Genomic DNA, 57,671 nt, shown 5'->3' on the forward strand with positions numbered 1-57,671 from the left:
TGATGACAGAAATGGGCGGTGCCGCAAATCCCGGCCGTGGGCCTGATGTCAGACCGCCGTTGCGGCGGCGCGGTCCTGGGCCGGGCGGCTCCCGGTCACCCCTGGCATATAGGGTGAAAGGGCGGCCTCGGATTTCTGCAGCGGCAACGTCGTCTGCCCGGTGGCAATCCCGACCCGGCGCTCGTGATGGCCTGCGGCAATCTGCGCACCGAGCCGGATCAACTCGCAGCCGGAGTCGGCCAGGATCCTCTCGCCGATCGTGGCATGGGTGCGGATGACAGCCATCTCCTGGTCGGTCAGCTTGCCGGGCTTGAGCAGGATCTTGTCGGGAATGGCGACCTTGCCGACGTCGTGCAGGGGAGCCGCGAGATAGATGTCCCGGCAGAGGCGGGCCGGGAGGCCGAGCTGCTCGGCGCTGATGCGGCTGTAGCGAGCGACCCTCAGCGTGTGCTCGCCGGTGTCGTTGCCGCGACCGCGCTGCAGGAGATCGCGGCGCGGCTGAGCGAGCTGGCGCGGGCGCTGCCGGCCGAGAGCGCGCTGCTCGCGATGATCGGCAAGAGCACGACCGAGGCGTCCGCTCTGCTGAAGCCGTTCTTCAAGCATATCCAGATGATCACCATCATCGCACGCAGCGCGCGGATCGAGGCGGCGTCGCTCGATGGCGATCGCGAGGGTTTTCTGGCTTTCACGCAGGAGGCCTACGATCTGGGCAAAGCCGTGCAGGGCTCGATCGAGGGCTGCGCGCGGGACCAGCAGCGCCTGTCGGAGGCCGTCGTCACCGCATCTATCAGGCAGAAGGAGTTCGACAAAAGCTATGGTGACCAGCTGGTGGCGGAGAGCGCCGGGCTCGGCGCTGCCTATTCCGGCCTGCGTGATCAGCGCAGCAAGAGCAGCCATCTCGCCGATCTGGCCAGCGGCAGCACGCGGAAGATCGCCGAAGCCGTCGGCAGCGCGATCATATCCTTGCAAGCCGGCGACAGCAGGCGCCAGCGCCTAGCCGCAGATTCTCCAGGCGCTGCGCGAGGTCGAGGCCGGCAACGAACGGCTCGGCAAGCTGATGACCCGCCTCGTCGACGAAGGTGCCGAGTTCGAGGGCCTGATGAATTCGGCGCAAGGCCTGATGAGCTCGCTCGGCGAGTCCTCCGCAACGTTGCCCGCGGTCGCTGCGCGCCTCGAGACGGCAAGCGCGGGCACGCATCGGCCGCAGCTCCCGGACGAGGCGCTGCTCGACGATCTGTTCGCGCGCTACACGATGGAGCGCGAGCGCGACGTTCACAGGAACTTCTTGCAAGCCTTTGGGCTGTCGTCGAGCGCCGCCACGCGCCGCGTCGACGCAGTCGAGCCTGCGGATGACGGCATAGAATTGTTTTGAGCTTGCCGCCGTCGCGGCGCAGCCCTGCGCCGCAATTTTAGGAACCGGCTTTGCAGGGCGTTAACCGTGGCGGAACACGCGCCATATCGGTCATTGTCGCGCCCCACGGATCATTGCAAGTACGTCTGAATTTCACGACGGATGTCTTCATGCTGAGAGACGGCAAATACGCTGCCTGGTTCAGAACTCCGCGTGGCCAGGGCACTGGCCTTGTCGATTTGACCGAGGGACGAATCTCCGGCAGCGACAGCTTCTTCACCTATGGTGGTTCCTATCAGGTCGATCAGCAGCGCTTCACGGCTGTCCTGACCGTGAAGCGTCATACCGAGGGCAATCCGAGCGTGTTTGGCCCAGACGAAGTCGAGGCCAATCTTTCTGGTGATTGCAGCGGCGCGGTTGCGACGTGCTGGGGCACGGCAAAGGAGGCGCCTGACGTCAGGTTCGAGTGCACCTTGATCTACAGCCAGGAAGACGTCGTGGCGGCCGACGCCAAATGCGCGGTCGTGAAGCTCAATTCCGACAAATTGCCCAAGGGGCTCGACAGCTGGTCCCGGCCGCGCCGTCCGCTTGCGCCCGGGCCATTCGGATCGCCGCGCGATTAGCGCTCAGGCGGCTGCAGCCTCTTGAGCGCAAGCTCCATCAAGAATCCGTCGCGCTTATTTGGGCGGATGCGCCTTCTGGTGCCAGGCCCAGGCGGTGCGGATCACGGTCGGCAGGTCGGAATGGCGCGGCACGAAGTCCAGCACTTTTCGCGCAGCAGAAGGATCCGCGACGAGATAGGTCGGATCGCCAGCGCGGCGCGGCTTGACGGTGTGAGGCACCTCGCGTCCGGTCTCTTGCTTGATGGCGTTCAGGATCTCGCGCACCGAGAAGCCTGAACCGGTGCCGAGATTGAAGCTGCCGCCGCCATGTCCTGTCTCCAGCAGCTTCAGCGCTGCGACGTGGGCTGCAGCGAGGTCGGTGACGTGGATGTAGTCGCGGATCGCAGTGCCGTCGGGCGTGTCGTAATCGTCGCCGAATACGGCAAACTCGACATGGCCCTGCAAGGCCATCATGGCGCGCGGAATGAGATGGGTCTCGTTGTCGCGCAACTCGCCGATGCCGCCGGCGGGATCGGCGCCGCTGGCATTGAAATAGCGCAGGCAGAACGCACCGAAACCGTAAGCCGCGCGATAGTCCGCCAGCATGCGCTCGATCATCCATTTCGAGGCGCCGTAAGGATTGATCGGTACGCAGGGGAAATCCTCGGACAGCGCCTTGGAATCGGCATTGCCATAGACCGCGCCGGTCGAGGAGAAGACGATGCGGTGGCAGCCCGCATTGCGCATCGCCTGCAGCAGCGACAGCGTACCCTGGACGTTGTTGACGTAGTATTTCTGCGGGTCGGTCATGGACTCGCCGACGAGGCTTGCCGCCGCAAAATGCATCACCGCCGTCACCTTGTGGTCGGCAAAGGCGCGCGCCAGCGTCGCGCCGTCGAGCAGATCGCCCGTCACCAGTTCCCCGGCGACGAAGCTGCGATGTCCCGTCGTGAGATTGTCATAGACGACGGGCCGATAGCCGGCAGCGGCGAGGGCGCGGCAAGCATGCGCGCCAATATAACCAGCGCCTCCCGTGACGAGGATAGTCGGTCGGTCTGTCATGTCCTTTTACCCCAACGCAAATGCAACGACCCATCCGGACCTGAGGCCGCCAGCAGCAAGTCCACGCAAAGCCCAAGTGGCGCAATCGTCGACCGGTTTCGTTATATCGTGTTTGATCATCCTGGATAGCTGCAAGCCTTGGTCCGTCAAGGCCACGAAAGAACCTGGCTAGTCTCGCTTCGGCGCAGGCCCGGAGGCTGATATCCCGGATCGTTCGAGGTTCCGCCATCGCACCCTTTGGCTTCGCATGCAAACCGCTCCTGATTCAGCTTCAATTGACCATCGTGCGACGAAAATGTCGACGGATTGCGCTCGCAGCAACAATACTTTTAGAGCCGAAAAATTAGGCTGAGGTCCATAACAAGGGACGGACGGACATGGCTCAGATCTGGATGACATATGACGAACTCGCCACGCTTTGTGAATGCAGCAGCAGCGAGGCGAGATTGCGGGCCATCCACCTGTCGCTTGACCGTCGCAAAAGCCGCGACGGGGCAACCCGCGTGAAACTGGATCTGGCGTTGACGGCCAAGTTTTTTGCCTCTGTCCGCGAGTCGGATTTTGACCTCGACAGCGCCATCGAAGCGCTCCAGGCCACACACCGGCAAATGGCGGAACTGCTGGCGCCGAACGAGGTCCATAGGCGCGGGGTGGCTTAATCGCCGGGCACTCCCGGGGATGGGACCAGCCGGCTTGGCCGTACGCCGTGATTCCCGCGGTGGTTGTCGTCCCGAATCAGGCATAAATCCGCATCCGGAATTTCCGGCTGCGGTCGGTGTTTCAACCGAGTTGGGCCGAAGAGCCTGCAGGAGGATGCCATGAGGCAAGCCAATCATTGGGTCTGCGTGAGAGTTTTGGGAGTGGCGACCCTGGGAGGGCTGCTCATCACCACAGTTGCTCCCGCAAGAGCAGAGGTCGTGAAGCTGCAGGCCGATCTGAAAGGCAGCAACGAGGTGCCTCCGAACAATTCGGCCGGCTCGGGTAAGGCAGAGGCCACCTACGACACCGAGACCAAGACGCTGACCTATACGATCACCTTTACCGGCCTGTCGGGCCCCGCGATGGGCGCCCATTTCCACGGGCCCAGTGAAGCCGGCAAGAACGCCGGCATCGCACTGCCGTTCAAAACGGCGCAAAGTCCCATTCAGGGCACCGCGACACTCACTGGCACCCAGGCGACGGATTTGCTGGCCGGAAAGTGGTACGCGAACATTCACACGGCTGCGAATCCCGGTGGTGAGTTGCGCGGTCAGATGGTGAAGTAGAGGGCCGATGTCCTGGCGCGTTGACGCTTCGCCCGTGCCAGGTTTTCCCCACGTCAGGACGGCGGACGGGGAAGGAAAGCCAGGATCGTCTGGGCAAGGATGACCCCTACGGTGCCTCCCGCTGCCTTTTGCAGAACGTCCAGCAGACCCGGATCGCGATCAGGTGTCAGAGCCTGCAGCACTTCCAGCCCCATTGCGACGGCCACGACGAGCGAGCACGCCAAAACGAAGCGGCCCGGCAGCAAGAAGGAGAGAAGAAATCCCAGCAGGCCATAAGCACTGAAGCGCTCGATGACGACGACCCAATATGCCTCGTGGTGACCCATGAGCGCGGGCCGCCCCGCCAGCCGCGCCAAAGTGGCGTAGGCGATGAGGGCAAGGCAGATTGCTGAGGCTGCGATGAGGTGATTTCGGCGCATGGCGGCATCATAGCCGGCCAATCGGCGTACCGCTCTCAAAAGCGGAAAGTATCGTTAAAGCTCGAAGATTTCCGATGCAAGGTTCATGACTGGTGGTTCGCACCGGGACGCCATCCATGCAGGGTGCTAGAGCATGATCCGGAAAAGTGTGAAGCGGTTCCGAAAAGATCATGCTCAAACAAGGAGCTAAAGCGCGATGACGATTCAACCCAATCTCATCGCGCTTTAGGGCGCCTGTCCGAATTCGAACCAGCCGCCTCGGTCAAGCCACCAGCGCTGCGTCGTTTGCCTGCGCTGCCGCGGCATGACGCGGCGCCATCAATTCGCTGAACTTCGCAAAGGGCAGCGGCGCGGCGACAAGATATCCCTGCCCGGTCTCGACACCGGAGGCGACCAGGGCGCGGAGCTGTTCTTCCGTCTCGATTCCTTCCGCAACGACCGTCATTCGGAAGTCCTTGGCGAGTGCGACCAGCATCTCGACGATCGTCGTGGTCGATGCATCCACGGTGATCGTGTCGACGAAGAATTTGTCGATCTTGATCGTGTTGGCGCCCAGACCCTTCAGTCGCGACAGTCCGCTGTGGCCGACCCCGACGTCGTCGATGGCCACGTGGAAGCCATATTCGCGCAGCTCGGCCACGACGGCGGCCGCGCGCGCGAGATCGTCGAGCTCGTCGCGTTCGGTCACCTCGATCACGATTTGCCGGGTCGCAACTTTTGCCGTCACGACGGTACGCCGAAGCGTTTCGACGAAGCCGGCGCTCAGGAGATGCTTGGGGACGACGTTGAAGGAGAGCTTGAAATCCTTGTCTGCTTTCAACAACGGCCGGAGGTCGGACAATGCTGATTTCAGGATCTGCCAGGTCATGGCCTGGATGCGGCCGCTGGACTCGGCAAGCGGAATGAAATTCATCGGCGGGACGACCGAGCCGTCTTCGCGTACCCAGCGCGCCAGGATCTCGCAGCCCTTGATCTCTCTCGTCCTGAGATCGAAGACGGGCTGATAGTACGGCTTGAACTCGCCTGCGGTCAGGGCGCGATCGAGATCTGCGACCGGTCCCTCCGTGCGGCGGCTTCGTCCCAGCAGGATCCCGAACAGCGCGCCAAGCCCGGCGGCGACGGCTAGTGCCGGCCAATAGGCTTCGCTCTTCCAGGCCGAGAGGACGGCACCGTCGACCTCGATGGTCGTGTGAAGGGGATAACGGTCCGAAGACCTGTCGAAGCGCTTCGAATTTCGCCGTGGCTGGTCGGCATCGAGCTGGAACTCACCAAGCTTCTCTCCATTGCTCAAGGAGAGGGTCACCTCACTGTGCCCGCGCAGCTCGGACGGCATGATGTCAAACAGGCTCGCATTGATGCCGACAATGGCGACCAGTGCAGCGCTGCTGTTGATATCCCTGAGAACACCAAGCGCGTCGCCACCGAACTGCTGAACGCGGAACAGTGAGAGTTTCCCGTCGCGCGAGGCGAGCATGTCCCGGCGGTCGACCCATCCCTCGTCGAATTCCAGCGTTTCGGAATAGGCCGAGCAGATCACCGAGCCGTTCGGATTGACAAGGCGGACGTCCTTGATTGCCGAGCGCTGGTAGACATGGAGGCGGATGGCCTGGAGCGTCGCAGGCTCGCAGTTCACAGCGTCACGCTTGCCGAGTTCGGTCAGACTTGCGGCCGCGAACTCGACCGCAAATTCGGAGCGACGCAGGACGACCTCGGTCAACTCGTCGAGCTGACGGGCCTGCTGGTGGCGGATGAAGCTCTTCGCCGCAAGGTGTCCAGCCAGGCCGAACACGACCGTGCTCGCAAGCACGAGCGCTGCAAACGCGAAGGTCGGTCGCTGTAGTCCCATCCTGCCCGAGCGGAAGTTGAGGAGGCTTCCGGGAGATCCTAGCCCGGACGCGCTAAGATAGGGTTTAATGAAGCCAGCGGAGCGGACGGATGGGAACGGGTTTTGCCTATTTGGCAGGCTGTGTGGGGCGTTACTCATAGTTGTGGGCGCCGGAGATGCCGGGGCTCTGGCACAGGGAACCAAGGATCGGGCCCCCGGCACCCAGACCGGCTCTCTAATCCGAAGCGGTCAGCGCGAACTCGCGCTCCGACAGCATGGGGGCGCCTTCAAAGGCAGGGGATGCCCAGCAATGGAAGCAGTCCGGGAATGGGATCGCCCAACAAGCCGCGGCCCTAGGCCCCTGAGATCGCTGGCAAATCCATGAACTTAGAGGCCGTGACCCTTCGCAGCTTCAAAGCTTTATCGCCGCATGTGGCGGTGCAGGGAAACGATCTCGGGGCGATAAGCGGCGATCGAACTGTTCAGGTTCTTTCCGCTGTGCGGGGATCGCGTCGCTCTCATTCTCAGCGCGACGTAGGCGATGTTGATCGCCAACCAGACCAGCATGACGGAAATGGCAAGATGCAGCACGGTCTGACCTCGCTAAAAGCCTAGGGCAAACGCCGAGTCTCTGCCTATGTTCCCCGCCGAATGCGCCGGATGCCGCGCATCTCTATAACCCTGTCTGACACGTCAAAGGAGACATGCCCGGATGGTCCCCGATCTGCCAAAGATTCTGAAGGTCGAGCGCACGAGGATCTCACCATGGCTTGAGGTTGTCGCTCGTGACGTGAGTTTCTCGCGCGACGGTCCGGAGGAAACCTACTACGCAATTGCGCAGCCTGACTACGTGGCCGTCCTGGCCGTCACGCCCGACTCGCGTGTCCTCCTGGTGCGTCAATATCGCCCCGCGATCGAGCGCTTCTCACTGGAGTTGCCGGCTGGAATTGTCGACCCGGATGAAGATCCGCTGGAGAACGCCAGGCGCGAGCTTCTGGAAGAGACCGGCTATCACACTGTTAGCATCGAGCGTATCGGTCAATGCGCAACATGCTCGAGCCGGATCAGCAATACGACCCACTCGTTCTTCGTCAGGACCGGGGACCGCGTCGTCGATTTTGTCGAGGAGCAGGGCGTTCGGGTCAGCCTTGTTTCGCCAGGCGAGCTTCGCCGGCTGGTTCTCGCGGGCGAGTTCGGCGAGCTGACGCACCTGGGCGTGCTGGCGCAGGCATTCGCAAGAGGGCTTCTGGCCCTTTAGTACGAACAGACTGCTTCGTAAGGCTAGCTCTTCTTGCCTGCCTTCGACTTCAACGTCAGACCAAGCCGCATCGCCATGCGCCTGATCGCGTCAGGCGATCGCCCGAGTTGCTTCGCTGCTTCTTCCACCGACGTGGAAGACTTGGCCAGCTCCATGAGCCGGCGATCCTCTTTGAACGACCAGGGCTTCCGCGCCATAACCGAAACGTTCCTCTTCGCATAGACACAACGACAAAGCCGCCAAGCGGACCCATGTTCGCTCGACGGCTTTGCTTGGGTGGGGCCGGGCTTGGGGAGCCCGGTGCGAGAAGTGGATAGGGTACTGACAAAACTTCGCAACAAACACCGCGGATTAAGCTAACTGCTCAACCTTACCAGGAGGAAGTTGACGCATCTCGCCCCGTACAATCACGGAGGTTTCGTCAGCCGAGACCTATTCATGCAGGTCGTAGCCAAGGCGGTCGGACACGAAAGCTGATGAGATCGCCGTGCGGAGTGCCTCGGGCGGCTGAGCAGACCGCAGTTGCGCTCCACAACCCCGCCCGCAGGGCGCGCCGATGCTGTCGGTATCGCAGACCCTGCTGCGCTCAAAGTATCAAGGTCAGCGCGTTGCGTGCTCGGCGACATAGAGGCAGTCGCAGATATTGCCGCCATCGCCGTAGGCCAGCAGCGATTCGCCCGACAATCCGCGAACGATCATGTGAGGAATGAGCTTTCCGGAAAGTGACAGGGCCCGTAATCGTTGAAGCAGTTCGTCACCATGATGGGAAGACCGGGAGGTCCTATGCGGGCGCCGGTTGTTCGCCAAAGATGCCGGATCACGGCCGGGCCGATGAAGCCTGCACGCTCGTGCAGAATCTCTCGCTCGTGATTTTCGATCGATCTACACGCGAGCGTTGACTTTGGTCCCATCCCGTAGATCCGCGCCGAGGTGCGTGGGCTCGCTACCGGGGGGCAGACCTGTGGGGTGATCTCGTCTTATTTGCCGGAGGTGCAGGCGGTGTCCGATCGCATCCTGTTAGCGCCCCAGGGCGCGTCGTGGGCGAACCCGAGGCCGCGGAACCAACGGAGAAGATTTTTCTCGCCGGATTAAGGAAATTCGAGAATCTTCAAAGCGCTGCCGACGGTGAATAAAACAGAAACAATTTGTGACCGAAATTTATTCGTGGAGTTCCGCGAGTTAATTGAGGTAAGATTTTAATATTAATTCGATCCGGCGGAGGAAGAAAATGTCCGAAAATTGGGAGCTGGCGCCCTCTTCGATTCACAATGATATGGCTGAAATGCAGCGGAAGCTGAGGAGCATCGGCGAGATGGAGCGCGTTTTGACCGAACGGAGTGCCGGCCGCGAAGCCTATCGATATCTGCTGGATGCCCACCGAATTTTATCACAAGAGGCATTTGAGGCCACTCGGTTGGTGGATCTCCACCAGCTCACGGCGCTCCGAGTCAGTCAAAATGGCAGCCTAGTAGCGGCGGCGTGAGTGCTGTGCTTTAGGAGTGGCCCAAGGATCTTTATCAGGATCTTTATCGCTCGACGCAAACTCGATTTTGGATTGAGCGCCGCGCGCGGCTGCGCCGTTAACCAACGCGAGTGACGCCCGGGGCAACTAAGCGCGCCCTTCACGAATGCTCCTGCTCGTTCGTGCTTGTATCAGTAGCCTCTGTTTTTTCCGGAATTTTGAATTCCTCGAGCGCATGTCCCGATTGCAGCGCCGCAACCAGCCATCGCGGTTGTTTTCCGCGCCCGGACCAAGTCTCGGAAGGTCTAAGCGGGTTGTAGTATTTAGGTATGACCTTTGGATATTTGCGTCGAACTGGTGTACTCGGGTCGAGAGTTCGCTCGTCCGGAGTTGCTTGGTCTAGACGATAGAGCTGCGAAAGGCGCTTTTCGAGTTCCTGTTTCTCCGCTGTAATCTTTTCGGCAAGGACCTTCGTTAGCTCCTCGTGAAGGAGCCAGAGTTCCTCGAAGTCCATTGCCTCAAGATCTTCCTTGCGCATCCTGCCCTTATCGATGTTCTGCTGCCTCCAACTTCATCGTGCTGATGTCGACATGAAGTCGTGCTCCGATGGAAAGTAGGCAAGCTAGGAAATCCCATTTCAAATTGACGTCTTGAATAGATTTAAATATAATTGATTTAAGAGAATATGCGATAATTATTTTTTAGATAATGGCCGTGCGAGGGTTTGCCGTGTTGCACAGCGCAAAAATCAGAGTGGTCGATCTGCCCCTTTCGCAATTGAAGGCCTGCATGGCGGAGTTGATCATGCCTCCGGCGCATTGCAGGGACATCGAGTTACTGGAGGCGCAAATCCAATTGCGGCTCCGGGCCCTGAGGGATATGGCGGTCATTCGATCACGGCTGCGGTCCTGTAGAGGCTGCGCGCCCCAACACGCGCCACGGACAATGGCCCGGCGCCGCAGTCGAGTAGGGCGAAGGCATTCGGCTGGCCGGCCTCCGCAACTCGCCGGCCCGCGGATCTAGGCGTTCCGTTCGATGCACGTGACATGTGTGCCTTGCGCTGTTAATGTGCGGGCCTCGGCATTTTTTTGCCCTTGATTAATGGTCGGGCCGCCGGTATTTCACTTGGGCATTTCTTTTGGTTCCATATTTCGCTTTGGATAATGCCGGTCTGTCGCTTGATTAATGTCCTCTCTGGGGATATAAACGAGGTACAACTATAGGGTGGTGACATGTCCCCGAAGAAGCTTGAATTAGAGATCATGTCCCTTGATGATCTTTGGGTGCTCCACGAAGAGATCAGTGGCATTTTGTCAGCCCGGATCAAGGCCGAAAAGCAGGAGCTGGAAAAGCGTTTGGCCGTGCTTAATGGAGAAGCCCGAGGGCCGCGCGACCCGAGTTCTTTTGAAAGAGTTCCGGACGACAAGCCGCGACGCAGGTATCCTCGGGTACTTCCAAAATATCGGAATCCTCAAACGTCGGAAACTTGGTCCGGTCGTGGCAAGCGGCCGCGCTGGTTGGTGGCTGCAATGAAATCCGGACGCAAGATCGAAGAGTTCCAGATCAGCGACGCCGGTGGGAAGGCTCGCCAGCGCGCTTAGGGTAAAAGGCCGTAGTTGCTTCAGGCCCGCTCCAAGCGCCGGAGAGGGCAGTATTGATTGTTAGACCGCATTGCGCCCTCTCAGTACCTCAAACGGGGTCCGTAGCAAGATCGCAAGATCAAGGTGTAGGCTCCAGTTGTTGATATACCAAAGGTCATATTCAACGCGTCGTTCGATTGCAGCCGGATCAGGTGTGGGACCACGGCATCCATGGATTTGTGCCCAGCCTGTCAAACCTGGCTTGACGCGGCGACGGAAGGCGTAGTTCCGCAAGAGGCTGTTGAATTGCCCGTCGTGAGCTAAGGCATGAGGCCGGGGGCCCACGAGCGACATGCTTCCGTCGAGCACGTTGAGCAACTGCGGTAGTTCGTCGAGGCTGGTGCGGCGCAGCCATTTCCCAACCCGAGTGACACGGTGGTCTGCGGGCCGGGCTTGGACCACAATAGGTCCGTCCTCCATTACATGCATGGTGCGAAACTTGCGAATCGTAAAATTGCGACCGTTGAAGCCGCAGCGCTGCTGCTTAAAGAGGACGGGGCCGCGAGAATCCAATTTAATTGCGATTGCGAGCAGTCCAATAAATGGAGCCAGCACGATCAAGGCTAGCCCCGCTCCGATGAGGTCTATTGTGCGTTTTTTCGCGTTTGCGATCGCCGACAAGGGGCCGTGCTGCAGCTCTATGCAGACCACACCTCCTATCCGCCGCGTAGGATGACGGAGCAGGTCCGAAGCCGCACCCACTGGCACCAGAATGATCGGGAACGGCAAAACCCCCAAATCCGCGACAAACGCACGCAAGTCAGGCCATCGGTCAGGGTTTGCCTCCACCACAACTTGATCGATATTCGAGTTGCGAATGTGCTCGATCACTCGCGCACTAAGTCGCTTTCGCCAAGCAAGCCCAGAGCCGGTCGACGGCAGGCTGAATCGGCCTGTAACGCTAAAGCCGAGGATTGCGAGGCTCTGCGACAGTCCGGCATATTCCGATAAGGGCTGATCAGTGATGAGGACAATATTTGTCCCGGCAAACTTTCTGCCACTCAAGCATCTGACGAGGAGGGCCCTCACTCCCCATCGCTCGGCGATCAGGAGCCCTAACCCGAACACGGCAAAGAGCAGACCCACTTCTTGAGACGGCCCTGGACGAACTGCAAAACCGTGTAAGGCCCAGATCAAAAGTAACGATGATGTCCACGCTATGCAGACGCCGCGAATCTGATTTCGCAGGACGAGGAGCTCAAAGGGTTGGTAGAGGCCATGGGCCTTTAGCAGCCAAACGAGGCCAATAGCGCTGCCCAGCGCCAAGCCAAATGCGCTGGCCCAATCACCTTCGGCTCTGCCATTGTGAAGTTCGGACGCCAAAGTGGAAATGGCGCTCGCAAAGACAAGGGTCGCAACATCCGCACAGACCGCCACGTACTCGATGGAGTCGTAACGGAGGGGCCATTTCTGGGAGGCGGCCGGGTCGGGACCGACAGAAGCCGTGTCGTTCAGATCGGCGAAATGACGGCTCACGAAATTCATCGTGCGGTGCCCGAAAAAATGTTTAATTAATTTATTATTAATTCACCGCATATATCAAGTAGAAAATCATTTTAATTTTAAATTCCGCCTGGGTTTGCCCGGGCGGCCTGGCCGGTCGTCGAGCGTCTGCTCACGAAATGAATGGCCTGGGAGCCGCGCGCTCCTACCTGACTCCGCTCGACGGCAATTCCGCTCCGGACGACGGAAATCGAACGGCGGCGTGCATGCTTTCAAGATAGCCCGGATCGAGCTCCGAAATCAGGCTGTCCGCAAACGCCCTCCCATCGGCGGTCGCCGACCGATAGGCAATACCAAAGCCCGATCTGAGAGCAGGCTGATTTTCAACGGCGATCTTGACATCCCGCCTTATCAAGTCACGCAGTTCGGGCTCATTTACAGCCGAGTTGGTGCCAAGACCGACGGCCAAGCGCAGTGGAACGAGCGCCAGATCGTTTGGCGCGGTGTAGTATGACAGCTTCAGCAGAGCTGTAAGATCGTATCTGTTCGACCCGTGCTCCCTCGAGGTCGCGGCAAGCATGAGCCAAAGGTCGCCTCGCAACGGCGAGACACGCAACGTGGCTGCGAGCGCATCTCCAGCACCCAGGTCGCCGTCAGGCTCCAGTGAGTTCGACGGCAGCCTTGACACCGTTTGGATCGACGGATCGCCGGCGGCAAGCTGTCCGACCAGCGAGCCGCCCAGATGCGAGCGTTCGCTGAGCAGCCAGGCTGATTGCGCCATCAGCACGACCGCAATGGAGCCTAAAGCAAGACGGACCGGTGCACTGCCGGACGTGCTCAAGCGTGCTGGCTGGCTCATTGCTGCTTGATCGTTGGCGCCATTTGCGGGCTGGCCCGATCGTGCGTACGGGATCTCGCTGGAGGATTGGCTTTGAGCAAAAGCCACCCCGAACAGTACTGCGGCCAATAGCGATTCGCCGAGATCGAGAATTCCACCATCGATCAGGGCGAGCATAGCCAATGAAACCGCAGCGCCCGAACCGATGGCCGCGTAGGCGTAGTCTTGACTGCGCAGCAAAGAGCGCCTGAATAGAATGCACGCGCCAAGCACAGTAACGATCAAGAGGCCGCAAAGAAAAGTCCGGCCCATCTCGACCGCGATGACAGCAGCAGTCGTGGGGCGCTCTGGCGATGCCGTCGTGCCGATGTCTCGATAAACCGGTAACAATACTGCATAAGCCCCTGCCCCGGATCCTGCCAGGCCGACGTCCTGCAGCATCCGTTCAGCCGCAATGTGGCTGCTCCTGGAAAGAGCGACTGTCAGATCAGCATTCTGCCTTATCGGCACGAGAGTGAAGCTCGCCAGAAACAGAATTGCAGCCGCGGCAAGCACGCCTGCTGTGCCCCAAATCCCATAGAACCATTTGCGTGTAGCGAAGACGGCGAAGACGGTTCCGGTTCCAAGTAATGAAGAAACGGCAATGCTTGTTTCGCTCTGAACGAGAATCGCCGTCAGACAGATGACCATCGCGAGGAGGCCAAGCAATAATGTCGTCGTCGGACCGAGCGCGGAAATGGAACGTTTCCTAGCACGCCGGATTTGCTCGTACGCGTGGAGTATCATCACGGCGGACAGCAGGAGGCCCAGCGCAGCTGGGACCGCAGCATTGGTGATAGCGAGCGGGGGGGCGCCACCAGAAGAACCTTCCAAGCCGTTGACATGCCGCCATATCGAGCACGCGCTGACGATTGTCGCAACCGCAGCGAGCATGTAGAGGAGTTGCGCGGCGCGCTGTCGGTCCAAGGCGACGACGGCTGTGACGAGCGCGAGGGCTACAACCGCGTTGTACTGCATAATCGCCTGCAGGCTCGCGCGAATGTCAACCGTGAGCCGTTCGGCCAGGGGCTCATTCAAGGCAGTCGAAGCGGTTTCCCATATCGGATTGCCGAGTCCGTGGATAGGGATCGGAACGAGCTGGAGAGCCATGCAGACTGCCGGCGCAGCGAGAGCAAGGATCAGAATGGGGTGCAGCAGTCGCACAACGCGGGCGAGGGTAGAAGCCGAAGCAAAAATTGCCACTGCCGCCAACGCCATTGCAAGAACAGTGACAAATCCTGCGCGAAATTGCGGAATCTCAGGCATCGCGAATGCCCAAACGACAGCCAAAATGGGTCCCAACATCAGCGCTCTGACAACCATCGACTTCGCCTCTCTATCTGCTGGTCGGCAGTTACTCAGATCGGCAGGGGGCTCGGATCTGCTCCACAAATCCAGACGAGGCGCATCACAAGGGCCACTTTAGGAGCCTGAGAGGCCATATCGGATATAGTGGCTGTCATCATAGTAGTCGCTGCGATGAGAATCGTATCGAGCCATCGCCTTCATATCAGTCTTGTTCAGTATTGCGCCGATCAGTGAGTCGGAAATCGTCGGGGCGGTGTGCAGAGCATGCTGGACGACATCGATCTTCGTGCGTCCCCATTCGACAACGAGGACGTAGCAGTCGATCAAAGGACCCGTGACGCGCACGTCGACAAGAGGGCTCAGCGGCGGAAGATCTACGATAATGTAGTCGTAGGTTTGTCGGAGGCTCTCGAAGAGCTTGCATATCGAACCGTCGGACAGAAGTTCGCTCGTGTGAAGCAGCGGACCGCGCCGCACGGCCGGAAGAAACGAGAGGCTGGTCCTCGGATCACGCCAGATCGCCTCCTCAAGCGAGCGACCACCGTTGGCGACTTCAATAATGCCGTCCGTCGCATGGGGGGCCATGGCGGCCGTTAGCGAGGGATTTCGGAGATCGCAATCGACAATGATCGCTTTCTTCCCGCTGTGACTGATGAGTTGGGCGAGAGAGGCAGCAATCGTGGTCTTACCCTCATTTGGAAGAGCTGACGTGATGCCGATCACCTGGCTGCGGGTCTTTGCCGGGCTATGATCGATTGCCAACTTGATCGAACGGATCGCTTCGGTGTATCGCGAGAGAGGCATGCCGACCACGGCGCGATGAATGTCTGGAACGGTAGAAAGTAGTCGTTGAGTCGATTCGTCTTGAGTCGGTTGAGGTCGAGGCAGAGGTCTCTTCTGTTTTGGAAGAGTCAGGGCTGGAACGAGAGACAGGCACGGCAGGTCCAGTGCCGCTTCGAGTTGAGAGGAGGTGCGAAATACGCGGTCCATTGCGTCCCTGATGAAACCTAGGAGCACGCCCAGCGCGAGCCCGCCCAAAAGACCGAGCGCAAGGACCACCTGGAGTTTCGGCTTGCTTTTAGTTTGGGCTGCGGAGGCCGGAAAGATGACTCGCGCCTCGGAGATGGGGAAGGTCTCTTGTTGTGTCGCACCCATGTACTGCTGAAGAAACGTTTCGTGGAGCGCGCGCAGGCTCTTCGCCCGGCTCTCCAAATCTCTTATCGTCAGTTCCGCCGAGTTCGTCAGACGCGATTGCGCAATAGCCACCGACAGCTGCTTTTCAATTTCCTGCTGCCGCTGTTTTGCGAGCTCGAACTCGCTCCGGCTGATTTCGGCGAGTCGTCTGACTTCTTCGAAGATTGAAGTGCGAAACTCACGCATCCTATTCCGGATGTTAACGACAGCCAGGTGATCGCGTCCGACGCGGGCTGACAGCTCGGCTTCTCGTCTGGAAAGTTCGAGATACTGCTGGCGCAGAGAAGTGAGAATGGAACTCGTCATCGCGTCGGAGCCAATAGCGTCCAGACTGCCAAGCGAAGATGGGTTTGCCGGATCGGAGCTCAGGAGGGCCTCATAGCGGGATAGTTTGGCCGCGGCCTCGGAGCGCTGCGCGCGGGCGGCGGCCAATCGGGCGTTGAGGTCTGTGATCTGCTGCTCGCCAATCGGCTTTCCGTCCGAAGAAACGATGTTGTTCTGGGATTTGTAGGCGTTGACAGCGCGTTCGGCGGCCAGCGCCTCGTCGCCAAGCTTTTGCAAACGTTCCTGCAGCCAGCTCGTTGCAGTCCGCGTGGCGTCAAATTTCGCGCTGAGCTGATCGTCGATATAGGCCTTGGCAATTGCATTCGCGATCTCCGCCGCCAGCGCGGCATTGCTTGAACTGAAGGTAACCTCGATGACGTGGCTATAGCCAACCCCGGCTACGGAGAGACGAGCCAGAAAGTTGGCAATGATGACCTCTGATGGCTGATCTGGCGTAGCAGATTGGGCACTTTCGGACGGATGGGATGCCCAGATCGGAAACCGGTGCAGCAACGAAGACAACAGCGGTCGGGATGCTTTAAAATCCGGATTATCCGCCAGCTTCAGTTGGTTGATTACAGCCACGGCGATCGCGCGTGACTTGATGATCTGCAACTGGGTCTCGATTTGAGCCGCATCGAGGAGGGGGTCAGACAGAAGGGACTGCTTTTGGAGAAATTGTGCCCTTGGAGGTTCGAACAGAATCTGAACCTGGGCCGTATAGGTTGGAGGGACCAGCCGGAGGTAGATGAGGCTTGCTGCGCTTACGAGGGCGGCGGCCACAAGGATCACGAGATATTGGCGGCGTAATAAAACGAGAGCCCATTTGATGAGCTCGCCGATGCCAGCACCGTCCGGCTGCTGCGTTGGCATGGCGAATGGCAGGCGCGTTCTGTCGGTCTGGAGCGGATTTGCTTGCAACATCAGATAATTCTCTTGGCTATCGAATATGATCGCGAGGGGAGGAGGGGCGCCCCGGGTCAAGGCCAGACGAACGGCCAGATTTAAAATAAAACATAACAGCGAAATTTTGGATTGCCAATTAAATTAATGTGCGCCATTAATATTGAGCGTTCAATTAAACAAGTTTACGGCGAAAGGCCCGCGCTGCGGTGCAATTTTATTCGATGATTTTGCGCCTCGAGAACGGGCGGGAGCGATCTGATGGACGTTGAGCAGATTAGGCCGACCCGCCTTGGGAGATCGAGGCGGGCGTACCAGAGAGTGCTGTGATGGTGGAAGCGCGCAGTTTGGCGATCCCGGATGTTAAGCTCATCCGAACCAATCAATTTACTGACGCCCGCGGATATTTTTGCGAGACGTTTCAGCGCTCTGCTTTTGCCGAAAAGGGGCTTCCCCACGATTTTGTGCAGGATAACCAGTCCTGCTCGGAGCGGGTCGGGACAGTTCGAGGCTTGCACTTCCAGCGGCCTCCGTTCGCCCAGGCCAAACTGGTCCGGGTGGTGAGGGGCGCCATTCTTGACGTCGTGGTCGATCTTCGTCCCTTATCATCTACGTTTGGCAAGCATCTCTGGGTCAAGCTGGACAGCGAGAGCGATGAGCAGTTGCTCGTTCCGAAAGGCTTCGCTCATGGCTTCTGCACGCTGCAGCCGCAAACCATGGTCTGTTACAAGGTCGATGAGGTCTATTCTCCCGACCATGATGGCGGGCTCTATTGGGCCGATCCTGATTTGGCGATCGAGTGGCCGGTGACGACCTCGGAGGCTCAGCTTTCACCAAAGGACCGAGAGCTTCCCGCCTTCGACCAGCTTGCCTCGGTCTTTGAATAGAGGGCGGGTCATGCGCGTATTGGTGACGGGCGGAGCGGGATTTATCGGTTCTGCGGTCTGTCGACAATTGGTGTTGGAAGCCGGGGTACCAGTTCTCAACGTCGACAAGCTCACATATGCGGCCAATTTGGCGTCGCTGACATCCGTCGAGCGCAGAAGTTGTTATCGCTTTGAGCAGCACGACATCTGTGATCCGGAGGCGTTTGAGTTCAAGCCATTGCCTCTCTATGGCGACGGCAGCAACGTGCGTGACTGGCTTTACGTCGCGGATCACGCAGCAGGTTTGATAAGGCTGTTGTCCGACGGCCGGCCTGGAGAGAAGTACAATTTCGGCGGCGACAGCGAACGATCCAACCTGGAGGTTGTCACCCAGATTTGTGATGTGCTGGATCGAGTTTGCCCGGGGGCGGCAGCGAGGCGGTCGCTGATTACTTTCGTGCCGGATCGTCCGGGACACGACGGGCGTTACGCAATCGATGCCTCGAAAGCTCACCGGGAGCTGGGATGGCAGCCGACGCGGAGCTTCGAGCAAGGTCTCGCCGAGACGGTGGAATGGTATCTCGCTAGCAGCGCCTGGTGGCAGGCGGCTCGCAACAGCGTCTATGACGGTTCGCGTCTCGGACTTCCAGTCACCCAACACTGAGGTCGCACATGATGGAACGATCGATTCTGATCGCCGGTCGAAATGGCCAATTGGCCAGGTGCCTTCGCGATCTCGCTGTCGTTCGCGACCTGCCTATGGTGACGCTGGGACGTCAGGAACTCGACCTCGAGGTCCGGGAAGGGGTCGACAGGATGGTCAGCTCGATCGATCCATGCATGATCATCAACGTCGCGGCCTACACCGCGGTGGACCAGGCCGAATCCGAAGTCGGGAAGGCCTTCAGAATCAACCGCGATGGCGCGGCGGCGTTGGCGAATATCGCATGGCAAAGAAACATCCCGTTTGTGCAGGTGTCGACGGACTACGTCTTTGACGGCAGGAAGCAGGACGCTTACGACGAAGCGGATGTCCCCGCACCGTTAAACGCTTACGGCGCCTCGAAGCTGGCGGGCGAGGCGGCGGTCTTGGCGGCGCATCCGCTTGCAACCATCGTCAGATCCTCCTGGATCTACAGCCCGTTTGGCAGCAATTTCGTCAAGACGATGTTGCGGCTCGCCGAAACGCGCCCGCTGGTAAGGGTTGTTTGCGACCAACAGGGAAGCCCGACGTCGGCAGCGGATCTGGCGACGGCGCTCCTGCAGATTGCGGAGCGGTCGCTCACCGACGACCGCCGCACTGCGGCCGGCATCTTCCATCTCACCGGCCAAGGAACGACGACGTGGCACGGCTTTGCGGAGGCAATCTTCGAGGGGCTGTCCCGTCGCGGGGGGCAGACCCCGAGGCTCGAAGCGATTACGAGCGATCAATACCCATGTGCTGCACGCAGGCCGCCGAACTCCCGATTGGACTCATCCAAGGCGGAGCGCGTGCTGGGAATTCGCTTGCCGGCCTGGCGCCTGTCTCTCGAAACCTGTCTCGACCACCTCGTCGGAGAAGGAGATACCGATGCTGAAGGGAATCGTGCTGGCTGGCGGCAGCGGAACACGACTTTATCCGATCACGCACGTGGTCAGCAAGCAGTTGCTTCCCGTTTATGACAAACCGATGATCTATTATTCGTTGTCGACGCTGATGCTGGCGGGCATCCGCGAGATCCTCGTCATCACCACGCCTGGGGATCGGTATCAGTTCGAGCAGTTGCTAGGAGACGGCCGCCAATGGGGCCTACGCCTTAGCTACGCGGAACAGCCCCGTCCTGCCGGTCTTGCGGACGCGTTCATCGTTGGCGCCGATTTCATCGGGAACGATCGCGTGGCGATGGTGCTTGGGGACAACATCTTCTATGGCGACGGACTGAGAGAACTGCTTGCCAGAGCGGCAGGACGCGAGGAAGGCGCCACCGTCTTCGCCTACCATGTGCGTGATCCGGAGAGGTATGGCGTCGTTACCTTTGACGACGCCGACCGCCCCGTCCAGATCGAGGAGAAGCCGAAGCAGCCGAATTCGAACTGGGCGATCACGGGTCTCTATTTCTTCGACAATCACGTGGTGCGATATGCGCGCCGCGTCGAACCATCGGCGCGCGGCGAGCTGGAGATTACCGATCTGCAGATGCGATATCTTTCGGCCAAGGCACTCCACGTTGAGCGAATGGGCCGTGGGTTCGCCTGGCTGGACACCGGCACAGTGGAATCGCTGCTTGATGCGACGATGTTCGTGCAGACCATCGAGAAAAGGCAAGGGATGAAGGTTGCCTGTCTCGAGGAGGTCGCCCTGAGACAGGGTTTCATCGATCGTGATCAGGTCGCTGCGCTGGCGAGATCATTGGAGAAAAGCGGATATGGGAAGTATTTGAATGAGGTCCTGCATATCTACCGCGGATAGTTCAGGAGGCGAGGTCGGCGACGCGACGGACAATCCTGCGATGGGCCAGCATGGCCTGGGACAGTTCAAGCCAGCGGGGTACGCCACGTTGGACGGCGCGGTTCGGCCGCTGCAAGGAACGAAAAACTTCCTGACCGTGCAGTAAATCTGACTTTACTATTATGGTTGGCGAATTAATATTTGCATTATTTAAATCAGATAATGTATTAAATAAGCTGACACTTAGAGCATCGAGGCGCGGTGACGGAATTGATCCCCTTCCTGGACCTGAAAGCACAAGCTCGCTCGATCGGGCCGGAAATCGAGGCTGCGATAGCACGCGCCATCGCGGGTTGGGGTTCATTGCGCTATCCCGGTCCATCTGCAGGAGAGATATGTCGAACTTGGATATCGAATTGGCGATCTCCCGGTCACCGAGAGGCTTGGGCGCGAATTTCTCTCGCTTCCGATCTATCCGGAATTGTTGCCCGATCGTGTCGCTTCCATCGCGGCCGAACTAAAGAAGATCGCGAGTCCCCAAGCTCGGGTGTCTCGCGGTGACGGCGTATTCCACAAGAAGCAGTTGCGGCACAGGCTGATGGCCTAGCACAGGAGACCGGTCTTGACCGACCTGAAGGGCAAACGCATTCTCGTTACCGGAGGTGCCGGGTTTATCGGTTCGCATGTCATCGATCTATTGTGTGACGAGGGTTGCATCGAAATTGTCGCGTTCGACAATATGTTGACCGGACGACGGGAGAATCTTCGGAAGGCCCTCACACGAGGACCGGTGCGACTGGTCCATGGCGACATATGTGACACAAAGTTGCTGGAAGCGCTGGTCAAAGCGGCCGACATCGTCTTTCATCACGCCGCACTCCATGACACGCATTGTGCGACCGAACCGCGTCGCGCCATGGACGTCATGGTGAATGGGACCTTTGAGTTGCTCGAACTTTGCGTGAAGCACGACATTGAGAAGATCATCGCAGCGTCGTCGGCTTCGGTGTACGGCATGGCGGAGGAGTTTCCGACAACCGAACGTCAAAACCCGTATGGCAATCGAACCGTGGATGGCGCCGCGAAGGCGTGCAATGAGGGGTTGCTGCGTGCGTACAATGATATGTATGGCCTCGACTACGTCGCTTTCAGATATTTCAACGTGTATGGCAGCCGGATGGACGTGCACGATCGATACAGCGAGATGTTGATCGGCTGGATGGAGCAGCTCGAAGTTGGAATGCCTCCCGTGATAGTTGAATCTGGCCAGCACACGCTTGACCTGGTGCATGTCCGTGACGTCGCTCGGGCGAACATCCTTGCGGCGAGCGCAAAGGTCAGCGACGAGGTGTTCAACATCGGGAGCGGCATAGAAACGAACCTCGTGCAGCTTGCTTCAGCCCTGGCGACCGCGATGGGCAATAGCGGCGTGCTCCCGCAATTCGCACCCGAGCGATCGATCAATCCTGTCCCGCGTCGGCTGGCTTCGATGGGGAAAGCGGAGCGTCTGCTGGGGTTCCGCGCCACGGTGTCGCTCGAGCAGGGGCTCGCGGAGTTTGTGAAGTGGTGGCGCGCCGAACGCGGCCTCTCGGCCGTGCGGGAACGACAAGCGGTGGCGTCGTGAGGTTGGCGGTGCTCATCAGCCCGCGTGGAAGCCAATCCCATCCGCGTGCCGGTCCTCCTCCGCCTCGCGCGAGGGTGTGGCAGGCGACGTTTCGTTCATGAGCAGAGTGATGTGGAGAAAGCAATGCGAGTTCTTGTAACCGGTCATCTTGGATACATCGGTACTGTCTTGACGCCAATGCTGGTCAGCGCCGGTCATGATGTGACGGGATTGGACAGCGATATCTATTCCCGGTGCACTTTCTCGGCGGGCGGCACCATTCTCGAAGTCCCGACAATTCGCAAGGACGTCAGGGACGTCGAGGCGGCTGACCTCGCTGGCTTTGATGCCGTGCTGCATCTTGCTGCGCTCTCCAACGATCCGCTCGGAAATCTGAGACCTGAGCTGACGGACGAGATCAACCATCGCGCAAGCGTTCGGATCGCCAAAATAGCGAAATCCTGCGGCGTGCAACGTTTCGTGTATGCCTCGTCCTGCAGCAACTACGGGAAAGCCGGCGAGGATATGATTGACGAGACTGCGGATCTCAATCCGGTGACGGCCTACGGGGAGTCCAAAGTTGCGTCCGAACGAGACATCTCCGCGTTGGCCGACGCGAAGTTCTGCCCGGTCTATCTGCGCCCGGCAACGGCTTACGGCGTCTCACCCCGGCTACGCTTCGACATTGTTCTGAACAATCTCGTTGCGTGGGCGTTCACGACGGGAAAGATTCATCTCAAATCGGACGGTACGCCCTGGCGTCCGATCGTCCACATTGAAGACATTTCGAGGGCGTTCATCGCCGCGCTGGAGGCGCCCGCCGAGTCTGTGTTTAACGAGGCATTCAATGTCGGCCAGACGGCCCACAACTATCGAATTCGAGATCTCGCTGAAATCGTCGCCAATGTGGTGCCAAATTCCAGAGTGGAGTTTGCGGAGGATGCGGGTCCGGATACGCGCTCCTATCGCGTGAGCTTCGAAAAAATCCGCCGCAAGTTGCCGGGATTCCAACCGGTTTGGGACGCCCAAATGGGGGCTCAACAGCTCTACAAGGTCTATCGCTCCTCGGGCTTGACCTTGGAGGAATTCGAAGGGCCCCGATATCAGCGGATCGGCCATATTCGGAAGCTTCTTGCCGAGCGAGTTGTTGATGGCGACTTACGCCACATCAAACTGCAGCTTCAAGCGGCATCATGAATGGTGAGCTGACGGTTGGCGAAAGGCTGGTCCGGGGCAGTCTCGGCGCGGAGATATTTGCTTTTGCCGCCAAGATATATCCGATCTGCCGCAGTATCACCGGCGATGGGGTGCGGAAAACCTTACGGGCTATTCGCTCTCACATCGATCTTGACATCCGGGAGGTGCCGACCGGAACGGAGGTGTTCGACTGGGTTGTCCCGCCGGAATGGAACGTCCGTGCGGCCTATATCCGCGACCAGCGAGGCCGCAAGATCGTGGATTTTGCCGAGTCAAACCTCCACGTCATGAGCTACAGCGTTCCGATTCATCGATGGATTTCATTGGCGGAGCTCAAGCAGCACGTCTACACGCTGCCGGACCAGCCGGATCTCACTCCCTACCGAACCTCCTACTATGCGGAGAATTGGGCATTTTGCATGCCCCATCGCCTGCTTGAGAGCCTCAAGGACGAGCGGTACGAGGTGGTCATCGACTCCGATCTTTCCAAAGGCTCGTTGAGCTATGGCGAATATCTGCATAAGGGCAAAACTGACGAGGAGTTCCTGCTCTCCGCCCACATCTGCCACCCATCACTCGCAAACGACAATTGTTCGGGAGTAGCGCTGCTGACTCATCTTGCAAACCGCATGGTGGGCGTGCGGACCCGATACAGTTATCGATTTCTGTTCGCGCCAGGGACCATCGGCGCAATTACGTGGCTTGCACGCAACGAGGACCACGTGAAGCGCATCACGCATGGGCTCGTGGTCTCTATGGTCGGTGACGGTGGCGGTCCGACTTACAAGAAGAGTAGGCGGGGCGACGCCAAGATCGACAGGATCCTTGCTCATGCTCTTAAGCATTGCGGTCTGAAACCGACCATCCTTGATTTCTCGCCGTATGGCTATGACGAGCGTCAATATTGCTCGCCAGGCTTCAATTTGCCCGTCGGCCTGTTTCAGCGCAGTCAGTTCGGCCAGATCCCACAGTATCACACCTCGGCGGACAATCTTGACTTTATCGCGCCAGATCACCTGGCCGAGTCCTATCGGATCATCGCTGAGACTATCGATATCGTTGAAAACGACATGGTCTATCGCAACACAAACCCAAAATGCGAACCCCAGCTGGGGCGGCGCGGACTTTATGGGTCCATCGGAGGTGACAAAGACTCCGCAGGTGCCAACATGGCGATGCTCTGGATCCTCAGTCTTTCTGATGGAAGGAATTCTCTCCTTGATATTGCCGAACGCGCCAATTTGCCGTTTTCGCTGGTACGAAAAACAGCGGAGTTACTACACCGAAACGGCCTCTTGACGCCGGGCAAAGTTCTCCCCGTCTAGCCTGAATCCGTGTGCCATGAATGCATCATTGCCCCCCGCCGGGGCTCGCCCTCGGGAGTTCAAAGTTTGAGGCACTCGTCCCACGGATTTTAAACTCGAGAGTAATGGGCCTTCATGCGCGTAAAGATCTCCAATGCTGCGATGCGGCGGCTCACAACGATGGAAGTAGTTGTCAACTCTGCGATATTTCCGTAAGTTCCAGTGCGACAACTTAGCGCAGGTGCCTAGCGATGGGGATTCACGAAAAGCCACACTCGCGACAAGCTGACGGGTGTTCGCCTGGATTTGGATATTCCATTGTCGTTGTAGGCGATACGCCCTCCATTGCTTCCGCGGTTATCGACTCGCTGCCCGACGAGTTGCCGTACGTGCTTGTAGGCCCCAAGAGCATCGCGTTCCTCCGGCGCTCGAAAAACTGCCAAGAGTACGTTCCCAATGACCTGGTGCTCGATGAATGCAGCAAGACGGAATTCGTTCTGACGATCGAGCGGCTTCGCAGCACAAATGCGAAAGTATTCGTGATTCCTGTTGATGATTCAGCGAACCGAATTGTGTACTCAATTTCCCACTGTCTGGGAGCGAGCACGTACCCGATTCCGGACAGCGCGTCCTTCGAGATGTTGAACGACAAGCGGCAATTCCATCGGCTTTGCTCGACGCTCGGTGTTCGCGTCCCGAAATCCGTTTACCTGAGAGACAAAGCTGAGATCGACTTCGGTTCATTTCGCGCGATGCTCGGGCTGCCCTTTGTCGTGAAGCCCACGAACAAGAGCAACAGTTTGGGCTTTCAAGTCATCCGTTCGAGGGAGGATCTTCACAAGCACGTTCTGTCGCCCCGCAAGTACGATTTTTCGCCTCTCTTGGCCCAATCGTTCATTCCGGGTGTTGATGTGGACCTCAGTGCCTTGATTGATCGCGGGCGGATCAGAAAATTTGCCATACAGACCAGAAAAAGAGATGCGCTCTGCTTTGTGCGGAACGAAGAGTTGGTCATGTTTACAGAGATCATCGCTCGCAAGCTTTGCTATACGGGCGTGATTCACCTCGATGCCAGGCTACACAGCGCATCTGGAGAAATCTTCATGATCGAGGCCAATCCGAGGTTCTGGGGCTCGCTCGCGGAAGCGACTTCTGCCGGCCTCAATTTTGTCCGGGCTGGAATTTACGCATCCATGGGGTTGGAGGGCCCCGACCCGACTACGATCTCCGACATAAGGGTGCCCTCGATACCACGGATGCTGACGGAAATGCTGACATTCAAGCGGAGCTATTCGCGCCTCAACACGCTTGAGCGCCTCCGACTTCAACGTTGGATGGGGAGTCGCTTCCGGGCCGCGTTGCGTTTCGACTTGTAAATTGAGGGCCACAGAGCCCGCGCATGCAACAGCTTGCCGGCAGGTTAAGTCGACCGTTGCGCTGACGTGAACATCTTCGAATCTGGCGAGGCTTCCGTGAAGAATACTCAAGCCACTGACTTGGACTCTGGAAACGTCATTTTTGCAGAAACGGAGTTTGCCAGCCTTCCTAAGGAGATTGAACGAAACCGCGGCGCGGCATTGAAGTCGCTGCAAGAGTGGGGAGCCTATTCGCTGTCGCTAGATGGTTGCGTTCTGTCGCCCGACAACAGCGAACAAGCTATCATGCGGTATCGAGACGCGAGTCCAGGGCATTCGCGAGTTGCGTAAGCGATGCGCCGTGACTCACGATACCGACATGTGTGCCGGGTATGGTCCGGCACTCAATTTCTGTCGCCATCGTCCGCCAGAGTTGCGTGGGATCGCAGCCATACTCGTCGTGTTCTTCAGCCTCGAACGATGTGATCCTGCCCGCATAGTATCTCGGCCTATAGTTGGCCATCAGGGTCTTGCAGTGCTGCTCGAGAGTACTTTCCGGCGTCATTATCGACATCGAGTGGACGGGAGATGAAGGCATTCGACGTCGAATCAGTCGAAGGAAGAGACGTCGAGAACGATAGAGCAACATCGGAGCCATTTGTTTCAGTGGCAAGGACAGAAGAGCCGCCAGATGTCGTCGGATCAGCCGAGCTTGTGATCGCAGCAGGATGGGTGTCGGCCAGAAACGTTGGTCGAACCGGGTGTCGATCAATCCTAACAGTGCGACCTCCTCTCCCTTTGCGCGAAGCAATCGCGCGACCTCCATGGCGACCAGGCCTCCAAACGAATAGCCAACAAGATAATAGGGGCCGCGAGATTGAAGCGCGCAGATCATGGAATGGCTTCGGTCTGCCATGATCTCGACTGTGGAAGGTAGCCGACCGTGATCGTCCGGTCGGCAGAAATCGACGGCGATCAAGGCTCTGGAGCTATGCATGCGTGACGCCAGCGGGGCGAGAGCGTTGGGATTGCCGTCCCCACCCGAGAAGAGGAAAAGCGGAACGTCAGTTGCACCTTTCTTCAGTTCGACGAAAGGGCCATTGGCCGTCTCACGTTGCCAAATCGCTATCATGAAATACCCGGCAAGCGACCTACGACAATTCCAAAACAGACCATCAACTCCTCTGGCGGAAAGGCCGCAAGTGCGCCCGCGAATAGAAGTGAGCCAGCCCCGGTGCTATTGAGAAAAATCAGGCCATCTCAGATCCTTTTCCGAGATCTCCGTCACGGGTAACGGCCACCTAATTCCGAACGCGGAATCATCATATCGAATACCTTCGGCCAGATCCGGCTGATATGGTGTGGAGATGAGGTAGCTCACCTCCACATCATCGCAAAGCGTCTGGAATCCGTGTGCGAAGCCTTTCGGAATGTACAGCTGGCTATGGCCTGCTCTGGAGAGCTCAAACTCCTGCCAATGTCGATAGGTTGGCGAGTTCGGCCTGATGTCGATGATCACGTCGAGAATGGCGCCTCGGAGGCAACGGACAAGCTTTGCTTCGCTGCCTGGAGCCCTCTGATAGTGCATACCTCGCAAGGTTCCCCTGCGAGCCGAAAACGAAACGCTGTGCTGGGGGTAGTTGGCCTCCAGCCCGTGGGCAGCGAACTCCTTCGCACAGAAGGTTCTGGAAAAATAGCCGCGGCTGTCGCGTGCCGGCTCGAGTTGAATGAGGAAGACGCCGTGAAGCTTTGCGGGTCGAAATTCCATGTCTTGGCCTGCCGCCGGTTTCGGGCCTGTCACAGCCGTCGGTTCGATTGAATTAAGAGTCGGTTCGTTGTTATTAAAGGAGAAATTGATCGATTTATGTTCCATTAGGTTACCATATTAATCTATTTATTGCGTTCTGCAAAAATCATATTTAAAGATATTTAAAGTTGGGTTATTGTTGCGGGTGTCGGCGCGCCCTTGCTGCAGGCCGGCACATATTTCCCAGTAGGGGCACGTCAATACATGGACGCGAAGACCAGCGAAATCTCGGTCGCAGAGGTTGATGTCTCTCGGCGCGGGTATTGCCGCCTATGTGGCGCTCGGCTTGAAAAGAACTTTGTGGACTTGGGTATGTCGCCACTGTGTGAGAGCTTCTTGCGAGGCGACCAGGTCGACCAAATGGAAGCGTACTTTCCGCTACGCGTGCTGGTTTGCGACCGTTGCTTTCTCGTGCAGCTGCAGGAATACGTCAAACCGGCCGAAATCTTTACCGAGTATGCCTATTTTTCTTCTTATTCGAGTTCGTGGATCGAACATGCACGCCAGTATTGCGGAAGTGTAGTTGATCGATTTGGTCTCGGACCGCAAAGCAGAGTGGTCGAGGTCGCGAGCAACGACGGATATCTGCTCCAGCACTTCCTGCCTTTTGGGGTGCCTGTGCTCGGAATCGAGCCAGCTGCCAACGTGGCCGAGGCTGCCCGACGAAAGAACATTCCCACGTTAGTCGAGTTTTTCGGGCTGGCCCTCGCCCGGCAATTGGTCAAGGAAGGTCAGCCTGCCGATCTCATCATCGGCAACAATGTGTTGGCCCAGGTGCCTGAACTTAACGACTTCGTTGCCGGAATGGCCTGCCTCCTGGCGACGAATGGGGTGATCACGCTGGAGTTTCCGCATCTCGAGCGCTTGATCGAGGAAAACCAGTTCGACACCATTTATCACGAGCATTTCTCGTATTTCTCGCTCGTCACCATTGATCGTCTGGTGCGCAGGCATGGGCTCAAAGTATTCGATGTCGAAAAACTCGTGACTCATGGCGGATCGTTGCGCGTGTATCTTTGCCAGCAGAGCGCCGATCACGCGACGTCTCCGCGGGTCAATGCCCTATTGGAGCACGAGCGGGAAATTGGACTTGAAGAGATCGGCACCTACACGAGCTTCGCTGCGAAGGTACACCGCACGAAGCGTCAGCTTCTTTCCTTCTTGATTGAATGCAAGGAACAGGGCGCAACGATTTGCGGCTATGGCGCCCCGGGCAAGGGAAACACGCTGCTGAACTATTGCGGGATCGGCACCGACTTTCTCGATTTTACTGTCGATCGAAATCCCTACAAGCATGGGCGATATACGCCCGGAATGCACATTCCGATCTATCCGGTGGCCGCTATCGATGAGGTGCGGCCGGATTATCTCTTGATCCTGCCTTGGAACTTAAAGAGCGAGATTGCTCAACAGATGCGTCACGTCGGCTCTTGGGGCTGCAAGATGATAGTTCCCATTCCGAACGTAGAGGTGATCGATCCGCGGGACATTGCGCCATGAAAGTTGTTCTGTTCTGTGGGGGACTTGGTACTCGCATCCGTGAGTACTCGGAAAGTATCCCGAAACCGATGATACCCATAGGCCATCAGCCGATCCTATGGCACGTGATGCAGTACTACAGTCAATATGGTCACCGAGATTTCGTTCTGTGCCTCGGCTATAAAGCCAATGTGGTGAAGGACTATTTTCTGAACTATAAGCAGGCGACAAACAGCGACTGCGTCGTCTCGCATTTCGGCAAGAAGGTGGAATTGCTCGGGGACCGTCCGGCGGATTGGCGTGTCTCGCTTGTCGACACGGGAATATGGCGCAACATTGGTCAGCGCCTACTTGCGGTTCGCCATCTTGTGCAGGACGAGGACATATTTCTTGCCAATTATAGCGACGGGCTGACCGACGCTCCGCTACCTGAAATGATCGATCGTTTCAAGAGGAGCGACAACGTCGGCTGTTTCGTGGCCATCCATCCGCCGATCACGTTTCATCTTGCGGATTTCGATCAGGATGGCGTCGTGTGTCAAATGCGCGCGAGCCAGGAATCGGAGATTTGGATCAACGGCGGTTACTTCATCTTCCGCAAAGAGATATTCGACTATATCCAGGAAGGCGACGAACTGGTGGTTCAACCTTTCAAACGTCTCATCGAACGCCGAAAGCTTATGGCGTACAGATATGAAGGGTTTTGGAGAGCGATGGATACCCTCAGGGACAGGCAGGTGCTCGAGGAGATGATCGAGCGCGGTGATATGCCATGGCAAATGAGTAGGCAGTTCGCAGCCGCGGTGGGCTCGTGAAGTCGCTTCGAATCGTCGGACCGGGAGATCGGCTGTCGGTGCTGTGCCTAGGGGCGCACTCAGATGACATCGAGATCGGAGCTGGAGCTACGCTGCTGAGCTGGCTGGAGCAAGGTGTTCGGCTTGATGTGAATTGGTGCGTGCTCAGTGGTGGAGACGAGCGGGAACGGGAGGCAAGGGCTTCCGCCGTCGACTTTCTGGCTTCGGCCGCGAGCGGTGAAATCGAAGTCCTTAATTTTCGCGACGGTTTCTTTCCAGAGCAAGGCGAGCAGATCAAGTTGTGGTTCGAGGCACTGAAACGCCGCGTCGATCCCGACGTGATCCTCACCCACCGAAGAGATGACGCGCATCAGGACCATCGCCAGGTGGCCCGCCTCGCCTGGAATACGTTTCGAAATCATCTCATTCTCGAGTACGAAATACCAAAATGGGATGGCGATATGCCGCAACCAAATCTCTACATGCCTGTTTCGGCGGCCGCAATTCGGCGGAAGGTTGAATTGCTGATGTCGCACTTTGGCAGCCAGCGCTCCAAGCAATGGTTCGATGCCGAAACCTTTCTTGGGCTGGCGCGGCTGAGAGGGATGGAATGCCGGGCGCAAGAGCGCTATGCGGAAGCGTTTCTCGCGCGCAAGCTTTCGCTGGCGCCGGTTGACAAGAGGGACTGATTGCGGCGCGCACTTGTCATCTAGATTGTCAGGCGCACCGGAAGGACTGCCGTTCAACTTTGACGAGTCGCAGACAGGCTGTCCAAGGCTGCAGACGGCATCAGGAGAAGAGAGGAGAATCCCGACGTGATCGACCATAGCGAATTCTGCCAATAGGATGCGGCTATGGAACAGGTATTGGTGACGGGTGCACGAGGTTTTATCGGATCGCAGCTCTGCAAGAAGCTGGTAGGATCCGGGGTCCGGTTGCATGCTGTATCCCGTCGGCCGCCGGTTGATGTCGTGGCCTGGTGGCAATCGATCGGGGGAGATCTGAGCCAAACCTCGCGCGCTGCCGCAGCGATCCGCTGGTGGAGCGTCGATCTGGTCGACTTGCAGGCCACACGAGAGCTAATCCGGACAGTGCGGCCCGACGCGACGTATCATCTCGCAAGTCTGGTGAAGGGCTCGCGCAGCCTCGAAATGGTGCTGCCGATCCTACAAAACAACTTCATGACCGCGTTCAATCTCATGCTGGCGACGGCTGAATGCGGCACTGGCCGGATGGTACATGCGGGCTCACTTGAGGAATCCAACGAATCCGAGGCCGTGCCGTGTTCCCCCTATGCCGCTGCAAAAGGCGCCGCATCGGATTATGCGCGGATGTTTCGCGCGCTTTATCAAACGGAAGCGGTGATAGCCAAGATCGCCATGGCTTATGGTCCGGGGCAGACCGATCTTACGAAGCTCGTCCCCTATGTCGTGTCCGCTCTCCTGCGCGGGGAGCGACCGAAGCTGAGCAGTGGCGTCAGGCTGGTTGACTGGGTTTATGTCGATGACGTGGTCGACAGCCTTATCGCATGCGCCCACGCTCGCGGCGCAGACGGCCAATCGGTGGACGTCGGATCAGGGGAGGCATGTTCGGTCCAGGAGGTCGTACAACAGCTGAGAAGATTGATTCCGGGTGCACCGGAACCGCTTTTCGGAGCCGTTCCTGACCGACCGCTTGAGCGGGTCGTGAAGGCCAATGTTGCCGCATCCGCGAAGCTGATCGACTGGAAGCCGTCGACGAGTCTGCAGACTGGCCTGCTGCGCACGGTCGATTGGTATAGATCTCGCTTCGCTGCCTTGCCCGAGAATGCGGCCGGGCGCGCATAAGCACCCGTCAATCAAACCCTTGCAATTCTCGGGCGGCAGAGCCGGCCGGGCCGATACGCCGGGCGGCCGGGTGGGTGGCAGATGCCGACTCGGTCAATCATTGAGCCCGGTTTTCGGCGCCGACCGCTTTCGGCACGTAGATCAGCTCCCCACAGGTCTCCGTACCGTCATCATAGAGCGCAATGATTTCTTCCGGCATTCGTGACAGGTCCGCGCAACGAAGGTAGTCTCTCATGACGGTTCCGGTGCAGGCGGCATCGATGTTCGGCGCACCTCGCTTTGCGGCGGCATCGTCCAGATCAACCGTTCGGAAATCGATGCTAAAGCGGGTTACGCCCGATGTGTTCGGCACGCTCGAGTGCATTTGCGCCCCAGAGAACAACAGAACGCCACCCACGGGGCAAATCAGCCGAACCTGCGGATCCAGGTCCATTGGTTCGCTCGCGCGCGGCAACGGGCGCGGGTCTTCCTTGATCAGTTTTGCAACGTTGTCGCCACGATACAGCTTGTTCCATACATAATAGTTGTACTCCGAGGAGCTGTTCTTCACAGGTCGGCTCCAGTAGGACGGGTGGAACGCCATGGCATTGTCCGACTCGATCTCATAGATCGGCAGCCACCAGTTGATTTGGCTTGGGGGCGCCGAATACCACGTGTCGCGGTGAGGATGCCAGGCGAACGCAATGCCGGTGGTGAGATAGTTATCACTGGTTGAGCTGCGCATTCTGGGGACATCGAAATAGGTCTTGTCGGAATCGCAACCGAAGTCCTCCAAAATAGCCTTCAGGTGCCGCTTCGATTCGGGGTGATGAATGAATGCCGGCTTCAACTTGCCGAGAATGCTCGCGTAGCGTTCGACCTCCATGTTGTTCTGTGCCGTTCTGGGGTCGAGCCCGCCAAAGGCGTCTTCGATCATCGACTTCGCGAAATTGGCGAGCGCAAGGACGCTCGGCCGCGCTCCGTAGACGAACAGTTGTCCATCGTAGAGTTGCTGTCGGCGGGTTTCATCGGAGACCTTTGAGTCGTAAAATACGGTATTGTTCATAGCTATGCCTCGGCGACGTTATGAATTGCGATCCTATTTATATTTAAATGAAAAAATAGCGTGACGCTAGATTTAAATAGTTTATATAATGAAATTGATCCATGTGTTTTTGGAGGGCTTATGATTCTGACTTATTTTCGGATATTGCCATTGGCGTGGGGTAACCACGGCAACATTATCGACAACAATTGGGTCTGCTCACTATTGGTGGTGCCACAATGACGTCCTTGAACAATCGGCCGCTGCGTCCCGGCGATGTCGTTGAAGTGCGGTCGGCGGCCGAGATCCTCGCGACATTGGATAGCTCTTCGGCTATCGAGCGGATGCCGTTCATGCCGGAGATGGCCCGTTACGCGGGCCGGCGATACACGGTGAGCCGCCGGGTCGACAAGATCTGCGACACGATCTCGGCCACTGGAAGCCGTCGCTTGAACGCGACCGTCTTTCTTGAAGATCTCCGCTGTGATGGGGCAGGTCACGACGGCTGCCAGGCCGGCTGCATGCTCTATTGGAAGGAAGCGTGGCTTCGCCGCGTCGACGATCATTTTATTGAAGGTCGATCGGGTGCGAGCGCGGAGAGCGCCGGTGCAGCCGCGAAGCTCGATCGGCTCGCACAGGCCGGAACGCGCACTATGCGCGAGCTCGAAGGCAAGCAGTGCGAAGTCTGGCGCTGCCAGGCGACGGAAGCGTTCAAAGCCTCCTCACCGCTGAAGACCTCCGATCTTTCACAGTATTACCGAGAACTGAGGAACGGTAATTTCGGCATGCTCCGATTCTTCGGTCTGCTGACGCGCGGATTTGTCATGGAAATCGCGCGTCGTATCGGGCTTCTCAGAGCGCTACCCTTGCGGGGCCAAGGGAACCGGGCCAAGCCGGCAAAACCACTCGATCTGCAGCCTGGCGATCTCGTGCAAGTGCGCTTCCCGGCCGAGATTGCAGCCACCCTCGACGAGCGCGGCCTGAACTTAGGGCTTTCCTTTGACCGTGAGATGCTTCCCTATTGCGGCCGCAAGTTCCGTATCAGAGATAGGGTGCGGCGAATTGTTGATGACAAGACCGGCCGAATGCTGAAGATCCCTAAGGATAGCCTCATCCTCGAGGGAGCGATCTGTTCGGGAGAGCGCACGCCGGGCAACTGGTTCTGTCCGCGTCAGATCTATCCGTTCTGGCGCGAAGCGTGGCTGCGCCGCGTCGAAGAGGCCGCCACCCATGTGAGGACGGACACCAAGCTCAGCCCGGAGACGACTGAGCTTGCACGTTCAGCGCCGGAACATTCGATGTCGCGCGTCCGAGGCACGTGAGCGAGCAGAACTGATCTCCTCTTTGATCCAGAAGCGCCGGAGCGCCGATCGGCATCGGCTCAATTGCTGGTCGGAGAGATCCGCCGAAATCGCGAGAGCATACAACTCGCGATGCAAGCGCCGCGCGGATGTCTTTAGTCGCTCTCCGTGGGCGGGATCGAGACGGCGCCGGAATGCCACCCGGTCAACCCCAGGGATGTATTCGCGTGTTCGGTTCGCAAGTCGTTCGTCCAAATGGATGATCGGGCCACGAAGCGCCAGCTCTGCGCTGATGAGCCAGTCGGTCCGCTCCGACGGACGGGGGAACGGTGTGCGGATCAGGCTGTCTCGCCGATAGGTGCCGTAAATCGGATCATATTTTGCATCGCCGGCATGGAAGAACCACAACATGCGCTCGAATCGCCTGGCCGGGTCCGCCGAATCCGGAAACTCCCCTTCATATTGCTCGTACCGGGTCGATCCCTCGGGAGTATGGATGGTAAACCACGTGGTCACGCCGATCGCGTCAGGGCGGTTTTCAAGTGCGCGCACGCAAGCGGAAAGATATTTTGGCTCCAGCCAATCGTCGGCACTGATCCAGCGAAAGAATGTGCCCCTGGAGAGGTCGAGCACGCGCCGCATGTTTTCATGAGAACCGATGTTGACCGCATTGACGCTTATTCTCACTCGCGGGTCGGCACGCGCATATTCCTCCAACGTATCGATTGTTCCATCGTCGGAGACGTTGTCGCAGATGACGAGCTCGAAATCGGCAAAGTCCTGAGACAGGATCGATTCGATGCACCGCCCCACGATATGCCGGCCGTTTCGCACGGCGAGGCCGACGGAAATTGTTGGACAATCCTTGGTCACCGAAGCCCCCTAGGCGATACGTATGGACGTGCTCGACGGCAGCACAATCGAGTTCACCTTCGATCTCCTCGTAGAATCAGCCGAGTGAATTCGAGTTGCTGGCGAAAGTCGTCGGGCCAGGTGACCTTCAAGGTGACTAGATAGGCTGCAGCGCCGACGGCCGATGCTGCCGCCGCGATCATCAGTTCGCTGGCCATAGACTTGAGCACGGCGTCCGCGAGCTCCCAGACAGTGATAAGCACGACCGAGCAGGCCGAGGCCAGCGCCAATGCCCGGAGATAGGCGCGGGCCGTGATGGGGATGAGCCGCTGGACGACGGCGAGGCCGACGGAAACTGTTGGACGGGGCTTGGTCACCGGAGCCTCCTTAGGTGGTACGTTGATGGATGTGCTCAACGGCAGCATGATTGAGTTCACCTTCGATCTCCTCGTAGAATAAGCCGAGCAAATTCGAGTTGCCGGCGATAGTCGTCGGGCCAGGCGACCCTCAAGGTGATTAGATAGGCTGCAGCGCCGGCGGCCGACGCAGCCGCAGCGATCGTCAGTTCGCCCGCCATAGACTTGAGCAGGGCGTCCGTGAGCTCCCAGACAATAGCAAGCACGACCGAGCAGGCGGAGGCCGGCGCCAAAGCCCGGAGATAGCCGCGGGCTGTGATGGGGATGAGCCGCTGGACGACGGCGAGGCGAATTGCGGTCAACGCGCATAGCATGATCAGGAATGACCCGGCCACACCTATGATTCCCCACAGCAGTCCGATCGGAATGGCCACGAGCATCGCGATCAAGGTGACCACCGACCAGTAAAACTCGCAATCGGCGCGGCCCAAGGCGACCGTGAGTGGGCCCATATAAGAAACCAGCACGCAGGGGATCGTGAGGGCGGCCACAAGCTGAACCGGAACGATCGCCTCTGCCCAGGCGTGGCCCAGGACCGCGGGCACTCCGGCCGGAGCAATGAGAATCGTAAGCGTCATGGTTGGAAATACAGCGAGTGAGACGCTTTCCGTCACCGTGAGGAAGGTGCGGGTCAGCCGCTCCCGATCATTCTGGAGGCGCGAGAACGTAGGCAGGATGACTCGACCAACCTGGCCCATTACGCCGAGAGTTAGCTGAAGAACGCGGAAAGCGAGCGAGTAGAGGCCAAGGGCGGTCGCTCCGAGGAACTTGGCGATGAGGATCTTGTCGAAATTGCCAGACGCGTAGTTGACGAGGTCGGCTCCCACGATTCTCGAGCTGAACGACCACAGCCGGCGCGCCGTGCGGGTCGACCACGTCAGCTCGGGCAAGCCATTCAGGTGCACGATCATCAGCAGGTAGAGGGCCTCGAGGGACACCGCCTGAATCACCAATGCCCAATAGCCGGCACCGATGGCGGCAGCTCCCACGCCGATGAGGCCGCTCGTGAACGTGCTGGTTATTTCAGCGGTAGCGATGCCAGCGAAGCGCATATTCCGGGTCAGGAGGGCGGTCGGCACAATGGCCATCGCCTTGAGCACCAGGGACAACGCGAGCACGCGGAACACCGCTGCTAGCTCGTGGGTCTCGAAGAAACTGGCAAGCAGTGGCGCGGCGAGCACCATCGCAGCGGCGAGAATCAGTCCCATTGCTACATTGAGCCAGAATGCGGTACCTACTTCCTGGTGATCGAGCGTGGGACGCTGGACGATGCTGGCCGCCAGCCCGAAGTGAACGAAAATCTGGGCGATCGCGATGAAGACTGCCGCCTGCCCGACGATCCCGAAGTTGCGCGGTCCGAGCAGACGCATTAGGGCCAACATGAACGCGACGCGTCCCACTTGCGTGAGAATAGATACGACGAGTCCCCAGCGGACGCCGCTGGCGACCTTGGTGCGAAGTGCTGGGCTCGGACCCGCATCTTCATGCACGTTCGCTTGAGTTTGATAGACGCCGTCACTCACCGGGCTCATCCTCAGGTTTGGCTCTGGTCCGGACCCAAAACGCCCGAATTAGGCCGGTCAAGCTAGCGCTGGCGAGCTTCCGGACGTGCCGCTTTATCCGGCCCCACGCGGTCTGAACCGCGTCGTAGAGCCGGGCGGGCCGCGTCCGGGCGAAACAGGTCCGGCTTCGAAACGCATCGTAGAGCGACGCATTGACACTCAAGCTGCTCGCCTTCCATGGCTTCCCGCGGGTGACGAAATGGACGATCGCCGGCTGATCTGCCGAACTCATATCCGCAATGCGGGTCTCGTAGTGATTCTGGAAGTTCCACCTGGTATCGAGCGCCTTCCAGAGGCCGTCGCAGGCGACATTCAGTGCATCCTGATCCGGAAACAGCGAATGGGGATGTCCGGTTAGGTACTCGATAGCCCGCTCGGAGATCTGCTCTTGGCGCCACCGCGCAAGATCGATGAGAAGAACGCCGGAATTGAAGTAGTTGCGGACAGTGGGCAGCTGTTCGAGACCGGGCCCCCCGATCTTGAGCAGCGGATCTAGTGCATCCAGCACGGCCCCCGCGGCGGCTCCCTCCAGGTCCGCATCCCAGAGCGGCCCCAGATCGTCGAGCACGAGCAGGTCGGCGTCGAGGTACAGAACCCGATTAACTGTTTCGGGAAATAGCACCGGTATCAGGAGCCGTGCGAAGATCATCCATGAGATGAACTCTCCCGGCGAGAATTTCCAGAATGGCTCAAGGTCCACGGTGATCCAACGGAGAGACGCAGACCCCTCAGGGATCGAAGCCAGAACTCTCGTCCGTGCGTCATTCGGAAAATCGTCCACCAGCACATGGATGTTCAGGGGCCACCAGCCCTGGTTTGCTTCCGTCACCGACCGTAGCGTCGTGGCGAGTTGCATCGCATAGGCCCCATCGCAGGCGAATACGATGGGCGGGCTGCACTGGGCAGCTGGAGGGGGTGCTATGCTCCCGATCTTTGGGGCGGCCCCATCGAGACTTGCGAACGTCATGGCAGTGGCCACCCGGTCAGATCAAGATGAACGGCACGACGGCGAGAAATCGCGAGACGCCGAGTTGGGCCTTCATTGCCCATAGTCACGACCTGTCGAGGCGGCCCACTGAATCCTTTGCTGTCGGTGAGTTGTTCGACCATCCGCCCTATTCCTGCGCAGATAGGCCGAAGGCGACGTTGAGAATCTGCCGATGGCGTCGAGCCCATGAGTTGGCCTCGATGAATGCGAGCCGTTCGGCCTCGCAAAGGGGCTGTTGGTTCAGTGCCTCGTCCACCGCGTCGGCGAAGCTGTGCCCCTCCGGGACAAGCACAATGCGCTCGTCCACGGCCCGCACCGGGGGGAGATCCGAAGCCACGACCGGACGACCTCCCGCCAGATATTCGTAGAGCTTGACCGGGCTCATCGCCGCCGTGAGGCGACTGAACCGGTGCGGCATGACGCAGACGTCTGCCGCATGAATGACACTCGCAATTTCCTTGCGGCCCACAGGCCGCTGGATCCAGACGTTCGGAAGTCGGCGCAGCGGATCGAGGATCTCCGGATCGTGAACGGGACCGACGAGCACCAGCGAACCATGACAGAAGCGCGTGGCGATCTCCCCAAGCGCCTCGACATCGAGGCGCTCGGCGGTCATGGCCCCGACGTACAGGATCCTCGGTGCTGGAAGCTCAGCGAACCACGCCGGAGGCGCGCCCGGTTGCCGCCATTCTTCGGGCGCTACTCCGTTGGGAACGATGGCGCTCGGTCCGCTCGGCTGAATGCGATCGAGAATGGCCTGCGACACGCCGACCACGGTGCGCCCCGAACTGCGGATGCGCGCAAATGCTTCCTCATACGCCGTCCACCATCGCCTGACCGGAAGCCCTGACGGCCAGTCGTCCCACGCGTAGAACGTAACGTCGCCGGCCCATCGCAACGATGAGAACCCGGCCACAAAGGGATTGGTCGTAACGACCGTTGGCCGCTCGGCACCGAGCTTTGCGGCGGCGGCCTCCAAGGCGCGATCGTAAGCCCGGTAAACACGTTCGAGCGCCGGGATCGAAGCCGGATCACGACGCCGGATGCGCCTCGGTTCGACCAGCGCGCGGCCGAGCTCGGCCGGGAACGGGGGCGCGCTTTGGCCCATCAATCTCCTCGCCCACTGGATCGGTGCTGATCGATACGGATTGGCGACGAGAAGCCGTCGCACCGAAGGCTCGAACATCAGGCTGGCCAACAGGCGGGGACCGGCCATATACATCTCGCGGCCCGCCGCGTTGGCCCAACTCTCCTGGTAAAAGGTGAACACGACATCGCGTGCACCGTTTACTGTCGCGAATGATGTCGCAACCGGTTCAAGCACCATGCTCCTCCCAACCATATGTCTTGTTGGGCGTCACATCCAGCATCCAGACGCCGCTGCCCATGAAGAAGGTAAGCATCACGTAGGCTGCGTCCCAGAAATGCACGGTCCACGCGACCAGGAAAAACCCAGTCATGGTAATCAGGAAGGCAGTTCGACACTCGTCCTCCCTGGCGTCCAGCCCCTTCTTGAAACAGACGGCCAGGTAGACCGAAAAGAAGGCTAATGGCATCAGAATGCCCGCTGGCAATCCATAGCGGACCGCATGGAAGAGCCAGAAGTTGTCGATGCTGGGGGTCATCCACTGCGGACGCTCCCACGGATTCAAGCCAGTTCCGAACAACGGATGGTTCAGGGCCGACTCCGTCCCGTAGGTCCATATCAATTTGCGATACCAATACGAACCAGGGTCAAACAGAAAATAGCCAACGACGATGTCCAGCAGCGATCGATTTGCGGTGAGCTCGATCACCAGGCTGGAGACGGCCAAGATTGCGATCAGGATTTTCCATCGTGATCGGATCGCGCCAAACAAGCCGTTCCAGCACAATAGGAATGCTTGGGCGATCAAAGCGGTGAGCGGTCCGGAAGAGACAGACAACATCGACGTTCCCGCAACGACCCCGGTCATGAGGAGGCGCTGAAAGAGGTCTCGGTTGCAACCTAGAACCAGGTGAACGGGAGCCAGAATGCTGCCCGTAATCACCCCAAACAGAATAGGATGATCAAATACGGACTGCACCCGCGTTAACCCCATCCGCGGCGGCATGGCATCGGTGAACGTTGGCAGGATTGCTGCAAACAATTCCCGCGAGATGTTCACACCGGAAAGGAGCTCAACAACGCCGAACGGAAGCAGGAGCACTACGATCCTGAATAGAAGCGAAAATGCATTGTAGAAATCGTCAGCGTCGCGAATGTAGCATCGCGCCACCAAATAGGGACCTAAGGTCTCTATGAAAATGATTCCTGATGACTGGCTCGTCGCTTCGAATCCGTGGATGATGGCGAGGCTCAGCGCGGCCCAAAACGAATACAACAGGAGTGCAAGGTCGCTGGTCCGGACCCGGCCTGCTTTTCCACCCAGCCACATGGCCATGCACGGCAGGAACATCGCGAGCAAAAAGAAACGGTAGACCGACATTCGCAGAGGTCCGAAATAAATCACCCACGGCACGACGAGTGAGATCAAGAACAACGCCACAGGCAGGTGTATTCTCTTTCTTTCGGTCTGGTGGACGTGAAATATCTGCTGATGCGGCAGGACGACGCCGCTGGTTTTGAAACCGGAACTGACATTAATTGCCTGCATGCGAAAGCCTGTCAGCGATCTTCGAGCCGGGCGAGAATCCGGCAGACGAAAGGAGTGAATCTCCGCCTCGCGTGAAGCGGGTCCCGCACGTCATCAAGGTATTCATAGTTGGGACCGGCAAGCATCACGAAGACCTCAGCCGGCTGGGCTCCGCGACCCTGTAGCCTGCGAAAGCGGCGCGCCGTACTGCCAGAGGGGTGTGGGATTTCGCTGAGATCATCGCTGCGACATCGGTGGGCCGGGCGTCCCGGAGAAAATCGCTCGCGCCGTCCCGGTTCAGCGGGACCGCGCCCCAATATGCGAGGCATAGCGGATCGTCCGCGGCGAACGAGTTGGCAGGCGCGCCGATCGCTTCGTCGACAAAGACGCCGTAGAGAGTCCATTCGGAGAAATGGAGTTGTCGGGCGATCGCGGTTGTCCAGGGCTGCCCGGTCGTAGCCGTCACGCGATCGAGCATTCTCCGCACAAGCGCGGGATCCCAAGGCAGAAGCGAGCTGACATAGTCGGCGTAGGGCGGTTCCGCCGGTCGCAGTCCCAGGAGCGAGCGAGCGACCCGGTGCCAGATCACGTGGCGAGGCAGCCGTTCGTCAATTTCGTTCGGCTTTCTGTAGAAACGCACCACGCCATTGCGGACGAACGTTTTCGCCGTGAACGGCCGAATGAACTCGATATCGGAGTCAACGAGGATGACGACGTCCGCCTCGCTCGCGGCGACTGCCGCCAGCTTGATTACCTGTTGCAGGATCCAGCCACGCACCGGCGGAATCGGACGGCGAAGGTTGATCCTGTACCGTCCGACGGTCACGAATGAGCGCGGCAGGAAGTCGTTTTCGCAGCGGATTTGCGTGCGCGGACCGGCAAGTTGCTCGAACAGCTTGAGATCCGAGGGAGGCACGATGATGTGATGGTGAACGGAGTCAGCTGAATAGGCCAGTACCGATCGATTGAGGTCAGCGCACAGCTCGAAATCGGGCGCGAAGCTGGGCGTGATCACGGCCATTTTCATCACGGCCTCTCTTCCATTCTGTCGCCATCTATTCTGTAAATGTGGATTGCGTTGCCGTCTTCGAAACTGTCCGAGAACCGGCCATGTGCGATGGGAATTGTTCTGTTCTCGCCGATCACCGTAGCGGTGCCGCTGCCGAAACTCGTCAACGATATCGTGGGCGTGCTGGCGCTGTTTTGCTTGCTGCCCGCAAAGATGAAGTACGTGTCCTGATGGAATTTCGTCATGGTGCGGATGGATGCATCTGCGGTGGCGAAGCCGTCAGCGAATGGTGCGTTAAGCACCGGCGCAAGCTGCGTAATCAGCTGGTTCGTGCTCCGGACGATGGTGCGAACGGCGGCATAGGGCGGATCGCGCAGGGCATGTTGCGATGGGTGGGGGCCGCTGAAGCTATGGTTGAAGTAGATGATACCCCGCGCGCCGGCTATGATGCTGTGCCACACTGCAGCTCTGACTTGGGCGGGCGCAATTGCTCGGCCGCCCTGCTTCGCCGTCTCAGTGTACGGCCAGCCCACCTCGATGAAATTCCAGATCGGTCGACGCAGGCCGCCCATCTCATTGAGCGCGCGCATGCGGTCGACCGTATAGCCGTAGTTTGCAGCTCGCCTGACCTGCGTCGCGGTCAGCGACGCAGCGTTGTTCAACCATGGGACAGATTGAGAAGTCGCGAGATGTGGATCGGTGAACCAATAGACGTCGCTAGAAGCGACGTGCTGGAAATTCACAAACCGTGCAGCTTCCGGGTCGGTCTCCCAGAACATGACCCCTTTGCCATAGTTGTTGTAACGCATGCGTCCGTCATTCGGAGTTTGCGCAGCGATGCTGGATAGTGCGCTGTAGCCGCGCTCTGCGCCCTCTCGCATATCGATTTCGTCGGAGAGCTCCCAGCCAACGACAGCAGGACTGTTGATGGCGATTGGGTTCTTGCCCCAGTCCGACTGTTGGAGAATGGCGTGCATGCCGTTTCTCTCAACAAGGGCCAGATTGCTATCGGTACTCAGAACCACGTACAGATTGATGCTTGCGTCTTTGTCCTGATCGATGTCGTTTTGAGAAACGGCGCGTTGAAACCAGACGCCAATAGGGAAATAGGCTGGAACGGAAGGAAGCGAATTTGAGAACTGGCTGTAGTAGTCTGTACCGCCGTCCACCTGGCGAAGGTGGACGGATCCGAAGCATGCGTCCGGGGACAGTAAGAGAGTGGCCACCGGCAGGGCGGTCAGGACGACAGTCAGTGGCCTAATAGCAGATAGGCGTGGCAGGCCAATCACGAGGGATGCCTTGTCTCGGTTGCGGATGCCGAGGTAAGCGCTGCGCGCAGTGCGGCTCGGTGGCCCGGCGGTCCACGGAAGGCGCGCAGTCCTTCGCCCACGATAATGCCCAACCTGAGCAGGGCCGTTGACAGCGGTCCATGATGACGCCGGTGGTAACGGATCCGGTTGACAGCCAGCAAAGCAGACAGACGGGGATTCTCGCCGTACTCTCCTTCGATGTGGACAGCTTGTGCCTGTGGAGCATAGGCGACCGAGAACCCGCATTCGCGTACCCTTCGCAGGTAGTCGACTTCCTCCATGTAGAGAAAGAACGACTCGTCCCAATCGCCGACGACACGGCGTGTCCGTGCGGCGACAGCGACGATTGCGCCCGTTGCCCATTCGATCGGGCCGTCCCGATCGTACATCGCCGGATCACCAATCATCTCACCCTTGCCAATACGGCCAGCCAGCCTTCCGCCCAGAACGGCATCGGCCCATGCTCTCATGACGGATGGCTCCCGTCGAAGCGACCAGCGCGTGCTTCCGTCCTCGGCAAGAATCCTCGGTACAGCGACACCGATGGACGGATCCCTCAGCCGATCCACCAAAACGCGAGCTGCGCCGGGAAGCAGACGGACGTCGGGATTGAGGATCAACAGATCGGCGTCGGGCGCGGCAACGGCCGCTCCCGCATTGATGGCCGCGGCATAGCCAGCGTTCCGGCCCATTCTCAGGACCTTTGCTCGGATTGGGTGAGCGAGCGCCAGATCGACACTGCTATCCGTCGAATCGTTATCCACCACGATGGTTTGGAATTGCCCGATTCCCTCCAGTCCGGCCGGCAACGAATTCAGCAGTCCAGGTAAGACGGCCGCACTGTTGTAGGTGACGATGACGATCGACAAGCCGGACGCCGCGCGCGGCTCCGTCGCTGGGGAGGCGTCCCGAACCTGCATTAAAAAGTTCCTCGCGCGTGATCGTTCCATGGCTGATCTGAACCTGTAGGGTTGAAAAATTCAATTTATTCGATCCGCTGGTTCTCTTGAGCAAAAAGCATGTACCTCTACTACAATTAAATCAATAATTAAACTGTGATTTTATCAGCATACTGTAATAAATATGGCAAGCTACGTTGTCCGCCTTGGTTCCGAAGCCGGACTATGCCTCCTGAGAGGGGCAGGTCATCCTGTGAGAGGGGCAGGTCATCCTGTGAGAGGGGCAGGTCATCCTGACCATGCCCCGGCAAGGCGGTCACTATGCGCGAAAGCAAGCGCCACCCCCACTCGCTCGCGTAGCGCCGTCGATCTTATTTCTGGCATCGATCGGAATCGCCTTGACGCTCGGAGTGCGGGTCAGCGCGTAAAGCGACCAGAAAAAGGGCAGGGATGAGGGTTTGGTGCTCGTGTCCGATGACCGATTTTGCCACCTCATCGCCCCGCCGGTATTCCCCCTGGAAGGTCAGCTTGGCTGGGCGATCGAGCAATCACAGAACAAATATTAAATTAAAAATTAATACGAGATTGATTATTGCGAGCTGTTAAATTATAAAAGGGCTGAAAACCGAATAATGTTGTTAATTTTGCGCAATCCCGAGACAGCTCGAGAGATTGGAATATGGACAGTCTTGTTTACAGTCGGTTCAATTCGCCGCGCGGCAGTTCAAAGACCGCGAAATGCGAGAAAACGCTCGTACGAAAATCGACCAAGTTCAAGATTGGCGTTTTCGGCATTGGTTATGTGGGTACGGTGTCTGCAGCCTGCCTTGCACGGGATGGACATCAGGTGGTGGCGGTTGACGTCAACGAGCAAAAGATTGACGTTATCAACCAGGGACTGTCCCCGATTGTTGAGCCGAAGCTCAACGAAAGCGTCCTTGCCGCTGTCCGCTCCGGCAGATTGAAGGCAACGAGTGACGCCTCCGCCGCGATCTCTTCAACCGACATCTCATTTGTCTGCGTTGGAACACCTTCGCAGGAGAATGGATCTCTGGAAACATCGTTCGTGAGCCGGGTAGCGGAAGAGATCGGAAAAAATATCGGCAAGAGCACGAACTTTCATTCTGTTGTGATGCGCTCGACGATGCTGCCGGGCACGATGGAAGAGAAGATCATACCTTTGCTGGAGCGCGCGTCAGGAAAACGAGCGGGTCGGGATTTTGGGGTCGCCTATTTTCCCGAATTCCTGAGGGAAGGAACGGCGATCGCGGACTATGACAATCCGGGGGCCATCGTGTTCGGTGTCGATGGCGACGCGCGCACGCTCAAACGACTGATGGATATCCACGCGAAATCTTCGATCGCGCCCCAAGTCATGTCAATTCGCGCCGCCGAGGCCGTCAAGTATGCCAACAACGCTTGGCACGCGACCAAGATCAGCTTCGCCAACGAATTGGGTTTGCTTTGCAAGGCGATGGGCGTCGATAGCCATGAAGTGATGAACGCTGTGACCAGCGATACGAAGCTGAACATCTCTCCGGCGTACCTCAAGCCCGGCTTCGCGTTTGGTGGTTCGTGCTTGCCAAAGGATGTCAGTGCTCTCCGCTATGCCGGCAGGATGGTGGACGTTGACACACCCTTGCTGGACGCCGTCCTGCAGGCGAACGAGAACCAGATTCGAAGTGCGTTTCGGCTTGTTTCAGCGACCGAAAAGCGCCGGATTGGTCTCGTGGGCCTGAGCTTCAAACCGGATACCGACGACCTTCGCTACAGCCCCATGCTGGAGATCGCTCAGCGATTGATCGGCCGCGGCTATGAAGTTGCGATCTATGATCCGAACATTCGCTTGTCGCGGCTCGCGGGGGCCAACAAGGAACACTTGACGAAGCGCCTGCCGCACATCGCCTGTCTGCTACGAGAGACAATGAGTGATTTGATTGAGTTTGCGGAGGTTCTTGTCATCGGCAACCGCCAAGAGCTTCAGAACGGTTTATGGCCTTTGATCGACCCGCATAAGATCGTCATTGATCTTGTTCGTGTCAGGCCAGACCAGCAGTCTGGGATCAATTATCATGGCCTTTGCTGGTAGTTGTTCTTGGTCGCGGCGGTCCTGACGATGGCAACGGCTATGGACGTGACGAATAGGCCGCAGCGGCGGATCCTGATAATCGTCGAAAATCTACCGGTTCCATTCGACCGCCGGGTCTGGGCGGAGGCGCAATCGTTGCGCGCTGCCGGCTACGAGGTGTCGGTGATATGTCCCCGGGGTAAGTTCGCCGAGAAGAGCTTCGAGTCGATCGACGGAATCGAAATTCACCGCCATCCATTACCGATCGAAGCCAAGGGCAAGCTCGCCTATCTCGCCGAATACGGCAGCGCGCTGTTTTGGGAATTCGCCTACTCGCTCAAGGTGTTTTGGGGGCGCGGCTTCGATGTGATTCACGCCTGCAATCCTCCGGATCTCATCTTTTTGATCGGAGCCTTCTACAAGTACCTCTTCGGCAAGAAGTTTGTGTTTGACCACCATGATCTGAATCCGGAACTGTTCGAAGCGAAATTCGGACGTCGCGGGTTGATTTGGAGGACTCTCGTTCTTCTCGAGCGAATGACTTTCAAGGTGGCCGACATCTCCATCGCCACCAACCGGTCTTATGCCCGCATCGCCGTCCAGCGCGGTGGGATGAACCCGGATCGGGTCTTTGTCGTCCGCTCTGGACCGAACCTCGCGCGGGTGCAGGAGTTTGCTCCCGACAATACTTGGCGAAACGGTCGGTCGCATCTGGTCGGCTATGTTGGTGTCATCGGTGAACAGGAGGGTGTCGATCTCCTGCTGGAAGCGGTCCGGCACATCACATTCGCACGGCAACGGAAGGACGTTCAGTTTGTGATCGTAGGGGCAGGGCCGAGCCTGGAAGCTCTGAAGCAAGCTTGTGCGCAGATGCACCTATCGGAATTCGTGACATTCACCGGCAGAGTGGATGATGCGACCCTGTTCGCAGCGTTGTCGACGGCGGACGTCTGTGTCAATCCGGATCGTCCGAATGCAATGAACGATATGTCGACGATGAACAAGATCATGGAATATATGGCGCTGGGCAAACCGATCGTGCAGTTCGACCTGTCCGAGGGACGGGTATCGGCGGAATCGGCCTCGCTCTATGCTTGCAACACCGACATCGCCGATTTCGGTGACAAGATTCTTGAACTCATCGACGACCCAAACCGTGGTCGAGAGATGGGCATGTACGGACGCAAACGCGTCCACGACGAGCTGTCGTGGAGCCATGAGGTGCCGAAACTGATCGCGGCCTACGAGACCCTGTTCAAGGGAGCGAGGTAAGCGCGACGATCCGGCCATTATGTATTGGATTTGACTGCCGCAGACCCTGCATGGTGTCGGATGCGAGACATCCAATCGAACCCGTCCGTATGCCCCTAAACGCGGTTCCATTCTCCCGAAAATCTCTTGGCATCGCCTTGCAGAAGGACGCCGATCATGCGCGCGCCGCGATAGAGCCTGATTGCGGTGAGACAGAGAAGTGCGAGGATGCGCTCGCGCGGCCCGGAGACGCGGGGCGAGAGCAGAATCGTCCGCAATTCGAACAACGGAGATCCTGCGACGCCGACGGCCCGCGTCAGCCAGCGTAGCGTCCCGCGCGGTCGGAGACGGATGCGTTGATAGTCATGGGCAATATGCCGGTCCCATTTCCGCGTCAGCTCCGCAAATGTTTTCCGCGCGGGATGAAACACTATCATCTCTGGAACATACCTTATGGTGTAGCCCGCCGCACGGGCGCGCAGCCCCCAATCGCGGTCCTCGGCAACGTCAATTCCGGCAAACGGGCCGATCTCGGCGACAACTGAGGGTAGCGTGGCAAGATTCCCGGTTCCCGAAAAACCCTCGGCAATATGTTCGCTGTTGCGATAAGAATAGATACTTTCATATGGTTCGAGAAATGTAGGCCGTCCCGGGCGCTCATACCCCACCCTCACATCACCACCAATGATCCGTGTCTCTCCGTTGGCGAGGGCGGTCTGGATCGCCGCCAGCCATCCAGGATCAGCGCGGCAATCGGCATCGATAAATGCGAGTATGTCGCCGCGCGCTTCGCGGATTCCACGGTTGCGCGCCGGTCCGGGACCGGGGGTCGGCTCCGAGATGAGCCGGACGCGGGGCCAGCCAGAGCAGACCGCCTTGGGCGGCCGCGCCGATCCGTTGTCGACGACGATGATCTCGACCTCGCTTGAGACGCCGCGCTGGCTGTGCAGTGCTCGCAGCCCGACCTCGAGATAGTGCTCTTGATTGAGATGCGGAATGATAACCGAGATCAGCATACCGGTCTCCGATTAGAAGAACTCGCGCAGAAATGTCTCGAGCGCGAACAGAGACCAGAGTGTCTTCTCGTGGTTCTGCTGGTCCTTCGCATGCTCGTCCAGATATCGCCTGAGCGTCGCACGATCGATATAGCGGCTCGTGATGCTGTCCGAGGCGAGCAGAAGCTCACTTGCCGGATTGCGCAAGGGGCCGCGGAACCATTCCGCTACCGGCATGCGAAAGCCATTCTTTCGGCGGGTCAGAACTGATTGCGGCAGCCGCGGACGCAGAGCTTCGCGCACGATCCGCTTGGTGATGCCGCCCTTGATGCGGTAGTTGTCCGGAAGGGTGCTGGCGAACTCCGCCAGCCGGACGTCCATGAATGGTGCGCGGCCTTCGATCGAGGTCGCCATCGTCATTACGTCCATGCGCTCGAGCAGATTATCAGGCAGCCAGGAGGTCTGATCGAAATGGAGCACGCGGCGCAGAGGCGTGCTTCCGGCAGCGGGACGGAACGGACGTGCGTCGAGCTGGCGGCAAACGGAGGGGCCTATCCAGACCTTCCCGCGCTCGGCCGGGGTAATCGCGCCGAACCACACGATCATTCGCTCGTCAAATCGGCGTGTGCTCATCGCCCTCGACGCAATTCGCAGCCTCCGGGATGCGACGGAAGCGGAGGACGTCGCGATCAGCAGCGCATGTCCTGCGAGCGACAAGAAGCCCGGTCCGGCAAGACGACCAAGATGTCGCTCAACGACATGCTTCGGATAGCCGGCGAACATCTCGTCGGAGCCCTCGCCTGACAGGATGACCTTCACATGCTTCGCCGCCTCCGCCGACAGCATATAGATCGGCAGATCGGCGGGCTCCGCGATCGGGGCGCCGCGATGACGGGTCAGCATCGGCAGCAGCTCGATCAGGTCGTTCGCCGCGAGTTCCAGGGAGGTATGTGCGGTGCCGATCTCGCGGGCAGTTTCGGCGGCGGCGGGCAATTCCGAACCCGGATCATTCTGAAACCCAATGGAGAACGTTCGTACCTTTGCGGCCCCGAGATGGGCCATGGTCGCGACGATCGCTGCTGAATCGAGCCCACTGGACAGAAAAGCTCCAAGCGGCACGTCGGCTCGCATGCGCATCTTCACGGCCTCGTCGAAGACGTCAAGGAAGGCTGCAACAGGGTCCGTAGGCGGTGTCCGATGCTGTGCCGTCTCCTCGGGCGCGGTCCAATAGCGCTGTGTCCGGATCACTCCGCCGTGCCACATCAGGTAGCTGCCTGGCTGCAGCTTGTGAATGCCGCGAAAGAACGTGAAGGGACCGGGGGCGTAACGCCAGCAGAGGTATTGGTACAGAGTGTCGACGTCCAGTTCGGAGTGGACGGCTGGGTGAGCAAGCAGCGCCGATATCTCGGAACCGAACACGAGCACCGGCTCCGATGCCGTCTGCCGCTCGGCGACGAACAGCGGCTTCTTGCCGAACTGATCCCGCGCCAGCACCACGGTGCGGGTGGCGTCGTCATGCAGCGCAAAGGCAAACATGCCCCTGAAGCGGGGCAGGCATTCGGCGCCCCAGGCGCGCCAGGCTTCGAGGATAACCTCGGTATCCGAGTTGGTCCTAAATTGCGCGCCACGCGCTAGCAGCTCGTTGCGAATCTCGATATAGTTGTATATTTCGCCGTTGAAAACAATGGTGAAGCGGCCGTCGTGGCTGCTCATGGGTTGGCTGCCGCCCGCGAGATCGATAATCGAGAGGCGTCGGTGGCCCAGCGCCGCCACCACTCCTCCGGAGAGAGGCAGCATCACCTGTCCTTCGCCGTCCGGTCCGCGATGCCGAACGGCGTTGGTCATTTTGCGCAGGAGCCCGGGATCCACCGGCGGTCCTATCCATCCCGCAATGCCGCACAACTGCGATTGCTCCCGTGGTTATGCAGTGAAGTAACACAGGCTGAACAATATATAAATAAATGCTAAGTTATTTAATATGTATTTTTTTCGAGATATTAATTGACGGACTGGGAAGGGCGCAAGAGCCGAACAATTCTGAGGGTGTCGGTGCATGACCGTTGCAGTTCCATCCAGAAGGTGTTCGTCCTGCCTCCGGCATGCCAGGACTTTGACAGGATGCGGGCTTCTTCAAGCTAGCCGAAGGCATGTCTTGATTGAGTTGTTCCTGCCTCCTCTGGCGATGGTCGCGCTTTCGCCGGTGCTTTGTCGCGTTGAGGAATGTCGGGCGGATGACGCGGCTGCCCCACCAACCGGTTCCTCGCTTCCGCGCAGGCCCTGGCCGGCACAGGCGCCCGTGCTGATACCCGTCGGCTTTCCCAACTCCGACACGACCGGGCCGGCCGCGGGAACCTCGTTTCGAGATTTCACAGGGGATTATGAGGTTCGGCAGGACGGCGCTGTGGTCGATAGCCTCCGCGTGGTCGGCTCCATCTCCGTTCATGCCGACAACGTGACCATTCAAAACTGCGAGGTCAATGCCTCGGGTCAGATATCGGGGATCTCGCAAGTCTCGGGCTCGGGATTAACCGTCCAAAACTGCAGAGTCTATGGGCTCGCTTCCAAGAGCGATCGCAAGGCCACGCACGTTCTCGAGGGCATCGGCAACGCAGCCGAGGTGTCCTTTTGTGAAATCTTCGGCGTCGAGAACGCCGTGACAGGGGGTAGCAGCTACATTCACGACAATTACATGCATGATTTTGCGCGCTGGATTGCGGCCGACGACCACACCGACGGATTGCAGACTTACGGATGGTCGGATGCAGGCGGCCTTCGCGTCATTCACAATACGATCATCGCCATCCTGACAGCCGGCGATTACACGCCGACCAAATACGGTGCGGGCAGCTCTGCCATTGCGCTGTCCGAAGGAATGCATGACCTCACGATCGATGGCAACTTCTTTGCTGGAGGGTCTTATACCTTGTACGGCCCCTCACAGAGGCCGTCCGCTCCCGCCAACGTGCACGTCACCAATAATCGCTTTTCGAGGCATTATTTTCCACACTGCGGCGAATTTGGAACGCACACCGGATTCAACCGGAATGCTCCGGGCTTCCTGTGGTCCGGAAACGTGTGGCATGAAACGGAGCGGACTTTAGCGCCGTGATGGTGAGCCTCATTGTGGTCGGGCTCATCGTGGGCGGCCTTCTCTTGTTGCGAGGGGGGGGCCCGTTCTGCTCCGGAGTTTGTTCGGCCAGGTCTGGCGTCTCGCGGCGATGGGCGTTGAGCCGAGTGTCTCGACATGACATTTCGCTTTTGGATGACCCTGTATCGGAGGCAACGACCATGCGGATGCCGCGGTCTGCTCCTTCCATGGAAACCAGTTCGCTAGGTGGTCGAGTCGTGACGACTTTCCGCATGGACTGGATATGACGGCTCGGGCCGCGGAAGCGGCCAGCAGCGTCTCGATAGTGAGAAGAGAGTCTCCTCGCGCGCTCAAGCCGCGCGAAGCCGGCGTGTCCGATTCTTGCAACAACTCGAGTCCCGCGGTTGAAGGGGCGGCGAACGCCTCTCATTGGTTTGCGTTCTTGAGGCGAGCAAGGACTTCGGCGACATGGGGCTCGCGCTGACAACGGCAGAGAGAGGACTAGCGAGAAGGAAACACCAGCGTCGAAGCATCGGAGTGGCGATCATTGGCGATTCGAGACTTGTGTCCGTCTGCCCGATCAAGCTTTTAATGGTGATTTACGATTTTTAAAACTGACGGACGCGTCACGTACAACAAATAGATTTACGTTGATGATTGTCGAGCATGCAACAGCTGGTCGCCCGACTCTGCTGCATGCGGATAGTTGATGTTGATTATATCTGATTTAATTCGCTGCTGGCGCGTGTCTGCGCTGATCTTTCAAGAAGTCAAAGAATCGTCTAAAAAAAGACCAGAGCGGGCGTCATCGGAAGACTGCTTGGGGACACGGCGTGGACTGTGGGTAAGCGCTGGGTGCAACGTGTATTGAGGACGCACCGGGGCTTGGTCACACGCGCGACAACAGGAGCCAGACTTGACAACAACTATCAAGACCTTCTCGACTGACACCGGCATCGTTGGGGACAGCATCACGAGCGACAGCACGCTCACGCTCGCGGGCGCGGCAACGGCGAACACCACAGTGCAAGTGTTCGACGGCGCGACGCTGCTTGGCACTACGATGGCTAACTCCAGTGGGGCCTGGAGCTACACAACCGCCGCGCTGTCGGATGGCACGCACAGCTTCACGGCGGCGACTACAAGCACTACGACCAGCCCGTCTTCAGGATTTCCAAGCGCATCGACGTCAGGTGTGCCTGCTGGCACAACGTTGACCGCTGTCAATAGTGATTTCACGTCGAGCTACGCTGGACAGGTCATTGATGGGCTCAACGTCCACGGACAGATCATCGTCAACAATCCGAACGTGATCATCAAGAACTGCCAGGCTGCCTCTGTCGTGTTCAATGTGGGGGGTGGCACGATCCAGGACAGCACCATCACGGGGGGGGATGGCAACAGCGGCATCACTCTGCTGTTTGCCGACAATACCACGGTGCAACGTTGCGATATCAGCAATGTCGAGAACGGTATCTGGCTGGAATCCAGCGGTTGTAAAATCCTGGATAACTATCTGCACAACTTTATTCCCTACAACTCAAGTACCGACCCCCACATCGACGGAATTCAAATCCCGACCAGCGCGACCAGCGTTTCGAACAACCTTATCTCGCACAACAATATCGACCTGGCGAACGACGTCAGTTCGGATATTACGATGGCCGATGCTACCAACATCGATATCACCAACAACCGGCTGGCCGGCGGCACGTACAATATCTATTTCGAGGGTAAGACGACGGGCTGCGACGTCACGGGCAACGTATTCGCTTCGCAACTCTATGGCAATATTGCCGGGACGGCAGCGGATTCGCAGACCGTCACAGGCAACACCTATGGCGACACGACCACCAGTGCCGGTACAACGTCAGCCGTAACGACCACTGACACCAGTTCAGCCTTGTCCGTAACGGTCGACACCAAGGCGCCCACCGCACCGACGATCGCTAGCGATACGGTGAACAGCGGCGGTCAGGTGATTGTGTCGGGGATTGACGAAGCGAACAGCACGATCAAGGTGTATGACGGCACGACGCAGGTTGGTACTACGATGACCAACTCAACCGGCGCGTGGAGCCTCACGACTTCGGCTCTGTCTGTCGGATCGCACGTGCTGACGGCGAAGGCCGCGGACGTTGCGGGTAACATTAGTGCCGCGTCAACCGCCGTGGATCTGGTCGTCGGTTCTACGTCGGGCGCGTCCGGTTCGGGCACGTCCGGTGCGAGCACCTCGGGTACAGGTACGGCCGGTTCAGGGAGCTCTGGTTCGGGTACGTCGGGAACGCCGACTAATGCGCCTGCCGCACCGAAGATCGCCTCGTTCTCCACTGATACGGGCACCGCCGGTGACCACATCACCAGTGATAAGACGATCACCTTGACCGGAAGCGCGGTTGCGAACAGCACCGTCAAGGTCCATGACGGAGCGACCCAACTCGGCACCGTCACCGCAGATGCCACCGGGGCGTGGCACTACACGACAGTCGCGTTGCCCGACGGCAAGCATAGCTTTAGCGCCACCGACGCTGTTTCCGGCGTCACCAGCGCAATGTCGGCTGCATTGGCCGTCACTATTGATGCCTCTGCGCCCGACGCTCCGGTGCTGCTCAGTGATGCGATCAGCCATCATCGCGCGACGGTGACTGGAACGGCCGAGGCGGGAAGCACCGTCAAGGTCTACGAGGGGACGACCCTACTCGGCTCGGCGATGACAGGTGCCGATGGACACTTCAGTGTGACGACCTCTGGCCTCAAGACCGGCTCTCACACGTTCGTCGCCTCGGCCACCGATGCTGCCGGCAATACCAGCGCCCTATCGCAGCCGATCGATCCGCCGGTTGGCTCGCACGGTGGCAACGGCACATCGACGGTGGACGTCACCAACGTACGTCCGCACTGGGATCACACCGCGACGATCAAGGGTACAGCAGACCCGAACAGCCAGATCAAGCTGTTTGACGGCACGGCGTCGGCGGGTTCAGTCACGGCCGGAGCCGATGGCAAGTGGAGCTTCCATACCTCCGACCTGTCGGGCAAGACTCACACCTTCACAGCGGAGCAGGTGGACACGAGCGGCCATACGGTCGGGACGAGCTCGGGCGAGGCGATCATCGGCACGGGTCGCAGCAACACGCTGACCAGCACTACCGGCAACGACATCATGGTCGGCAAGGGAGGGGCGGATACTTTCGTATTTGCCTCGAACTTCGGACGCGACGTCATCAAGGACTTCGCCACCAGTGGCCCTACGCAAGACACCGTCCAGTTCAGCAAGGGCGTGTTCGACAGCTTTGCGAGTGTTCTCTCCCATGCGGCCCAATCCGGTCACGATGTCATGATCACGGCGGGAAGCGACACTCTCACGCTGAAGAACACGCAGCTCGACAAGCTGAACAGCCACGACTTCCATTTCGCGTAGTCAAGGGCTTCAGCGGAGTAGCCACCAATCTGCGGCGGAGATCATGGAAGGCGGGGGCCAGTCCCCCGCCTTCCTATTTTGGTTGCCTCGATTCGATTTACGCGTTGGGAGCTTGGCGGCGTATCGCGAATACAACGCGGGGCCAACATCGGTGCGCGCCACCGGACAAGTGGCTGGTCAACGCTTCGTGCGAGGGTCAAATTCGGACCGGTCGCGACAGGTAACCAGGTGCGTCAGGACGTGACTTCCCTTCGCTCCCCACAAGCCATTCTTTTCGTTTCTCATCGCGTTAAAAATATGAGCGTGCGCAAATAAATGAAATTGAATCAGAGATAAAAATCGGCGCTGGGTCTTTGCCTCGCTCATGCAGGCCCGCGTCGGCGCTTAAGCAATGATTTCTGTGGGCTGGAGCGTGCCGTAATGAAAGCGTGTTGAATCTCGCCGTCTGGCATGACATCAGATAACTCAAGGGCGATTTAATCGAAGAAGAATCTTGAGTTATTGCAGCGCCGACGTTGGTGCGCTGGTTGAAAACCTCATCCCGGCCCCCGTCTGGTCCCAAAAAAGCCTATGGCGACCGGCAGGTGAGACGAGTCAGTTGACTATAAGGTGGTTGGGACGCGATACAGATCGCCACAACATCGAACCCTGAACGACATCCCTAGTGAGGTAAATGGGGGGCGGGAAGAACAAATTAAATAACGGGATGGTGATCATGTCGCGTTGGTACCGGAAGGCATTGCACTCAAGTTGACCAGGCGCGGTACGCAAAATCAATCTGACGTCTACCTCGCGTAGTAGTAGCTCGACGACAGGGACATCAAACTCAAATCTGCCTTGGGGATCTTCTTGGGGATCATCACATAAGGCGCGGTTCAAGGGCGGGTGCCATGACAAACTTTGAGCGGTGGGGGACAATCCCCCTGCCTGCAAGCATTTACCGAAACCAACGTTCGCATTTCGCAAGGTTTTGGGCCGCTGCGCAGCAGTGGGCGGAAGACGCCGAACTGCGGAGGCAAGGGCCGATCGGCGCGGCGAAACATCTTGTCGAAGCTTTGCGGCAACGATTGTTCTCCGGTCTCCCGCGATCGGCCAACGACTATGATGAGCCGAGCTCGGAGATGTCGGCCTTCCTGCGGTCTTGCCGCCGAATTTTCTGGGCCCTCGCGGCCTTCAGCGGCATGAGCAATCTATTGATGCTCACCGGCTCGTTTTTCATGTTGCAAGTTTATGATCGAGTGCTTCCCGGCCGCAGCATACCGACACTGATCGCTTTGATGGCGCTGGCGACCGTGCTCTACCTGTTCCAGGGCGGGCTTGACCTGGTCCGGAGCAGGATCAGCGGACGCGTCGGGCGCTATCTCGATGAGAAGCTCAGCATTCGCGTCTTCGATGCGCTTGTGCGCATGCCCTTGAAGACCAGGGCTGACGGCGACGGCCTGCAGCCATTGCGGGATCTTGATCAGGTCCGCGGCTTCCTGTCGGGCGGAGGGCCCACCGCCCTGTTTGATCTCCCATGGATGCCGATCTATCTCGGCGTCTGTTTCCTCTTTCATTTCTGGATAGGTGTCACGGCGCTGGTCGGGGCGGTGGTGCTGGTCGGCATTACCATGCTCACGGAAACGCGGACGAGAGGGCCGGCAAGAGCATCATCGCGCCTTGCGGTCTCCCGCAGCGCCCTGGCTATCGAAGGGCGGAGAAATGCTGAGGTTCTGCAGGCCATGGGCATGCGACGGCAGGCCGCCCTGCGTTGGCGGGAGGTCAACGTGAAGTATCTCGCAGCCAACGAACGGGCGAGCGATGTTGCAAACGGCCTCGGCGGGATTTCCAAGGTCTTTCGGTCGATCCTGCAATCGCTGGTTCTCGCCGTTGGCGCCGTTCTCGTCATCAATCAGGAATCGACAGCCGGCATCATCATTGCCGGTTCGATCCTCACGGCGCGGGCGCTGGCGCCTGTCGAACTGGCCATTGCGAACTGGAAGGGATTCGTGGCAGCGCGCCAATCGGGACAACGGCTGGACCAGCTGCTCAAGATTCTGCCCTGCGAAGAGGAGCGGCTGGCGTTGCCGGCGCCTGGCGAAACTCTGGTGGTCGAGCATCTCTATGTGGGGGCGCCAAATGCGGAGAGGCCGACCCTCAGTGAAGTGTCGTTCGCGCTGCGCAGGGGGCAGGCCGTGGGAATCATTGGTCCGAGCGGATCAGGCAAATCAACCCTCGCTCGTGCATTAGTCGGCGTTTGGCCCAGCGTCCGTGGCAGGATCAGGCTCGACAATGCAGCGCTTGAGCACTGGGCCTCGGACGCGCTCGGAAGGCACATAGGCTATCTGCCTCAGGACGTCGAATTGTTTGAAGGAAGCATCGCAGCGAACATTGCGCGATTTGATGTCCACGCGACGGCCGCCGCGGTCCTGGAGGCATCGCGCGCTGCTGGCGCACACGATCTCATTCTTTCCCTTCCCGATGCCTATAGCACAAAAATCGGTGAAGGAGGAATGACGCTGTCCGCAGGTCAGCGGCAGCGTATCGGGCTTGCACGCGCCTTCTACGGCAAGCCGTTCCTGGTGGTGCTCGATGAGCCGTCCTCGAATCTGGATTCGGAGGGCGAGGAGGCCCTGACCCAGGCGATTCTCAATGTGCGGTGCCGCGGCGGCATTGTCGTCGTTGTGGCGCATCGTCCGAAAGCACTCGAAGGTGTGGACCATGTTCTGGTTCTCGGGGACGGAAGGGTGCAATCTTTCGGGAAGAGAGAGGAGGTTCTCAACAGGGTGTTGCGCAACCCGGTACCGCTCAAGGTGGTTGCGGAAGGTCCGGGAGGCGGCCGATGAACAGCCAGGTCACGCCCGCGTTGCAATCGATCGAGCGCTACATGATCATTGGCATGATTTTGTTCGGCTCAGTTGCGTTCGGCGTCGGCGGGTGGGCAACCACGGCGCAATTGTCCGGAGCCGTAATCGCCCAAGGCGTGGTTGTGGTAGACTCGAGCGTGAAGAAGGTTCAGCACGCAACGGGCGGGATCGTCGGCGAGCTACGCGTGCGGGAGGGCGACAGGGTCAATGCGGGGGACATCTTGATCCGCCTCGACGAGACCCAGACGCTCGCGAATGCGACAATCGTCACCAACAGCCTCGATGAGCTGTTTGCACGGCAGGCCCGCCTCGAGGCCGAGCGCGATGGCGCCGAGCAGGTCGTGTTTCCCAAGGTGCTGCTGGACCGGGCCAAGGAGAGCAACTCTGAGGCAAGCCGCGCCATCGTCGCGGAGCGGAAGCTGTTCGAGCTGCGT

The 57,671-nt window shown here is 58.9% G+C and carries 50 protein-coding genes and 2 pseudogenes (1 of these 52 cut by a window edge); 27 read left to right on the forward strand and 25 right to left on the reverse strand.

The window, feature by feature from the left end; translation table 11 throughout:
- Positions 1-176: 176 nt before the first annotated feature.
- Positions 177-471 (reverse strand): annotated as a pseudogene (locus XH80_RS25785) (HD-GYP domain-containing protein); the annotation flags it as partial.
- Between the two features lie 586 nt (positions 472-1,057).
- Between XH80_RS25785 and XH80_RS25790 the strand changes: the two are divergent.
- Positions 1,058-1,372: a hypothetical protein gene (locus XH80_RS25790; protein WP_271600976.1), complete on the forward strand. Its 315-nt coding sequence runs from the start codon at positions 1,058-1,060 to the stop codon at positions 1,370-1,372.
- Positions 1,373-1,521: 149 nt separating this feature from the next.
- Entirely contained in the window at positions 1,522-1,974 is a 453-nt protein-coding gene (locus tag XH80_RS25795; RefSeq protein WP_271600977.1) for a hypothetical protein, read from the forward strand.
- 54 nt (positions 1,975-2,028) lie between these two features.
- On the opposite strand, the gene galE is transcribed toward XH80_RS25795, so the two are convergent.
- Positions 2,029-3,015 carry a UDP-glucose 4-epimerase GalE gene (galE, locus tag XH80_RS25800; RefSeq protein ID WP_271600978.1) on the reverse strand — a complete coding sequence of 329 codons (987 nt, stop codon included), beginning with the start codon at positions 3,013-3,015 and terminating at the stop codon, positions 2,029-2,031.
- Positions 3,016-3,392: 377 nt separating this feature from the next.
- Between galE and XH80_RS25805 the strand changes: the two genes are divergently transcribed.
- Positions 3,393-3,674 carry a hypothetical protein gene (locus XH80_RS25805; protein WP_271600979.1) on the forward strand — a complete coding sequence of 94 codons (282 nt, stop codon included), beginning with the start codon at positions 3,393-3,395 and terminating at the stop codon, positions 3,672-3,674.
- A gap of 159 nt (positions 3,675-3,833) precedes the next feature.
- On the forward strand, positions 3,834-4,280 hold the full coding sequence (locus XH80_RS25810) for a CHRD domain-containing protein (protein ID WP_271600980.1): 447 nt from the start codon (positions 3,834-3,836) through the stop codon (positions 4,278-4,280).
- Between the two features lie 53 nt (positions 4,281-4,333).
- Here the strand turns inward: XH80_RS25810 and XH80_RS25815 are convergent, their stop codons facing one another.
- The 3 genes from XH80_RS25815 to XH80_RS25825 all read right to left on the reverse strand — a co-directional run bounded on the left by XH80_RS25815 (position 4,334) and on the right by XH80_RS25825 (position 7,115).
- Positions 4,334-4,699, reverse strand: coding sequence for a VanZ family protein (locus XH80_RS25815; protein ID WP_057748044.1), 366 nt, complete (start codon positions 4,697-4,699; stop codon positions 4,334-4,336).
- A gap of 262 nt (positions 4,700-4,961) precedes the next feature.
- Positions 4,962-6,545, reverse strand: a complete 1,584-nt coding sequence (locus tag XH80_RS25820) for an EAL domain-containing protein (protein ID WP_271600981.1) — start codon at positions 6,543-6,545, stop codon at positions 4,962-4,964.
- A 399-nt stretch (positions 6,546-6,944) separates the two neighbouring features.
- Positions 6,945-7,115, reverse strand: a complete 171-nt coding sequence (locus XH80_RS25825; RefSeq protein WP_271600982.1) for a hypothetical protein — start codon at positions 7,113-7,115, stop codon at positions 6,945-6,947.
- A 121-nt stretch (positions 7,116-7,236) separates the two neighbouring features.
- On the opposite strand from XH80_RS25825, the gene XH80_RS25830 reads away from it, so the two are divergent.
- Positions 7,237-7,782 (forward strand): NUDIX hydrolase, encoded by a 546-nt coding sequence (locus XH80_RS25830; RefSeq protein WP_271600983.1) that lies wholly within the window; start codon positions 7,237-7,239, stop codon positions 7,780-7,782.
- 23 nt (positions 7,783-7,805) lie between these two features.
- Here XH80_RS25830 and XH80_RS25835 read toward each other — a convergent pair whose 3' ends face one another.
- Both XH80_RS25835 and XH80_RS25840 read right to left on the reverse strand, forming a co-directional pair.
- Complete coding sequence (locus tag XH80_RS25835; protein ID WP_271600984.1) at positions 7,806-7,979, reverse strand: hypothetical protein; 174 nt, start codon at positions 7,977-7,979, stop codon at positions 7,806-7,808.
- 382 nt (positions 7,980-8,361) lie between these two features.
- Positions 8,362-8,552: pseudogene (locus XH80_RS25840) on the reverse strand (NAD-dependent epimerase/dehydratase family protein); the annotation flags it as partial.
- 458 nt (positions 8,553-9,010) lie between these two features.
- Here XH80_RS25840 and XH80_RS25845 point away from each other — a divergent pair.
- On the forward strand, positions 9,011-9,265 hold the full coding sequence (locus tag XH80_RS25845) for a hypothetical protein (RefSeq protein WP_271600985.1): 255 nt from the start codon (positions 9,011-9,013) through the stop codon (positions 9,263-9,265).
- A gap of 139 nt (positions 9,266-9,404) precedes the next feature.
- Here the strand turns inward: XH80_RS25845 and XH80_RS25850 are convergent, their stop codons facing one another.
- The gene (locus XH80_RS25850; protein ID WP_271600986.1) at positions 9,405-9,782 is read right to left on the reverse strand and encodes an H-NS histone family protein; all 378 of its coding nucleotides are present in this window, start codon (positions 9,780-9,782) and stop codon (positions 9,405-9,407) included.
- Between the two features lie 694 nt (positions 9,783-10,476).
- Between XH80_RS25850 and XH80_RS25855 the strand changes: the two genes are divergently transcribed.
- Positions 10,477-10,845 carry an H-NS histone family protein gene (locus XH80_RS25855; RefSeq protein ID WP_057747606.1) on the forward strand — a complete coding sequence of 123 codons (369 nt, stop codon included), beginning with the start codon at positions 10,477-10,479 and terminating at the stop codon, positions 10,843-10,845.
- A gap of 60 nt (positions 10,846-10,905) precedes the next feature.
- Here XH80_RS25855 and XH80_RS25860 read toward each other — a convergent pair whose 3' ends face one another.
- From XH80_RS25860 to XH80_RS25870, 3 genes are all read right to left on the reverse strand, one after another.
- Entirely contained in the window at positions 10,906-12,369 is a 1,464-nt protein-coding gene (locus tag XH80_RS25860; RefSeq protein ID WP_271600987.1) for an exopolysaccharide biosynthesis polyprenyl glycosylphosphotransferase, read from the reverse strand.
- A 163-nt stretch (positions 12,370-12,532) separates the two neighbouring features.
- Positions 12,533-14,527 carry a hypothetical protein gene (locus tag XH80_RS25865; protein ID WP_271600988.1) on the reverse strand — a complete coding sequence of 665 codons (1,995 nt, stop codon included), beginning with the start codon at positions 14,525-14,527 and terminating at the stop codon, positions 12,533-12,535.
- Positions 14,528-14,626: 99 nt separating this feature from the next.
- Positions 14,627-16,954: an AAA family ATPase gene (locus XH80_RS25870; protein ID WP_271600989.1), complete on the reverse strand. Its 2,328-nt coding sequence runs from the start codon at positions 16,952-16,954 to the stop codon at positions 14,627-14,629.
- Between the two features lie 308 nt (positions 16,955-17,262).
- Here XH80_RS25870 and rfbC (XH80_RS25875) point away from each other — a divergent pair, with 308 nt between their 5' ends.
- The 9 genes from rfbC (XH80_RS25875) (at position 17,263) to XH80_RS25915 (ending at position 25,707) form a co-directional block, all read left to right on the forward strand.
- Positions 17,263-17,820, forward strand: a complete 558-nt coding sequence (rfbC, locus tag XH80_RS25875) for a dTDP-4-dehydrorhamnose 3,5-epimerase (protein WP_271600990.1) — start codon at positions 17,263-17,265, stop codon at positions 17,818-17,820.
- 10 nt (positions 17,821-17,830) lie between these two features.
- Positions 17,831-18,463, forward strand: a complete 633-nt coding sequence (locus XH80_RS25880) for a dTDP-glucose 4,6-dehydratase (protein WP_271600991.1) — start codon at positions 17,831-17,833, stop codon at positions 18,461-18,463.
- A gap of 8 nt (positions 18,464-18,471) precedes the next feature.
- Positions 18,472-19,461 carry a dTDP-4-dehydrorhamnose reductase gene (gene rfbD / locus XH80_RS25885; RefSeq protein WP_271600992.1) on the forward strand — a complete coding sequence of 330 codons (990 nt, stop codon included), beginning with the start codon at positions 18,472-18,474 and terminating at the stop codon, positions 19,459-19,461.
- Positions 19,370-20,248, forward strand: coding sequence for a glucose-1-phosphate thymidylyltransferase RfbA (gene rfbA / locus XH80_RS25890; protein ID WP_271600993.1), 879 nt, complete (start codon positions 19,370-19,372; stop codon positions 20,246-20,248). Before rfbD ends, rfbA begins: the two co-directional genes overlap by 92 nt.
- A gap of 394 nt (positions 20,249-20,642) precedes the next feature.
- Positions 20,643-20,834, forward strand: coding sequence for a hypothetical protein (locus tag XH80_RS25895; protein ID WP_442869179.1), 192 nt, complete (start codon positions 20,643-20,645; stop codon positions 20,832-20,834).
- Between the two features lie 24 nt (positions 20,835-20,858).
- Entirely contained in the window at positions 20,859-21,851 is a 993-nt protein-coding gene (locus XH80_RS25900) for an NAD-dependent epimerase/dehydratase family protein (RefSeq protein WP_271601055.1), read from the forward strand.
- Between the two features lie 123 nt (positions 21,852-21,974).
- Positions 21,975-23,027, forward strand: coding sequence for an NAD-dependent epimerase/dehydratase family protein (locus XH80_RS25905; protein ID WP_271600994.1), 1,053 nt, complete (start codon positions 21,975-21,977; stop codon positions 23,025-23,027).
- A complete protein-coding gene (locus XH80_RS25910) occupies positions 23,024-24,352 on the forward strand; it encodes a DUF4910 domain-containing protein (protein ID WP_271600995.1) in 1,329 nt (442 codons plus the stop codon). The genes XH80_RS25905 and XH80_RS25910 overlap by 4 nt, the downstream gene beginning before the upstream one ends.
- Positions 24,353-24,582: 230 nt before the next feature.
- Positions 24,583-25,707: an ATP-grasp domain-containing protein gene (locus XH80_RS25915; RefSeq protein WP_271600996.1), complete on the forward strand. Its 1,125-nt coding sequence runs from the start codon at positions 24,583-24,585 to the stop codon at positions 25,705-25,707.
- 283 nt (positions 25,708-25,990) lie between these two features.
- On the opposite strand, the gene XH80_RS25920 is transcribed toward XH80_RS25915, so the two are convergent.
- The gene (locus tag XH80_RS25920) at positions 25,991-26,818 is read right to left on the reverse strand and encodes a thioesterase domain-containing protein (protein ID WP_271600997.1); all 828 of its coding nucleotides are present in this window, start codon (positions 26,816-26,818) and stop codon (positions 25,991-25,993) included.
- Positions 26,819-26,923: 105 nt separating this feature from the next.
- Entirely contained in the window at positions 26,924-27,454 is a 531-nt protein-coding gene (gene rfbC / locus XH80_RS25925; protein ID WP_271601056.1) for a dTDP-4-dehydrorhamnose 3,5-epimerase, read from the reverse strand.
- 243 nt (positions 27,455-27,697) lie between these two features.
- Between rfbC (XH80_RS25925) and XH80_RS25930 the strand changes: the two genes are divergently transcribed.
- The 4 genes from XH80_RS25930 to XH80_RS25945 all read left to right on the forward strand — a co-directional run bounded on the left by XH80_RS25930 (position 27,698) and on the right by XH80_RS25945 (position 31,592).
- Positions 27,698-28,993 carry a class I SAM-dependent methyltransferase gene (locus tag XH80_RS25930; RefSeq protein ID WP_271600998.1) on the forward strand — a complete coding sequence of 432 codons (1,296 nt, stop codon included), beginning with the start codon at positions 27,698-27,700 and terminating at the stop codon, positions 28,991-28,993.
- Entirely contained in the window at positions 28,990-29,787 is a 798-nt protein-coding gene (locus XH80_RS25935) for a sugar phosphate nucleotidyltransferase (RefSeq protein WP_271600999.1), read from the forward strand. Before XH80_RS25930 ends, XH80_RS25935 begins: the two co-directional genes overlap by 4 nt.
- A complete protein-coding gene (locus XH80_RS25940) occupies positions 29,784-30,455 on the forward strand; it encodes a PIG-L deacetylase family protein (RefSeq protein WP_271601000.1) in 672 nt (223 codons plus the stop codon). The genes XH80_RS25935 and XH80_RS25940 overlap by 4 nt, the downstream gene beginning before the upstream one ends.
- 165 nt (positions 30,456-30,620) lie before the next feature.
- A complete protein-coding gene (locus XH80_RS25945) occupies positions 30,621-31,592 on the forward strand; it encodes an NAD-dependent epimerase/dehydratase family protein (RefSeq protein ID WP_271601001.1) in 972 nt (323 codons plus the stop codon).
- Between the two features lie 97 nt (positions 31,593-31,689).
- On the opposite strand, the gene XH80_RS25950 is transcribed toward XH80_RS25945, so the two are convergent.
- Positions 31,690-32,637 carry a hypothetical protein gene (locus XH80_RS25950; RefSeq protein ID WP_271601002.1) on the reverse strand — a complete coding sequence of 316 codons (948 nt, stop codon included), beginning with the start codon at positions 32,635-32,637 and terminating at the stop codon, positions 31,690-31,692.
- Positions 32,638-32,855: 218 nt separating this feature from the next.
- Between XH80_RS25950 and XH80_RS25955 the strand changes: the two genes are divergently transcribed.
- The gene (locus tag XH80_RS25955; protein ID WP_271601003.1) at positions 32,856-33,938 is read left to right on the forward strand and encodes a hypothetical protein; all 1,083 of its coding nucleotides are present in this window, start codon (positions 32,856-32,858) and stop codon (positions 33,936-33,938) included.
- On the opposite strand, the gene XH80_RS25960 is transcribed toward XH80_RS25955, so the two are convergent.
- From XH80_RS25960 to XH80_RS26000, 9 genes are all read right to left on the reverse strand, one after another.
- The gene (locus XH80_RS25960; protein WP_271601004.1) at positions 33,897-34,790 is read right to left on the reverse strand and encodes a glycosyltransferase family 2 protein; all 894 of its coding nucleotides are present in this window, start codon (positions 34,788-34,790) and stop codon (positions 33,897-33,899) included. The genes XH80_RS25955 and XH80_RS25960 overlap by 42 nt on opposite strands.
- 53 nt (positions 34,791-34,843) lie before the next feature.
- Positions 34,844-35,206 carry a hypothetical protein gene (locus XH80_RS25965; RefSeq protein WP_271601005.1) on the reverse strand — a complete coding sequence of 121 codons (363 nt, stop codon included), beginning with the start codon at positions 35,204-35,206 and terminating at the stop codon, positions 34,844-34,846.
- Positions 35,203-36,708, reverse strand: coding sequence for a lipopolysaccharide biosynthesis protein (locus tag XH80_RS25970; protein WP_271601006.1), 1,506 nt, complete (start codon positions 36,706-36,708; stop codon positions 35,203-35,205). Before XH80_RS25970 ends, XH80_RS25965 begins: the two co-directional genes overlap by 4 nt.
- Entirely contained in the window at positions 36,701-37,714 is a 1,014-nt protein-coding gene (locus XH80_RS25975) for a glycosyltransferase family 8 protein (RefSeq protein ID WP_271601007.1), read from the reverse strand. The genes XH80_RS25970 and XH80_RS25975 overlap by 8 nt, the downstream gene beginning before the upstream one ends.
- A 148-nt stretch (positions 37,715-37,862) precedes the next feature.
- Complete coding sequence (locus XH80_RS25980; protein ID WP_271601008.1) at positions 37,863-38,951, reverse strand: glycosyltransferase; 1,089 nt, start codon at positions 38,949-38,951, stop codon at positions 37,863-37,865.
- A gap of 100 nt (positions 38,952-39,051) precedes the next feature.
- Positions 39,052-40,371 carry an O-antigen ligase family protein gene (locus XH80_RS25985; protein WP_271601009.1) on the reverse strand — a complete coding sequence of 440 codons (1,320 nt, stop codon included), beginning with the start codon at positions 40,369-40,371 and terminating at the stop codon, positions 39,052-39,054.
- Between the two features lie 124 nt (positions 40,372-40,495).
- A complete protein-coding gene (locus XH80_RS25990) occupies positions 40,496-41,377 on the reverse strand; it encodes a DUF6492 family protein (RefSeq protein WP_271601010.1) in 882 nt (293 codons plus the stop codon).
- Entirely contained in the window at positions 41,377-42,648 is a 1,272-nt protein-coding gene (locus tag XH80_RS25995; protein ID WP_271601011.1) for a hypothetical protein, read from the reverse strand. The genes XH80_RS25990 and XH80_RS25995 overlap by 1 nt, the downstream gene beginning before the upstream one ends.
- Positions 42,645-43,589 carry a glycosyltransferase gene (locus tag XH80_RS26000; RefSeq protein WP_271601012.1) on the reverse strand — a complete coding sequence of 315 codons (945 nt, stop codon included), beginning with the start codon at positions 43,587-43,589 and terminating at the stop codon, positions 42,645-42,647. The genes XH80_RS25995 and XH80_RS26000 overlap by 4 nt, the downstream gene beginning before the upstream one ends.
- 658 nt (positions 43,590-44,247) lie before the next feature.
- On the opposite strand from XH80_RS26000, the gene XH80_RS26005 reads away from it, so the two are divergent.
- Together XH80_RS26005 and XH80_RS26010 are read left to right on the forward strand one after the other, a co-directional pair.
- A complete protein-coding gene (locus XH80_RS26005) occupies positions 44,248-45,657 on the forward strand; it encodes a nucleotide sugar dehydrogenase (protein WP_271601013.1) in 1,410 nt (469 codons plus the stop codon).
- A 6-nt stretch (positions 45,658-45,663) separates the two neighbouring features.
- Complete coding sequence (locus tag XH80_RS26010) at positions 45,664-46,908, forward strand: glycosyltransferase family 4 protein (RefSeq protein WP_333968847.1); 1,245 nt, start codon at positions 45,664-45,666, stop codon at positions 46,906-46,908.
- A 95-nt stretch (positions 46,909-47,003) separates the two neighbouring features.
- On the opposite strand, the gene XH80_RS26015 is transcribed toward XH80_RS26010, so the two are convergent.
- Positions 47,004-47,903, reverse strand: a complete 900-nt coding sequence (locus XH80_RS26015) for a glycosyltransferase (RefSeq protein WP_271601014.1) — start codon at positions 47,901-47,903, stop codon at positions 47,004-47,006.
- Positions 47,904-47,915: 12 nt separating this feature from the next.
- Entirely contained in the window at positions 47,916-49,784 is a 1,869-nt protein-coding gene (asnB, locus tag XH80_RS26020) for an asparagine synthase (glutamine-hydrolyzing) (protein ID WP_271601015.1), read from the reverse strand.
- A 250-nt stretch (positions 49,785-50,034) separates the two neighbouring features.
- Here asnB and XH80_RS26025 point away from each other — a divergent pair, with 250 nt between their 5' ends.
- The 4 genes from XH80_RS26025 to XH80_RS26040 form a co-directional block, all read left to right on the forward strand.
- On the forward strand, positions 50,035-50,991 hold the full coding sequence (locus XH80_RS26025) for a right-handed parallel beta-helix repeat-containing protein (protein WP_271601016.1): 957 nt from the start codon (positions 50,035-50,037) through the stop codon (positions 50,989-50,991).
- A gap of 895 nt (positions 50,992-51,886) precedes the next feature.
- Positions 51,887-54,391, forward strand: a complete 2,505-nt coding sequence (locus tag XH80_RS26030) for an Ig-like domain-containing protein (RefSeq protein WP_271601017.1) — start codon at positions 51,887-51,889, stop codon at positions 54,389-54,391.
- 1,121 nt (positions 54,392-55,512) lie between these two features.
- The gene (locus XH80_RS26035; RefSeq protein WP_271601058.1) at positions 55,513-57,216 is read left to right on the forward strand and encodes a type I secretion system permease/ATPase; all 1,704 of its coding nucleotides are present in this window, start codon (positions 55,513-55,515) and stop codon (positions 57,214-57,216) included.
- Positions 57,213-57,671, forward strand: partial view of an HlyD family type I secretion periplasmic adaptor subunit gene (locus XH80_RS26040; protein WP_271601018.1) — the 5' portion only. The gene runs 855 nt beyond the window's last position; the window shows 459 of its 1,314 coding nt (coding positions 1-459); the start codon lies at positions 57,213-57,215; the stop codon falls past the right edge of the window. Before XH80_RS26035 ends, XH80_RS26040 begins: the two co-directional genes overlap by 4 nt.

The organism is Bradyrhizobium sp. CCBAU 45384 (genome assembly GCF_028128665.1).
In the GTDB taxonomy this organism is placed as follows: Bacteria; Pseudomonadota; Alphaproteobacteria; order Rhizobiales; family Xanthobacteraceae; genus Bradyrhizobium; species Bradyrhizobium manausense.

What these genes read in the sequence shown, in the direction of transcription:
- XH80_RS25950 (WP_271601002.1), bottom strand. Translation starts at nt 32,637, where the DNA reads ATGAACAATACCGTATTTTACGACTCAAAGGTCTCCGATGAAACCCGC.
- XH80_RS25990 (WP_271601010.1), bottom strand. Translation starts at nt 41,377, where the DNA reads ATGAAAATGGCCGTGATCACGCCCAGCTTCGCGCCCGATTTCGAGCTG.
- XH80_RS25905 (WP_271600994.1), top strand. Translation starts at nt 21,975, where the DNA reads ATGCGAGTTCTTGTAACCGGTCATCTTGGATACATCGGTACTGTCTTG.
- XH80_RS25880 (WP_271600991.1), top strand. Translation starts at nt 17,831, where the DNA reads ATGCGCGTATTGGTGACGGGCGGAGCGGGATTTATCGGTTCTGCGGTC.
- XH80_RS25910 (WP_271600995.1), top strand. Translation starts at nt 23,024, where the DNA reads ATGAATGGTGAGCTGACGGTTGGCGAAAGGCTGGTCCGGGGCAGTCTC.
- XH80_RS25865 (WP_271600988.1), bottom strand. Translation starts at nt 14,527, where the DNA reads ATGGTTGTCAGAGCGCTGATGTTGGGACCCATTTTGGCTGTCGTTTGG.
- XH80_RS25945 (WP_271601001.1), top strand. Translation starts at nt 30,621, where the DNA reads ATGGAACAGGTATTGGTGACGGGTGCACGAGGTTTTATCGGATCGCAG.
- XH80_RS25870 (WP_271600989.1), bottom strand. Translation starts at nt 16,954, where the DNA reads ATGTTGCAAGCAAATCCGCTCCAGACCGACAGAACGCGCCTGCCATTC.
- rfbC (WP_271600990.1), top strand. Translation starts at nt 17,263, where the DNA reads ATGGTGGAAGCGCGCAGTTTGGCGATCCCGGATGTTAAGCTCATCCGA.
- XH80_RS25920 (WP_271600997.1), bottom strand. Translation starts at nt 26,818, where the DNA reads ATGATAGCGATTTGGCAACGTGAGACGGCCAATGGCCCTTTCGTCGAA.
- XH80_RS25930 (WP_271600998.1), top strand. Translation starts at nt 27,698, where the DNA reads ATGGACGCGAAGACCAGCGAAATCTCGGTCGCAGAGGTTGATGTCTCT.
- XH80_RS25915 (WP_271600996.1), top strand. Translation starts at nt 24,583, where the DNA reads ATGGGGATTCACGAAAAGCCACACTCGCGACAAGCTGACGGGTGTTCG.
- rfbC (WP_271601056.1), bottom strand. Translation starts at nt 27,454, where the DNA reads ATGGAATTTCGACCCGCAAAGCTTCACGGCGTCTTCCTCATTCAACTC.
- XH80_RS26000 (WP_271601012.1), bottom strand. Translation starts at nt 43,589, where the DNA reads ATGCAGGTTCGGGACGCCTCCCCAGCGACGGAGCCGCGCGCGGCGTCC.
- XH80_RS25985 (WP_271601009.1), bottom strand. Translation starts at nt 40,371, where the DNA reads ATGCAGGCAATTAATGTCAGTTCCGGTTTCAAAACCAGCGGCGTCGTC.
- rfbA (WP_271600993.1), top strand. Translation starts at nt 19,370, where the DNA reads ATGCTGAAGGGAATCGTGCTGGCTGGCGGCAGCGGAACACGACTTTAT.
- rfbD (WP_271600992.1), top strand. Translation starts at nt 18,472, where the DNA reads ATGATGGAACGATCGATTCTGATCGCCGGTCGAAATGGCCAATTGGCC.
- XH80_RS25850 (WP_271600986.1), bottom strand. Translation starts at nt 9,782, where the DNA reads ATGCGCAAGGAAGATCTTGAGGCAATGGACTTCGAGGAACTCTGGCTC.
- XH80_RS26015 (WP_271601014.1), bottom strand. Translation starts at nt 47,903, where the DNA reads ATGCTGATCTCGGTTATCATTCCGCATCTCAATCAAGAGCACTATCTC.
- XH80_RS25845 (WP_271600985.1), top strand. Translation starts at nt 9,011, where the DNA reads ATGTCCGAAAATTGGGAGCTGGCGCCCTCTTCGATTCACAATGATATG.
- XH80_RS25980 (WP_271601008.1), bottom strand. Translation starts at nt 38,951, where the DNA reads ATGGCCGGTCCCCGCCTGTTGGCCAGCCTGATGTTCGAGCCTTCGGTG.
- XH80_RS25790 (WP_271600976.1), top strand. Translation starts at nt 1,058, where the DNA reads ATGACCCGCCTCGTCGACGAAGGTGCCGAGTTCGAGGGCCTGATGAAT.
- XH80_RS25975 (WP_271601007.1), bottom strand. Translation starts at nt 37,714, where the DNA reads ATGACGTTCGCAAGTCTCGATGGGGCCGCCCCAAAGATCGGGAGCATA.
- galE (WP_271600978.1), bottom strand. Translation starts at nt 3,015, where the DNA reads ATGACAGACCGACCGACTATCCTCGTCACGGGAGGCGCTGGTTATATT.
- XH80_RS25820 (WP_271600981.1), bottom strand. Translation starts at nt 6,545, where the DNA reads ATGGGACTACAGCGACCGACCTTCGCGTTTGCAGCGCTCGTGCTTGCG.
- XH80_RS26035 (WP_271601058.1), top strand. Translation starts at nt 55,513, where the DNA reads ATGTCGGCCTTCCTGCGGTCTTGCCGCCGAATTTTCTGGGCCCTCGCG.
- XH80_RS25860 (WP_271600987.1), bottom strand. Translation starts at nt 12,369, where the DNA reads ATGAATTTCGTGAGCCGTCATTTCGCCGATCTGAACGACACGGCTTCT.
- XH80_RS25835 (WP_271600984.1), bottom strand. Translation starts at nt 7,979, where the DNA reads ATGGCGCGGAAGCCCTGGTCGTTCAAAGAGGATCGCCGGCTCATGGAG.
- XH80_RS25830 (WP_271600983.1), top strand. Translation starts at nt 7,237, where the DNA reads ATGGTCCCCGATCTGCCAAAGATTCTGAAGGTCGAGCGCACGAGGATC.
- XH80_RS25795 (WP_271600977.1), top strand. Translation starts at nt 1,522, where the DNA reads ATGCTGAGAGACGGCAAATACGCTGCCTGGTTCAGAACTCCGCGTGGC.
- XH80_RS25935 (WP_271600999.1), top strand. Translation starts at nt 28,990, where the DNA reads ATGAAAGTTGTTCTGTTCTGTGGGGGACTTGGTACTCGCATCCGTGAG.
- XH80_RS25805 (WP_271600979.1), top strand. Translation starts at nt 3,393, where the DNA reads ATGGCTCAGATCTGGATGACATATGACGAACTCGCCACGCTTTGTGAA.
- XH80_RS26005 (WP_271601013.1), top strand. Translation starts at nt 44,248, where the DNA reads ATGGACAGTCTTGTTTACAGTCGGTTCAATTCGCCGCGCGGCAGTTCA.
- XH80_RS25855 (WP_057747606.1), top strand. Translation starts at nt 10,477, where the DNA reads ATGTCCCCGAAGAAGCTTGAATTAGAGATCATGTCCCTTGATGATCTT.
- XH80_RS25815 (WP_057748044.1), bottom strand. Translation starts at nt 4,699, where the DNA reads ATGCGCCGAAATCACCTCATCGCAGCCTCAGCAATCTGCCTTGCCCTC.
- XH80_RS25955 (WP_271601003.1), top strand. Translation starts at nt 32,856, where the DNA reads ATGACGTCCTTGAACAATCGGCCGCTGCGTCCCGGCGATGTCGTTGAA.
- XH80_RS25810 (WP_271600980.1), top strand. Translation starts at nt 3,834, where the DNA reads ATGAGGCAAGCCAATCATTGGGTCTGCGTGAGAGTTTTGGGAGTGGCG.